The organism is Streptomyces sp. NPDC056160 (genome assembly GCF_042268205.1).
Taxonomy (GTDB): Bacteria; Actinomycetota; Actinomycetes; order Streptomycetales; family Streptomycetaceae; genus Streptomyces.
In genome coordinates, this window is sequence record NZ_JBHJUW010000032.1 from 1 (window position 1) to 57,671 (window position 57,671).

The 57,671-nt window shown below is 73.1% G+C and carries 45 protein-coding genes and 1 tRNA gene (1 of these 46 running past the window's edge); 12 read left to right on the forward strand and 34 right to left on the reverse strand.

Features of this window, described 5'->3' with window-relative positions:
- Nucleotides 1–37: 37 nt before the first annotated feature.
- From ACFC02_RS14600 to ACFC02_RS14610, 3 genes are all read right to left on the reverse strand, one after another.
- Nucleotides 38–111 (reverse strand) — tRNA-Met (locus ACFC02_RS14600).
- 147 nt (nt 112–258) lie between these two features.
- Nucleotides 259–2,139: a sel1 repeat family protein gene (locus ACFC02_RS14605; RefSeq protein WP_376356437.1), complete on the reverse strand. Its 1,881-nt coding sequence runs from the start codon at nt 2,137–2,139 to the stop codon at nt 259–261.
- A 215-nt stretch (nt 2,140–2,354) separates the two neighbouring features.
- Complete coding sequence (locus ACFC02_RS14610; protein WP_376356530.1) at nt 2,355–5,330, reverse strand: UPF0182 family protein; 2,976 nt, start codon at nt 5,328–5,330, stop codon at nt 2,355–2,357.
- A gap of 175 nt (nt 5,331–5,505) precedes the next feature.
- Here ACFC02_RS14610 and ACFC02_RS14615 point away from each other — a divergent pair, with 175 nt between their 5' ends.
- Nucleotides 5,506–6,048, forward strand: a complete 543-nt coding sequence (locus tag ACFC02_RS14615; protein WP_376356439.1) for a PPA1309 family protein — start codon at nt 5,506–5,508, stop codon at nt 6,046–6,048.
- A gap of 215 nt (nt 6,049–6,263) precedes the next feature.
- Here the strand turns inward: ACFC02_RS14615 and ACFC02_RS14620 are convergent, their stop codons facing one another.
- From ACFC02_RS14620 to ACFC02_RS14635, 4 genes are all read right to left on the reverse strand, one after another.
- Nucleotides 6,264–7,361 carry a PDZ domain-containing protein gene (locus tag ACFC02_RS14620; RefSeq protein ID WP_376356441.1) on the reverse strand — a complete coding sequence of 366 codons (1,098 nt, stop codon included), beginning with the start codon at nt 7,359–7,361 and terminating at the stop codon, nt 6,264–6,266.
- A gap of 87 nt (nt 7,362–7,448) precedes the next feature.
- Nucleotides 7,449–7,613 carry a hypothetical protein gene (locus ACFC02_RS14625; protein WP_376356443.1) on the reverse strand — a complete coding sequence of 55 codons (165 nt, stop codon included), beginning with the start codon at nt 7,611–7,613 and terminating at the stop codon, nt 7,449–7,451.
- A gap of 115 nt (nt 7,614–7,728) precedes the next feature.
- Nucleotides 7,729–8,190 (reverse strand): molybdenum cofactor biosynthesis protein MoaE, encoded by a 462-nt coding sequence (locus ACFC02_RS14630; protein ID WP_376356445.1) that lies wholly within the window; start codon nt 8,188–8,190, stop codon nt 7,729–7,731.
- Between the two features lie 341 nt (nt 8,191–8,531).
- Nucleotides 8,532–9,644, reverse strand: coding sequence for an SDR family oxidoreductase (locus ACFC02_RS14635; protein ID WP_376356447.1), 1,113 nt, complete (start codon nt 9,642–9,644; stop codon nt 8,532–8,534).
- A 192-nt stretch (nt 9,645–9,836) separates the two neighbouring features.
- Here ACFC02_RS14635 and ACFC02_RS14640 point away from each other — a divergent pair, with 192 nt between their 5' ends.
- Together ACFC02_RS14640 and ACFC02_RS14645 are read left to right on the forward strand one after the other, a co-directional pair.
- Nucleotides 9,837–11,306: a zinc-dependent metalloprotease gene (locus ACFC02_RS14640; protein WP_376356449.1), complete on the forward strand. Its 1,470-nt coding sequence runs from the start codon at nt 9,837–9,839 to the stop codon at nt 11,304–11,306.
- Nucleotides 11,303–11,818 carry an NUDIX hydrolase gene (locus ACFC02_RS14645; RefSeq protein ID WP_376356451.1) on the forward strand — a complete coding sequence of 172 codons (516 nt, stop codon included), beginning with the start codon at nt 11,303–11,305 and terminating at the stop codon, nt 11,816–11,818. The genes ACFC02_RS14640 and ACFC02_RS14645 overlap by 4 nt, the downstream gene beginning before the upstream one ends.
- 103 nt (nt 11,819–11,921) lie before the next feature.
- Here ACFC02_RS14645 and ACFC02_RS14650 read toward each other — a convergent pair whose 3' ends face one another.
- The 4 genes from ACFC02_RS14650 to ACFC02_RS14665 all read right to left on the reverse strand — a co-directional run bounded on the left by ACFC02_RS14650 (nt 11,922) and on the right by ACFC02_RS14665 (nt 15,958).
- Entirely contained in the window at nt 11,922–12,677 is a 756-nt protein-coding gene (locus ACFC02_RS14650; protein WP_376356453.1) for an AIM24 family protein, read from the reverse strand.
- Between the two features lie 19 nt (nt 12,678–12,696).
- Nucleotides 12,697–13,377, reverse strand: coding sequence for an AIM24 family protein (locus ACFC02_RS14655; RefSeq protein ID WP_376356455.1), 681 nt, complete (start codon nt 13,375–13,377; stop codon nt 12,697–12,699).
- Between the two features lie 11 nt (nt 13,378–13,388).
- Nucleotides 13,389–15,158 (reverse strand): TerD family protein, encoded by a 1,770-nt coding sequence (locus ACFC02_RS14660; protein WP_376356457.1) that lies wholly within the window; start codon nt 15,156–15,158, stop codon nt 13,389–13,391.
- 203 nt (nt 15,159–15,361) lie between these two features.
- Nucleotides 15,362–15,958, reverse strand: coding sequence for a M48 family metallopeptidase (locus ACFC02_RS14665; RefSeq protein WP_376356459.1), 597 nt, complete (start codon nt 15,956–15,958; stop codon nt 15,362–15,364).
- 240 nt (nt 15,959–16,198) lie between these two features.
- Between ACFC02_RS14665 and ACFC02_RS14670 the strand changes: the two genes are divergently transcribed.
- Entirely contained in the window at nt 16,199–17,416 is a 1,218-nt protein-coding gene (locus tag ACFC02_RS14670; RefSeq protein ID WP_376356461.1) for a TOMM precursor leader peptide-binding protein, read from the forward strand.
- On the forward strand, nt 17,409–18,785 hold the full coding sequence (locus ACFC02_RS14675) for an ABC1 kinase family protein (protein WP_376356463.1): 1,377 nt from the start codon (nt 17,409–17,411) through the stop codon (nt 18,783–18,785). Before ACFC02_RS14670 ends, ACFC02_RS14675 begins: the two co-directional genes overlap by 8 nt.
- 21 nt (nt 18,786–18,806) lie before the next feature.
- On the opposite strand, the gene ACFC02_RS14680 is transcribed toward ACFC02_RS14675, so the two are convergent.
- From ACFC02_RS14680 to ACFC02_RS14700, 5 genes are all read right to left on the reverse strand, one after another.
- Nucleotides 18,807–19,031 carry a hypothetical protein gene (locus ACFC02_RS14680; protein ID WP_376356465.1) on the reverse strand — a complete coding sequence of 75 codons (225 nt, stop codon included), beginning with the start codon at nt 19,029–19,031 and terminating at the stop codon, nt 18,807–18,809.
- A 135-nt stretch (nt 19,032–19,166) separates the two neighbouring features.
- Nucleotides 19,167–19,493, reverse strand: coding sequence for a hypothetical protein (locus ACFC02_RS14685; protein WP_360969534.1), 327 nt, complete (start codon nt 19,491–19,493; stop codon nt 19,167–19,169).
- Nucleotides 19,490–19,858 carry a WhiB family transcriptional regulator gene (locus ACFC02_RS14690; RefSeq protein WP_361377464.1) on the reverse strand — a complete coding sequence of 123 codons (369 nt, stop codon included), beginning with the start codon at nt 19,856–19,858 and terminating at the stop codon, nt 19,490–19,492. Before ACFC02_RS14690 ends, ACFC02_RS14685 begins: the two co-directional genes overlap by 4 nt.
- A 175-nt stretch (nt 19,859–20,033) precedes the next feature.
- The gene (locus tag ACFC02_RS14695) at nt 20,034–20,354 is read right to left on the reverse strand and encodes a hypothetical protein (protein WP_376356467.1); all 321 of its coding nucleotides are present in this window, start codon (nt 20,352–20,354) and stop codon (nt 20,034–20,036) included.
- A gap of 163 nt (nt 20,355–20,517) precedes the next feature.
- Nucleotides 20,518–22,821, reverse strand: coding sequence for an ATP-dependent DNA helicase UvrD2 (locus ACFC02_RS14700; protein WP_376356469.1), 2,304 nt, complete (start codon nt 22,819–22,821; stop codon nt 20,518–20,520).
- A 108-nt stretch (nt 22,822–22,929) separates the two neighbouring features.
- Here ACFC02_RS14700 and ACFC02_RS14705 point away from each other — a divergent pair, with 108 nt between their 5' ends.
- Nucleotides 22,930–23,172 carry a mycoredoxin gene (locus ACFC02_RS14705; RefSeq protein WP_360969539.1) on the forward strand — a complete coding sequence of 81 codons (243 nt, stop codon included), beginning with the start codon at nt 22,930–22,932 and terminating at the stop codon, nt 23,170–23,172.
- Between the two features lie 143 nt (nt 23,173–23,315).
- On the opposite strand, the gene nudC is transcribed toward ACFC02_RS14705, so the two are convergent.
- The 5 genes from nudC to ACFC02_RS14730 all read right to left on the reverse strand — a co-directional run bounded on the left by nudC (nt 23,316) and on the right by ACFC02_RS14730 (nt 33,912).
- Entirely contained in the window at nt 23,316–24,260 is a 945-nt protein-coding gene (gene nudC, locus ACFC02_RS14710) for an NAD(+) diphosphatase (protein WP_360969541.1), read from the reverse strand.
- A gap of 154 nt (nt 24,261–24,414) precedes the next feature.
- Complete coding sequence (locus ACFC02_RS14715; RefSeq protein WP_376356472.1) at nt 24,415–25,818, reverse strand: dipeptidase; 1,404 nt, start codon at nt 25,816–25,818, stop codon at nt 24,415–24,417.
- Between the two features lie 10 nt (nt 25,819–25,828).
- The gene (locus ACFC02_RS14720) at nt 25,829–29,452 is read right to left on the reverse strand and encodes an ATP-dependent helicase (protein ID WP_376356474.1); all 3,624 of its coding nucleotides are present in this window, start codon (nt 29,450–29,452) and stop codon (nt 25,829–25,831) included.
- Between the two features lie 101 nt (nt 29,453–29,553).
- Entirely contained in the window at nt 29,554–33,147 is a 3,594-nt protein-coding gene (locus ACFC02_RS14725; protein WP_376356476.1) for an ATP-dependent helicase, read from the reverse strand.
- 375 nt (nt 33,148–33,522) lie between these two features.
- Nucleotides 33,523–33,912: an MGMT family protein gene (locus tag ACFC02_RS14730; protein ID WP_376356478.1), complete on the reverse strand. Its 390-nt coding sequence runs from the start codon at nt 33,910–33,912 to the stop codon at nt 33,523–33,525.
- 185 nt (nt 33,913–34,097) lie between these two features.
- On the opposite strand from ACFC02_RS14730, the gene ACFC02_RS14735 reads away from it, so the two are divergent.
- Together ACFC02_RS14735 and ACFC02_RS14740 are read left to right on the forward strand one after the other, a co-directional pair.
- Complete coding sequence (locus ACFC02_RS14735) at nt 34,098–37,145, forward strand: lysylphosphatidylglycerol synthase domain-containing protein (protein ID WP_376356480.1); 3,048 nt, start codon at nt 34,098–34,100, stop codon at nt 37,143–37,145.
- Nucleotides 37,146–37,294: 149 nt separating this feature from the next.
- Complete coding sequence (locus ACFC02_RS14740) at nt 37,295–38,839, forward strand: alpha/beta hydrolase (RefSeq protein ID WP_376356482.1); 1,545 nt, start codon at nt 37,295–37,297, stop codon at nt 38,837–38,839.
- Between the two features lie 94 nt (nt 38,840–38,933).
- On the opposite strand, the gene moeZ is transcribed toward ACFC02_RS14740, so the two are convergent.
- The 12 genes from moeZ to ACFC02_RS14800 all read right to left on the reverse strand — a co-directional run bounded on the left by moeZ (nt 38,934) and on the right by ACFC02_RS14800 (nt 55,060).
- Nucleotides 38,934–40,112, reverse strand: a complete 1,179-nt coding sequence (gene moeZ, locus ACFC02_RS14745; protein ID WP_376356484.1) for an adenylyltransferase/sulfurtransferase MoeZ — start codon at nt 40,110–40,112, stop codon at nt 38,934–38,936.
- A gap of 64 nt (nt 40,113–40,176) precedes the next feature.
- Nucleotides 40,177–40,926, reverse strand: coding sequence for a spherulation-specific family 4 protein (locus ACFC02_RS14750; protein WP_376356486.1), 750 nt, complete (start codon nt 40,924–40,926; stop codon nt 40,177–40,179).
- Nucleotides 40,914–41,876 carry an NAD-dependent epimerase/dehydratase family protein gene (locus ACFC02_RS14755; protein WP_376356488.1) on the reverse strand — a complete coding sequence of 321 codons (963 nt, stop codon included), beginning with the start codon at nt 41,874–41,876 and terminating at the stop codon, nt 40,914–40,916. Before ACFC02_RS14755 ends, ACFC02_RS14750 begins: the two co-directional genes overlap by 13 nt.
- A 273-nt stretch (nt 41,877–42,149) precedes the next feature.
- Complete coding sequence (locus ACFC02_RS14760; protein ID WP_376356532.1) at nt 42,150–43,436, reverse strand: hypothetical protein; 1,287 nt, start codon at nt 43,434–43,436, stop codon at nt 42,150–42,152.
- A gap of 470 nt (nt 43,437–43,906) precedes the next feature.
- Nucleotides 43,907–45,808: a DUF3492 domain-containing protein gene (locus ACFC02_RS14765; protein WP_376356490.1), complete on the reverse strand. Its 1,902-nt coding sequence runs from the start codon at nt 45,806–45,808 to the stop codon at nt 43,907–43,909.
- 192 nt (nt 45,809–46,000) lie between these two features.
- Complete coding sequence (locus tag ACFC02_RS14770; RefSeq protein WP_376356492.1) at nt 46,001–47,908, reverse strand: dipeptide ABC transporter ATP-binding protein; 1,908 nt, start codon at nt 47,906–47,908, stop codon at nt 46,001–46,003.
- A complete protein-coding gene (locus tag ACFC02_RS14775; protein ID WP_376356494.1) occupies nt 47,905–48,912 on the reverse strand; it encodes an ABC transporter permease in 1,008 nt (335 codons plus the stop codon). Before ACFC02_RS14775 ends, ACFC02_RS14770 begins: the two co-directional genes overlap by 4 nt.
- Nucleotides 48,909–50,018, reverse strand: a complete 1,110-nt coding sequence (locus ACFC02_RS14780) for an ABC transporter permease (RefSeq protein ID WP_376356496.1) — start codon at nt 50,016–50,018, stop codon at nt 48,909–48,911. The genes ACFC02_RS14775 and ACFC02_RS14780 overlap by 4 nt, the downstream gene beginning before the upstream one ends.
- Nucleotides 50,019–50,022: 4 nt before the next feature.
- Nucleotides 50,023–51,741: an ABC transporter substrate-binding protein gene (locus tag ACFC02_RS14785; RefSeq protein ID WP_376356498.1), complete on the reverse strand. Its 1,719-nt coding sequence runs from the start codon at nt 51,739–51,741 to the stop codon at nt 50,023–50,025.
- 231 nt (nt 51,742–51,972) lie between these two features.
- Entirely contained in the window at nt 51,973–52,065 is a 93-nt protein-coding gene (locus tag ACFC02_RS14790; protein ID WP_360969568.1) for an Ms4533A family Cys-rich leader peptide, read from the reverse strand.
- A gap of 68 nt (nt 52,066–52,133) precedes the next feature.
- Nucleotides 52,134–53,648: a DUF3152 domain-containing protein gene (locus tag ACFC02_RS14795; RefSeq protein ID WP_376356500.1), complete on the reverse strand. Its 1,515-nt coding sequence runs from the start codon at nt 53,646–53,648 to the stop codon at nt 52,134–52,136.
- 362 nt (nt 53,649–54,010) lie between these two features.
- On the reverse strand, nt 54,011–55,060 hold the full coding sequence (locus ACFC02_RS14800) for an alpha/beta fold hydrolase (protein ID WP_376356502.1): 1,050 nt from the start codon (nt 55,058–55,060) through the stop codon (nt 54,011–54,013).
- Between the two features lie 249 nt (nt 55,061–55,309).
- On the opposite strand from ACFC02_RS14800, the gene ACFC02_RS14805 reads away from it, so the two are divergent.
- The 4 genes from ACFC02_RS14805 (at nt 55,310) to ACFC02_RS14820 (ending at nt 57,238) form a co-directional block, all read left to right on the forward strand.
- The gene (locus ACFC02_RS14805; RefSeq protein WP_360969572.1) at nt 55,310–55,534 is read left to right on the forward strand and encodes a hypothetical protein; all 225 of its coding nucleotides are present in this window, start codon (nt 55,310–55,312) and stop codon (nt 55,532–55,534) included.
- Between the two features lie 200 nt (nt 55,535–55,734).
- Nucleotides 55,735–56,379 carry a TetR/AcrR family transcriptional regulator gene (locus tag ACFC02_RS14810; RefSeq protein WP_376356505.1) on the forward strand — a complete coding sequence of 215 codons (645 nt, stop codon included), beginning with the start codon at nt 55,735–55,737 and terminating at the stop codon, nt 56,377–56,379.
- A 156-nt stretch (nt 56,380–56,535) separates the two neighbouring features.
- Nucleotides 56,536–56,763 carry a DUF3107 domain-containing protein gene (locus ACFC02_RS14815; RefSeq protein WP_037852073.1) on the forward strand — a complete coding sequence of 76 codons (228 nt, stop codon included), beginning with the start codon at nt 56,536–56,538 and terminating at the stop codon, nt 56,761–56,763.
- A 205-nt stretch (nt 56,764–56,968) separates the two neighbouring features.
- Nucleotides 56,969–57,238, forward strand: a complete 270-nt coding sequence (locus ACFC02_RS14820) for a hypothetical protein (RefSeq protein WP_360969576.1) — start codon at nt 56,969–56,971, stop codon at nt 57,236–57,238.
- 91 nt (nt 57,239–57,329) lie between these two features.
- On the opposite strand, the gene ACFC02_RS14825 is transcribed toward ACFC02_RS14820, so the two are convergent.
- Nucleotides 57,330–57,671 carry the 3' end of a ferritin-like fold-containing protein gene (locus ACFC02_RS14825; RefSeq protein WP_376356508.1) on the reverse strand. The gene runs 405 nt beyond the window's last position, so 342 of the gene's 747 nt are visible here — the last part of the coding sequence; its start codon lies off the right edge, out of view — the gene reads right to left on this strand; its stop codon occupies nt 57,330–57,332.

Consider the following 57,671-nt stretch of genomic DNA (forward strand, 5'->3'; position numbering starts at 1 on the left):
CCGGAATCCTGATCGGATTCCGGCCCTCGGCCTTCAGTAGCGGGGACAGGATTTGAACCTGCGACCTCTGGGTTATGAGCCCAGCGAGCTACCGAGCTGCTCCACCCCGCGTCGATGAATAGAACACTACGTGACGCACGGGAGAAGAAGCAAATCGCTTCTCCGAAGCCCCGTCACCAGCCGTCGGCAGCCCCCCGCGGGCCCCGCCGGCAGCAGCGACACTGTCGGGTCGGCAGCGTCACAGCAGCCCGCGGGACGTCACGCCGACAGCTCCTCGCGCAGCGCGTCCCTCAGCCGCGCCGCCCGCTGGGCCACCTCGCGCGGCCCCAGCGCCACGGCCCGGTCGGCCCACCGCTGCCCCTCGGCCAGCTCGCCCCGCCGCGCGTAGACGAGCGCCAGCCGCAGCGCCGCCCGTCCGTGCCCGGCGTCCGCGGCCCGCGTCCACCACACGGCCGCCTCCGGTTCGCTGCCCTCACGGGCGAGCAGCAGGCCGAGGTTGAACGCGCCGTTGCGGGACCCGGCCTCCGCGGCCTGCCGGTACCACCGCGCCGCCTCGACCACGTCGCCGCGGGCGGCGGCCAGCATCCCCACCCGCACCTGTGCCCGGCGGTGGCCCTGGGAGGCCGCCCGCTCGTACCACTCCTCGCACTCGGTCTTCTCGTGGATCACCGACTCCCCGAGTTCGTGCGCCGGCGGCGGTGGCCGGCGCGCGTCGAGCACGGCCGCCAGCCGGTACGCGGCCTCCGCGCTCCCGCCACCGGCCGCGCACCTGAGGTGCCGCTCGGCCGCCCGCTCGTCACCGGCGCGCAGCCGGGCCATCCCTACCTGGAGGGCAGCCTCCGTGTGCCCGGCCGCCGCCGCCCGCTCGTACCAGCGCAGCGCCTCCGCCTGAAGACCGCGCCCGGCGTAGAGGATGCCCAGGTTGAAGGCGGCGTCGACGCTGCCGGACTCGGCCGCCTTGGAGAACCACGGCTCCGCACCGGTCGTGTCGCCGCCCTGGAGCAGCAGGACCGCCAGGGCGTTCGCGGCCTCCCGGTGCCCGGCGTAGGCCGCGTGCCGGTACCACTGCTCGGCCTGCGGGGTGCGGCCCTGCTCGGCGCAGAGCAGCGCGAGGTTGTACGCGCCGTTCACGTCACCGGCGTCCATCGCCGCGCGGTACCAGCGCTCGGCGGTCTGCGTCTCGCCGCGCTCGGCGTGCAGCGCGCCCAGCGCGTTCGCCGCGTTGCCGTCGCCGTCCTGCGCGGCCCGCAGCCACCACACGGCCGCGCTCTCGGTGTCTCCGGCGTCGCGCAGCAGGAAGCCGAGCGCGCAGGCCGCCCGCGCCTCGCCGTCCTTGGCGGAGGTCAGGTACCAGCGACCGGCCTCCTTCAGCTCGCCCCGCTTCTCCAGGATCGCCCCGAGGTGCAGCGCCGCGCGCCGGTGGCCGCGCGCGGCGGCCTGCCGGTACCACTGCTCGGCCTCGCCCGGCGGGCCCGTGCCACTGCCGCCCGCGCCGCCGCCCTCCGCCCCGTCGTGTCCGGACCGCCGGTCCAGGGCGCGGGCCAGGCGGTACGCCGCCTCCCGGTGCCCGCGCTCGGCGGCTACGCGCATCCAGCGCTCGGTGCCCGGGTCGGCACGGTGTTCGAGCAGGTCGGCGAGGGCGTAGGCGCCCAGGACGTGGCCCTGCTCGGCGGACTGGCGCAGCCAGTACTCGGCGGCGGGCTCGTCGCCGCGCTCGCGGTGGTGGCGCCCGAGCGCGTGCGCGGCCGGGGCGGAGCCGGCGACGGCGGCGATACGCCACCAGCCGGCCGCCTCGTCGGCGTACCCGCGCTGCTGGAGGAGGACACCCAGGTTGTTGGCCGCCGCGCGGTCGCCGGCGGCGGTGGCGGCGCGCAGGTGGGGTTCGGCTCCGTCGAGGTCGCCGCGGCGCAGCAGCATCGCGCCGAGGACACTCATCGCCTCGACGTCACCGGCCTCGGCGGCGAGCCGGCGGCGTGCCAGCTCGGCGACCTCGTCGGCGACCGCGCCGGTCTCGTCCGCGCCGGTCTCGTCCGTGATGCTCCGGTCCGTCCCCCCGGGCTGCTCGGCCTGCCCGGGGTCGGAAGTCTGCACAAAACGCCCTGTCTCGAACAGAGTTACCTTGTCCCCCATAACGTCCATCGTCGCACCACCCGCAACCTGGGTACACCTGGTATACCGCAGCCAGTGAGGTCACTTCAGCGTTTTGTCGACATGCCCACAGAGAGACAAGTCAAACACAGATCGCCCAACTCCCCACGGCGGCACGGCGGTCCCCCAGCTCGGCACATGCGTTCGCACACCACGGAGGCCCGGATCCGCACCGGGATCCGGGCCTCCGACTCGGTCAGAAACGGTCAGCTTCCGTTCCCATCCTTGTCATTGCCGTTCTTGGCGACGCCATTCTTCGCATCGCCGTTCTTGGCGTCACTGTGTTTGGCGTCACCGTTCTTGCCGGCGCTCTGCTTCCGCGCCTCGGCCTGCGCGTCCTCGGCCTTCTTGAGCGCGTCCTGGAGGTCCTTCTGCGCCTTGCCGTAGGCCTGCCAGTCGGTCGGCTTCTCGTTCAGCGCCGCCTGGCCCTCGTCGAACGCCTTCTGGGCGTCCTTCAGTGCCTGCTGGACCGTCGGACTGCTCGACGCCGGCGGATTGCCGGTGCCGGTTCCCGTGTCCGGCGGCGGGTTCGCGGAACCGGAGGCTCCGAAGACCTTGTCGAGGGCCTCGCCGAGACTGTCCTCGAACGCGGTGGCCCCGCCGTAGGTCACCAGCACCTTGCGCATCAGCGGGTACTTGAGCTGTCCGCCGCGCACGTAGACAGGTTCGACGTAGAGGAAACCGCCGTCGAGCGGGATGGTGAGCAGGTTGCCGTACTCGATCTCCGAGTCGCCGCCCCTGATGAGCTTCACGAACTCGGCGATGTTCTGCTGGGAGTTGGAGTTGAACTGGCTCTGCACCTGTTTGGGTCCGCCGACCGTCGTGCTTCTCGGCTTCAGGATCCTGATCTTGCCGTAGTCGGGGGTGCCGGCCTGGGAGTCGACCGCCATGAACGCGCTGAGGTTGTCCCGGCCGTTGGGCGTGAACGTCGTCGTGAGGGAGAACGCCTGGGAGTCCTGGTCGGGCATCTTCATGGTCAGGTAGTACGGCGGCACCGCGTTGCCCGACTTGTTCGTCGGGTCCTCGGGCACCTGCCACACCTCGCTGCTGCTGAGGAACGTCTGCGCGTCCTGCACGTGGTAGCGGGTGAGCAGTTCGCGCTGGACCTTGAAGAGGTCCTGCGGGTACCGCAGGTGCTCCATCAGCTGGGAGGAGATCGCCGACTTCGGCTGCACCGTGTGCGGGAACGCCTTCATCCACGTCTTGAGGACGGGGTCCTGGGTGTCCCACTGGTACAGCTTGACCTCGCCGGTGTAGGCGTCGACGGTCGCCTTCACCGAGTTGCGGATGTAGTTGACCTGGTTCTGCTGGGCCACCACCGCGCGCTGGTTGTTGTTGTACGTCAGCGAGTCGGCCGTGGTGTCGCCGAGCGTCGTACGGGAGGCGTAGGGGTACCCGTTGGTCGTCGTGTACGCGTCCACGATCCACTGGATGCGGCCCTGCACCACTGCCGGGTAGGCGTCGCCGTCGATGGTCAGCCAGGGCGCCACCGCCTCGACCCGCTCCTTGGGCGTGCGGTTGTACAGGATCCGCGAGCCGTCGCCGATCGCGCCGGAGTACAGGATCTGCGGCTCGCCGAACGCCAGCGCGTACGCGGCCCGGTTGATCGGGCTGGACAGGCTGACGCCGCTCTCGCCCTGGTAACTGGTGGTCTTCTCGCCGTCGTTGTTCGAGTAGTCGATCTCCTTCTGGGGACCGCCGACGATCGAGTAGGTGGTGGTCTTCTCGCCGTAGTAGACGCGCTGCTCGTACGTGCCGAGGTCGCCGGTGGACGGCAGGTTCTTCTCGGTGAAGACCGGCTCGCCGTTGCCGGCCTCCGTGCCCTTGGCGGCGACCACCCCGTAGCCGTGGGTGTAGCGGAAGTGGCTGTTGATCCAGTTCTTCTTGATGCCGTCGAAGTTCAGCTCGCGCAGGCCGACGACCGTGTCCTGTACCTTGCCGTCCTTGGTGGGGTACCGGTCGACGTCCAGGTTGTTCGGGAACGTGTAGAAGCCGCGGATCTGCTGGATCTGCTGGAACGTGGGCGAGACGATGTTCGGGTCGAGGATGCGCACGCTCGCCGTCTTGCCCACCTGGTCGCGCAGCGTCGACTTGTCCTTGGTGCTGCTCGTGCCGTCGTAGTCGGACACGTCGGTGTGGTCGATGCCGTACGCCTCGCGCGTCGCCTCTATGTTCTTCGTGACGTACGGCGCTTCCTTGGCCTGCTCGTTGGGCTGGACCTGGAACTTCTGCACGATCGCCGGGTACAGACCGCCGATGAGGATCGCCGAGAGCACCATCAGGCCGAAGCCGATCACGGGCAGCTGCCAGGTGCGCCGCCACAGCGTGGCGAAGAACAGCAGCGCGCAGATGACCGCGATGCAGAACAGGATCGTCTTGGCCGGCAGATAGGCGTTGGCGTCGACGTACCTGAGGCCGGTCCAGTTGTCGGTGGCCTTGAAGTCGCTGGACTTGACCGCGAGCCCGTACCGGTCGAGCCAGTACGCGACGGCCTTCAGCGCGACGAAGACGCCGAGCAGGACCGACAGGTGCCCGGTGGCCGCGGCCGTGGCCCGCGCGCCGGGGCTGGTGACCCGCAGGCCGCCGTACAGGTAGTGGGTCAGCACCGCGGCGATCAGCGACAGGATCGTCGCGGCGAAGCCGAAGCCCAGCAGGAAGCGGTACCAGGGCAGGTCGAAGGCGTAGAAGGAGACGTCGAGGTGGAACTGCGGGTCCGTCTTGTGGAACGGCACGCCGTTGACCCACAGCAGCCAGGTCCGCCACTGGCCCGCGGCGGAGGCCCCCGCGATCAGGCCCACCACGGCGGTGATCCCGCACAGCAGCCACTTCTTGTAGGGCGCGATGCCCATCCGGTAGCGGTCGAGGTTCTGCTGCTCCATCGACATGGCGCTGAGCGGGGGCCGCAGCCGGTGCGCGAGCCAGACGTTGAACCCGACGGCAGCCGCCATCAGCAGGCCGAAGACGAAGAACAGCCCGATCTTGGTCCACAGTGTGGTGGTGAACACGGACGAGTAGTGCACCGAGCGGTACCACAGCCAGTCCGTCCAGAAGCCCGCGAACATCGTGAACGCGATGCCGAGAGCGGCAAGGACGCCCAGGGTCATCAGCAGGGTCCGGGCTCGCCGGGACGGGCGGCCGACTCTGATCCGCGGCCCGGACGGGCCTCCGCCGCGGTCCGGCATCTGGAAAGCCAAGGTGCGCACCTCGAAGTTCGCTGGTGGTTCGCTGTGGTTGCGTCAGGCCCCCGTGTCCGCGGACCGTACGGCGCGCCCGCCGGTCGCGGGCGCACACCTATGCAACTTACTCACCGTTTATTCGGTTCCCGATTCCGGCCGGGAACGAGGCAGGATTGTGACCATGTCCAACACTCCCATGGCAGCGAACCCGCTCACCCGGGCCGTACTCGAGATCGACGAGTACGCCTCCGGCCTCGGCTGGGACCAACCCGCTCGCCTCTTCGCCCTCGTCGACACCGCACGGCTGCGGACCCAGGAACCCGCCCTCGCCGCCCAGCTCGGTCTCCAGGACGAGCAGGAGACCTCCGGTCTCACCCCGATCGAGCAGGACGAGGTCCCCGCCGACCGCCCGCTCGACGAGTTCCTCGCCACGATCGCCTGGCCCGACGCGGTGGCCGGCTGCGCGCTCACCGTGGAGCGCCTGATGCTGCCCCCGTCCGCCGAGGCGCAGGTCCCGCAGGGGCTGGACGAGGCGAAGCTGACCCAGTGGGTGGCCGGTCACCCGGAGCGCCAGGAGGTCCGCATGACGGTCGCGGTGCTGCGCGACGGCGGCCGGGAGTCGGCGCTGCGCCTGCGGGAGAAGGACTCCGCCACGGAGGTCCTCACCGGTTCCGAGCTGGTGCCGGGGCTCGCGGAGGCCCTTTCGGCGACATTCGAGGACTGAACGACCGGCCGCCGCTCTCGGTGAGCGCGGCGCGGTGCGCGCCGCGCGCGCTGTGAGCGGGCCCCGGGGCGCTTCGGCCGCCGGGGCCCGGCGGCCGGGCACGTGCACGGTTCGGTCCGTGGCTGTTCGGCCCTTGGCGGTTCAGTCCGTGGCTGTGCGGCCCTTGGCGGTTCAGTCCGTGGCTGTTCGGCCCTTGGCGGTTCAGCCTTTGCTGTTCAGCCCTTGGCCGTGCAGGTCGGCAGGTCGGCGGTCTTGCCGGAGCGGATGTCCTTGAGGGCACCGAGGGCGTCGCCGATGGTGCCGACCTTGACGAGGGTCAGTCCGGAGGGCGGGTCCTGGGCGGCGGCGGCGCAGTTGTCGGCGGGCGTCAGGAAGTACCGGGCGCCCTTGTCACGTGCCCCGATGGTCTTCAGCTCGACGCCGCCGATCGGCCCGACCTTGCCGTCGTCGTCGATGGTCCCGGTCCCGGCCACGAACTTCCCGCCGGTCAGACTGCCCGGCGTGAGCTTGTCGTAGATTCCGAGGGCGAACATCAGACCCGCGCTGGGCCCGCCGACGTCCGCGAGCTTGATGTCGATTGTGAACGGGAAGGTGTGGTCGGTCCCCGCGGAGATCCCGACCACGGCCCGCTTGGCGCCGCCGTCGTCGGACTGCGCCGTCGTGATGGTGACGTCCTTGGTGGCCGTCGCCGTCCTGTGGGCCTTCTCGGCCGCGGCCTGGTCCTTGGCGGGCACGATCGTGAAGACGACGTCCTGGCCCGGCTTGTGGCGGGTGACCAGCTTGGCGACGTCGGCGGGCTCCTTGACCGCGGTGCCGTCCACGGCCTTGATGACGTCCCCCGCGTGCAGTCTGCCCTGAGCCGGGGTGCCCTTGACGACGGTGGAGACGATCACCCAGCTCCGCACCGGGACGCCCAGCTCCTTCAGGGCGGCGACCTTCGCGCTCTCCTGGGACTGGCTGAACTCCTCGGCGTTCTCCTGGCTGGACTGCTGCTCCGTCTTGCCGTTCGGGTAGAGCGTGTCGTGCGGGACGATCTTGTCGTCGTGGGCGAGCCAGCCGTAGACGGCCTCCACCAGGTTCATCCGGTAGTCGGGGCTGGTGACCCGGACGGTGGTCATGTTCAGATTGCCGTCCGTCGGGTACGTCTTGCGCCCGCTGATCTGCAGCACCGGCTCGCCGTCGTGGTCACTGAGGGTGTTGACCGTCGGTCCCGGGGACATCTCCGCGTACGGCACCGGGAGGAAGACTCCCGCGCACAGGAGCGCGATCAGCATCAGGGTGGAGGCGAGCATCGTCGCGGTGCGGCGTGGCATGACTCGACAGTACGGGACGGGCCTGTCGGCGCACCGTCAGGGCCGCCGTACGCCGTCCCTGTTCCGTCCCTGCTCCGTGCGGGTGGTTCAGGTGCCGGAGGTGGTCCTTTCCATGGCCTCGCGGAAGCGGTTGTACCCGTCCAGCTCGGGGCCGTCGCCGCGGACCCTGCGGGTGCGGTTCGTCCAGCTCCCCCACAGACCGGCGGCTATCCCCGCCACGAGCGGAATCAGCAACCAGGCGAGCGCTGCCATGCCGACCTCCCTACCCCAATCGAGCGACCGCGAGTGACTGATCAGCAGATTAACCATCAGCACTGACAACGCTCGGGCCAGGGGGGCGGTTACGCAACCGGGGCCGCGGCGCGGCTCAGCACGCCCCCACCCATTCCTCCGTACCGTCGGAGAACTTCTGGTGCTTCCAGATCGGCACCTCGTGCTTGAGGTCGTCGATCAGCTTCCGGCAGGCCTCGAAGGCCTCGCCGCGGTGCGGGCACGACACGCCCACGACGACCGCGAGGTCCCCGACCTTCAGGTCCCCCACCCGGTGGACGGCGGCGAGCGCCCGCACCGGGTACTCGGCGGCGACCTTCTCGGCGATCCGCCGCATCTCGGCCTCGGCGCTGGGGTGACAGGAGTACCCCAGCTCGTCGACGTCGGCGCCCCCGTCGTGGTTGCGCACGGTCCCCACGAACAGCGCCGTCCCTCCGGCCGCGTCGTCCCCGACCGCGCGGAAGACCTCGTCCAGGGAGAGCGCGGTCTCCCTGATGCCGATGAGCTTGATGGGGTTGTCGGCCGCGTACTCGCCGGGGTGATCGGTGGTGGGTGCCATGCCTCCATCGTGCCGCACGCGCGCGAGGACGCGGAATAGCGTGATCGCCCTGCACGCGCGCGTGCGCGTTTGGAGCCTCCTACGACCGACGCCCTGCCGCTCGGCGGTCCCGCCCCTCGGTCCGGCCGCTCGGCGGCCCGGCGGCCCGGCCGTCCCGTGGTCCGGTGGTCCGGTGGTCCGGTGGTCCGGTGGTCCGGTGGTCCGGTGGTCCGGTGATTCAAGCGGCCCGGTGGCGCAGTGAACCGCCGGCGCAGCGGCCCGATGACACAGCGGCACGGTGGCGAGGGCGTCAGACGCGGCGCCGGGCCGCGGGCGTCCGACGCGGCGCCGGGCCGCGGGTGTCAGAGGCGGCGCCGGGCCTTGCGGGCCCGCCGCACCACCGCGGCGGCGCCCAGCAGCGCCACCGTCGCGCCCGCGGCGCCCGCCGCCGTCGCGTCCTTGCGCCCGAGCCGCCGCCCGGCCACCGTGTGCCGCCCGGCGACCTCCTCCAGGAGTTCGGCGAGGACCTCCTCGTTCGTCCACTTCGGCCGCCACCCCGCGTCGTGCAGCCGGCTCCCGCTGACCACCCACGGGTACATCGTGTAGGCGAGGTCCCCGGCCGGGGACGGCGTGAGTCCGATCCGGTGCAGCCGGGCCGCCGCGCCGAGCGCGACCGCCGACGGCAGTTCCATCCGCCGGATCCCGCTCAGCTCCTCGACCTCCTCCTGTTCCAGCCAGCCGTCGCAGCCGACGGCCAGCTCCCCCTCCGCCTTCTCCAGCACGGCGTACTCCAGCGCGCTGCACAGATCCTCGACGTGGCAGAACTGCCAGGCCGGCCGCGAACCGGCCACCACCAGGAGCCGCGGCGACTCGAAGTACCTGGTCAGCGCGGTGTCGGTGCCGCCGACCAGGACGGCGGGGCGGACGACGGTGACATTGAGGCCGGGGTGCGCCCGCGGAGCGCGCCGCGCCAGGCGTTCGACCTCCAGGAGGTCTCCGACGCCGGTCGCCTCCGCGGTCGCCCGCAGCTCCGCGTCCTCGGACAGCGGCAGCTCGTTCTCCGGCAGCGCCCCGTAGACCATCGCGGAGGTGCACAGCACGACCCGGTGCACGCCGGCCGCGGCGGCCGCGGTCAGCACGGTCTGGGTGCCCCGGACGTTGTAGGCGCTGCGGGCCGCGGGGTCCGTCTCCAGATCGAGGTCGAGTGCCAGGTGCACGACGACGTCGGCGCCGCGCAGCCGGTCGGCGATCGCCGGGTCCCGCACGTCGAGGACGTGCCACTGGGCCGCCGCGCACTCCCCGCGCCGCTCGTCGATGGCGATGACCTGCCTGACCTCGGCGGACGCGGCCAGCCGCTCGGTGAGCAGGGCGCCGACCCCGCTCGCGGCTCCGGTGACCGCGACGACGGGCCCGCGCACGGCGGGAGTGCTTTCATGGTTTCGCGCTGCGCGAACCTGTGGATCTGGGGAACTCACCGGGCGTCTCCAGCGGTTGTCTTCCATACGGGCGCGAATGACGCGTACGTACCAGGTGGCATCCATCCTGCCGCAGGCGTTCTGTCGGCGAAGCACCGAGGCCCGAACCGCTCATGGTGTCTACGCTGGGTGGTGATGTCGGGCAGCCGCGCCGCCGGAAAGAACCGGTGGCCTTACCAGCCGAGGAACCCCGTGAGTGACACCCCATTCGGATTCGGCCTTCCGCCGGAGGAGCCGGACGACGGCGACGAGGGCAAGAAGAAGGACCAGCAGAGCGGTGGTGGGCAGGGACCGGCCAACCCGTTCGGTTTCGGGCTGCCCGGGGCCGGAGGCTTTGGCGGGCCCGGTGCCGACAACCCGCTCGCAGCGATGTTCGGCTCGCTGAACCCCACCGACCTGGGCGCCGCGTTCCAGCAGCTCGGCCAGATGCTCTCCTACGAGGGCGGCCCGGTGAACTGGGACATGGCCAAGCAGATCGCCCGCCAGACGGTCTCCCAGGGCACCTCGGACGGCACGAAGGACGCGAGCGTGGGCGCCGCCGAGCGCACCGCCGTCCAGGAGGCCGTCCGCCTGGCCGACCTGTGGCTGGACGATGCCACGTCCCTGCCCTCCGGCGCCGCCGCCACGGTGGCGTGGTCGCGCGCGGAGTGGGTCGAGGCGACCCTTCCGGCGTGGCAGGAGCTGGTCGACCCGGTCGCCGAGCGTGTCGGCAGTGCCATGGGCGACGTGCTGCCCGAGGAGATGCAGGCCATGGCCGGCCCGCTGATCGGCATGATGCGCTCCATGGGCGGTGCCATGTTCGGCACGCAGATCGGGCAGGCCGTGGGCGTGCTGGCCGGCGAGGTCGTCGGCTCGACCGACATCGGCCTGCCGCTCGCCCCGGCCGGCAAGGCCGCACTGCTCCCGGTGAACGTGGAGAAGTTCGGCAAGGACCTGGGCGTGCCCCAGGAGGAGGTGCGGCTGTACCTGGCACTGCGCGAGGCCGCCCACCAGCGTCTTTTCGCGCACGTGCCGTGGCTGCGCTCGCACCTGTTCGGTGCGGTCGACGGGTACGCGCGCGGGATCAAGGTCGACACCGCCAAGCTGGAGGACGTCGTCGGCCAGTTCGACCCGCAGAACCCCGAGCAACTGCAGGACGCCCTTCAGCAGGGCATGTTCCAGCCGGAGGACACCCCGGAGCAGAAGGCCGCGCTGGCACGCCTGGAGACCGCTCTGGCGCTCGTCGAGGGCTGGGTCGACGCGGTGGTGCACGCCGCCGCGAAGCCCCGTCTGTCGTCCGCCGACGCGCTGCGTGAGACGCTGCGTCGCCGCCGGGCCTCGGGCGGTCCGGCCGAGCAGACGTTCGCCACGCTGATCGGCCTGGAGCTGCGCCCGCGCCGTCTGCGCGACGCGTCCCGCCTGTGGGCCTCGCTCACGGACGCGCGGGGGGTCGAGGGCCGCGACGGCCTCTGGGCCCACCCGGACATGCTTCCGACCGCCGCCGACCTGGATGACCCGGACGGCTTCGTCCACCGCGAGCAGATGGACTTCTCCGAGCTGGACAAGATGCTCGGCGAGGCCGCGAGCGGCTCCGCCGGGAAGCCGGACCTGCACAAGAAGGACGAGGCCGCCGGGGACGGACCCGGGAAGGACGAGGACGACAGGGGCGACGACAGCGAGTGACCCTCCACGACGACGCGGCCCTCGTCCTGGCGGGGTACGAGGGCCAGGACGAGCTGTCCGCGCTCTACCTGGATCATCTGCGGACCCATCCGGACGGCATGTGGAAGGCCTGTACGGACGGGCACATCACCGCGAGCGCCATGGTGATCGACCCCGGGCACGGCCGGGTGCTGCTGACCCTGCACAAGAAGTTGCGCATGTGGCTCCAGATGGGCGGTCACTGCGAGCCAGAGGACGTCACGCTGGCGGATGCCGCGCTGCGTGAGGCGACCGAGGAGTCGGGCGTCTCGGGGCTGACCCTGCTGCCCGGCGGTCCGGTCCGGCTGGACCGGCACCACACGCCGTGTGCCTGGCACCTGGACGTGCAGTACGCGGCCGTCGCCCCGCCGGGGGCCGTGGCGGCCATCAGCGACGAGTCCCTGGACCTGCGCTGGTTCGCCTACGACGAGGTGCCGGACGTGGCGGACAAGTCGGTCGTACGGCTGCTGGAGGCCACCCTCGCCCGGCTCTGACGCGGTGGCGAGGCGACGCAGTGGCGCAGTAAGGGGCGACCGCCCATGGCGGTCGCCCCTTACTTGTGCGGGCTCTGCCCGGCTCTGGCTCCGGGTCGGGCGCTCAGCTCCAGACGTTGCCCTGGTTCTGCCCCCGCGCCCCCTGCTGTCCCATGCCGAACTGCGCGGCGAGGTCCTGCCCGATCACCGCGTTCTGCGGCGGCAGCAGTTCGCTGGGCTGGACGAGCGCGTAGCCGTTGCCCATGAAGCTCAGCTCCCAGCCCTCGCCGGTGTTGCCGCGGCGCCGCCACACGCCCGAGGAGTGGGTCTGGGCCTGCATCTGCACGCGCAGCCCGGTGGACCAGGCGACGATCGCGTCGGCGTCGCAGTTGACGTACTTGTCCGGCGTCACCTCCATCATCAGCGGTGCCCCTGAGGTCATCAGGGCCACCTTGCCGCGGCCCGTGATGTTCAGCTGGTACTTCCCCGAGCCGGAGATGCCGTACATGCTGTCGACGGCGATGACCTCGTGGTGCAGGGAGGAGTCCATCGCCAGGACGTAGCCGCTGTCGACCGTGAGACCGTCCTGCTCGACGTCCATGACGTGCACGTACTGGGAGAGGTTGGCGAGGTAGACGGTGCCCTGCCCGTGGCAGCGCATCAGGTCCAGGCCCTCGCCGGTGTGGGCGCGGGCGCGTCCTTGGTCGTTGCTCCGGTACTCGGCGTCGAACTCGACCATGCCCTGGTAGGCGACCATGGTGCCCTTGCGGGCGAGGATGTCGTCGTGGCCCTCCAGGAGGACGCGCAGCATCTGCTTGTTCTGCAGGCTCCAGCGCTCTTGGGTCTGGACGTCGTTGAAGGCGAAAAGCGGGCTCTGCATGTCTGTGTCCTTCTCCCCCTCAGCCCCGGACCCGCAGGCGGTCGGTGCTGTCCTCGCTGGGCTGCACGACGACGATGCCCTGGCCGGAGAACGCCATCTGGTAGGCCTCGCCGCTGCCCCGCCCGATCAGGGACTGCGCCTTGAAGCTGCGCTTGCCCTTCACCTTCAGGTTCGGCGACCAGGCGACGAGCGCGTCCGGGTCGACGTAGGTCTCGTTCTCCCCGCCGCCGCAGTCGACGACGATCGGCTTGCCGCGGGAGGTCAGTGCGACCCACCCCTGGCCGGAGATCTTGGTGTTCCACAGGCCCTGTCCGGCGAACTTCGCCAGCCCCTTGACCCGCTCGACGCCCCACTGGAGGTGCGCGTCGAAGGCCAGCAGGTTGGTGGCGTTGACCGAGATGGCGTCCCCGCCCAGGTTGACGACGACGACGTCGGCGCCGTAGTCGGCGAGGTAGAGCAGGCCGTCACCGGTGCACTTCATCAGGGGGGCGCCCTCGCCGGTGATCCAGTCCCGGGCGATCTGGCGCACGGCCGGCGGGTTGGGTTCGTACTGGACGAAGCCCTCGTAGGCGACCATCGACCCCACGCGCGCGAAGAGGTCGTTCCCGGTCTGCATGGCGACCTTCAGCATGTGGCTGCCGTGGTTCTCCATGCGGGCGGTGACGGGTGCGGGGGCGTAGCCCGCGAGCGGCTGGTTCATGACGGGCTCCCTCAGACCTCGTAGGGCTGGACGACGACGAAGTTGCCGGGTGCGGCCCGGAACTGCAGGTTGACGCCCTCGCCGGTGTGGCCCGGGTAGGCGTTGCGGCGCATGCGCACCTGGCTGGAGACGATCACCTGGGCGGCGGCGGACCAGGCGACGACGGCGTTGGAGTCGACGAACGTCGTCGGGGTCACCGGCAGGACGACGGGCGTGCCGTGCGTCTTGACGACGATGGTGCCGGTGCCCTGGAACTGCATCGTGAACAGGGCACCACCGGGGATGCCGTGTCCCTCGACGCGGCGGACCTCGTACTGCAGGCCCTCGTCGAAGGCGAGGACGTTCTCCGCGGAGACGCAGATCGCGTCGCCCTGCAGTTCGACCGGATGCAGATGGGCGGAGTTCTCGGCGAAGAACACCTGGCCCTGGCCGGTGCAGCGCATGAGCTGCATCTCCTGGCCGGTGGCGTTGCCGACGACGCGGCCCGCGAAGCCCGCGCCCTTGTAGCTGAAGTCGACCTTGCCCTGGTAGAGCACCATGCTGCCCTGCCTGGCCAGGACGGGCTGGCCTCCGGTGCCGAGGTCGGCACGGATCAGCTTGCCGTTCTGCAAGGTCCAGCGCCGGCCGGTGGGCGTCTCCTTGAACTGCTGGAGTGCGGCGGCCACACCGGCACCCTGGGGTGTCTGCGCGGCGCCCTGCGGCGCGCCGTAGGGCGCCGGCTGCCCGGGGACCTGTCCGAACTGCGGCTGCTGACCGTAGCCGGGAGGTGCGGGGGACCCGCCGTAGCCGGCGGGCGGCGTCGGCCGGCCGTAGCCGGGCGGCGCGGTCGGGGCGTGGGGTGCCTGGGGGGCGGCGGGCTGACCGTAGCCCGGGGGCGGGGCGGTCCGGCCGTACGGCGGCTGCTGGCCGGGCGGGGCGTAGGGCGCGGGGGCCGGGGGCGGCGGCGGGACGGTGCCCGCGGGCGGGTTCACGGGCGCGATGATCGTCGGCGCCGCGTGCAGGGGCGGTGCGGGTGCCGGGGGGCCGGCCGGCGGGGTGGGCCCCTGGGGCGGTGCGTAGCCCTGCGCGGTGGGCTGCGGCGCGGGGGGCGCGGGGGCCGGGGCAGGGCCGGGTGCCACAGGGGTGGGGGCCGGTGCCGGGGGGCCGGAGGGGGCGCCGAAGGCCGGTGGGGCGGGGGCCGCCTGGGCGGGCGGGGCGAAGCCCGGGACACCGCCCGGCTGCTGCTGGGCCGGTGCCGGGGCGGGTGCCTCTTCTTCCAGCACCTCGCCGCCGAAGTTCTTCAGGAGCGCATCGAGGCCACCGTCGAACCCCTGGCCGACCGCGGCGAACCGCCAGACGTCCTTGAGGTAGATGTCGCCCAGCATCACGGCCCGCTCGGTGGAGAACTCGGCGCCGCTGAAGGCGTAGCGGGCCACCTCCTCGCCGCCCGCGACGATGCGCAGGTAGCCGGAGGTGATCTGCGACATCTGCCCGGCGCCGTCGATGGTCGCCGTGAACGAAAGCTTCTGGATCTGCGGCGGGATCCGGTCGAGCGTGACCCGGAAGGACTCCGTGTCACCGGCCTGCGCGCCCAGCAGTTGGACGGCCTCCTCGGGAGACTTCGGCTGGTTGAAGAAGACGAAGTACCGGTCGTCGGAGAGCCGTTCCCCCGCGTCGAGGCCGAAGCAGCTGATGTCGAAGGTCAGTCCGGGTCCGGAGATCTGTACTCCCACGTACAGATCCGTGCCCGCGGTCAGGTCACTGATCCTGGCCTTGTGGCCGCGTTGGAATTCCCTGGGCATGCGTAACGACCGTCCCCCATCCCGAGTGCGAGTGCGTCGCGCCAGGCTAACGGCAAACTCCGACACCGGACCAAGCCGGTACAGACCCGGTACACAATCCCCGCCCGGCGGTGGCGTACGGCCTGTGGGGGCCACGCACGCGGCCCAGGGGGCGCACCTTCAGCCGCCGACGCGGCGACGCCGCGGCAGGGGCGGACGGTCCCTCACTCGCCGCGCTCGGCCGGCGGGTGCGGCAGCCGCGCCGCCGCGGCCACGCCTTCCAGATAGCCGCGGGCCCGCTCGGTGCGCGGGTAGGCCTCCAGGAGCCGCCAGAAGTCGGGGCCGTGACCGGGGACCAGCAGGTGGGCCAGTTCGTGCAGGAGTACGTAGTCGACGACGTACTCGGGCATTCCCTGGAGGCGGTGCGAGAGCCGGATGCTGCCTTCGGCAGGCGTGCACGAGCCCCAGCGCGTGTTCTGGTTGGTGACCCAGCGGACCGAGGCGGGCCGGGCCCTGCCCCCGTAGTACTGCGACGACAGCCGTGCGGCGCGCTCGGCGAGTTCCGTGTCGCCGAGCGACCGGCGGCTCTCCTGGGCGGCCAGCTTGTCGAGCATGACGTTCACCCAGCGCTGTTCCTCCGCCTCGGACATCCGGGCGGGGATGAGCACGACGGTGCGATCGCCCTCGCGGTACGCGGAGACCGTCCTGCGGCGGCGGGCGCTCCTGCGGACCTCGATCGGGCTCGCCGCCGAGCCGCTCGGCGGCGGGCTCGTCTTGCCGCGCTGCGGCGTTCCGGCACGGTGCAGTGGGTCGGCGGACACGCCCCGACGTTACCGGGTGTACGCGGTGGAAGTCCCGGGTGCGGGACGGTTCCGTACCGATCCCCCACCGACGGTCTGATTCGTACGACGAATCTCCCCGCCTGTGGACAACTTTCGGCAGCGCCGGGCCCGAGCGGGCATGCTGGCACTCGTCGGCGGAGCGATGACCGGCTCCACCGGCCCGGCGTTCGTCGCCGTCTCTTCCAGCACTCTCTTCCATCCGGCTTCGGGGGGCCGCACATGCATCCGATGGTGAAACCCGCGCTGCGGCGCGGCTGGCGTGATCTCAACACGGTGCAGTTCGGGATGGCGCCCGCGCACGCACTGACCCTGGGCCCGGTCGACACCGCGACGGGAAGCTTCCTCGAACTGCTCAACGGCGCCCGCGGCCTGCCCCTGCTGCGGGAACAGGGGCACCGCATGGGCCTTCCGGAGGGGCATGTCGACCGCCTCGTGGAGCGGCTGGCCCGGGCCGGTCTCCTGGACGACGCGCGGGGAGGCGGCGAGGCGGCCGGTGCGCTGCGGGCGAAGAAGGAGGTCATGGCCCGGCTGGAGCCCGATCTCGCCGCGCTGTCCGTCCTGGCGCGCGAACCGGGCGAGGCGGTCGACCGGCTGGCCGCCCGGCGGGAGATGCGGGTGCAGGTGCGCGGCGCAGGCCGGGTGGGGGCGGTGCTGGCCGCGTTGCTGTCCGGCGCCGGTGTCGGTGTGGTCGAGGTGCTGGACGGCGGCTGCGTGGAGCCGTGGGACGTCTCCCCGGGCGGACTGCCCGCCGAGGCCGTGGGAGAGCGCAGGGACGCCGCGGCGCGCCGGGCCGTGCGCCGGGCGGCCCCGGACCGGCCGGTGCGCCACGGCCAGGGTGCGCCGTCCGGCACGGACGAGCCCGGACACTCGTTGGTCGTCCTCGCCCCGCGCGACGACGTCGCCGTGCACGCGCCCGACCCGGACGCGGCGGCCCCCCTGATCACGGCGGGGACCCCTCACCTGTACACCGGGGTCGTGGAGGCCACCGGTGTCGTGGGCCCCCTGGTCCTGCCGGGACAGACGAGCTGCGCCGAGTGCCTGCACCGCGGGCGCACGGACCGGGACGGGACGTGGCCGCGTCTGGTGGCCCAGTGGCGTTCCGGCAGACAGCCTCAGGTGCGCCCCTGTGACCTGGCTCTCGCCACGACCGTCGCCGGGCTGGCGGCAGCCCACGCGCTGACCTTCCTCGACGGGGGCTCGCCCTCCAGCGCCGGCGCCCGCTGGGAGGTGTCCGCACCCGCTCTGAACTGGCACGGCCGTCCGGTGTGGCCGCATCCGGACTGCCGCTGCGGGGCGGGGCGCAAACCCGTGGCGGAAGACACCTCAAAGGTGGCCGGTCCGCGCGAGACAATGGCTGGGCAACGGTCGTCGCCCACGCCCCGTCGGCAGGCGGAGGAGGCGGCACGGCCTGCTGGGACTTGGAGGGCGCATGTCTGATCTTCCCCGCAAGGCGGTCACCCGTACCGCCAAGCTCGCCGCGCTCCCGCTCGGCTTCGCCGGGAGAGCGACCTGGGGACTCGGCAAACGGATCGTCGGTGAGTCCGCGGAGATCGTCGGCCGGGAACTGCAGCAGCGCACGGCCGATCAGCTGTTCAAGGTGCTCGGCGAGCTGAAGGGCGGGGCGATGAAGTTCGGGCAGGCCCTGTCCGTCTTCGAGTCGGCGCTGCCCGAGGAGGTCGCCGGCCCCTACCGGGCGGCTCTGACCAAGCTCCAGGAAGCCGCTCCGCCGATGCCCACGCGCACCGTGCACGCCGTCCTGGAGGAGCGGCTCGGCGCCGACTGGCGTGCGCTGTTCGAGGAGTTCGAGGACAAACCGGCCGCGGCGGCCTCCATCGGACAGGTGCACCGGGCGGTGTGGCACGACGGCCGTGAGGTCGCGGTCAAGGTCCAGTACCCGGGCGCCGGCGAGGCCCTGCTGTCCGACCTGGGGCAGTTGAGCAGGTTCGCGCGTCTGCTGGGACCGCTGATCCCCGGCATGGACATCAAGCCCCTCATCGCCGAACTGAAGGACCGGGTCTCCGAAGAGCTGGACTACGGTCTGGAGGCCGAGGCGCAGCAGGCGCACGCGGAGGAGTTCGCGGGCGATCCGGACGTCCTGGTCCCGGCGGTGGTCCACCAGTGCGAACAGGTCCTGGTCACCGAGTGGATCGACGGTGTCCCGCTGGCCGAGGTGATCGCGGACGGCACCCAGGAGCAGCGCGACCGCGCCGGGCAGCTCCTGGCCCGCTTCCTGTTCTCCGGCCCCGCCCGCACCGGCCTGCTGCACGCCGACCCGCATCCGGGCAACTTCCGCCTGCTCCCCGGGGGCCCCGAGGGCGAGGACGACTGGCGGCTGGGCGTTCTGGACTTCGGCACCGTCGACCGTCTGCCCGGCGGTCTGCCGGAGCCGATCGGCTCCTCCTTGCGGATGACACTGGACGGTGAGGCCGACGCGGTCTACGACATGCTGTGCGCGGAGGGCTTCGTCAAGGAGTCGATCGAGCTGGACCCCGACGCGGTGCTCGAATACCTCCTGCCGATCATCGAACCGGCCCAGGCGGACGAGTTCACGTTCACCCGGGGCTGGATGCGCAGCCAGGCGGCCAGGATCGCCGATCCCCGCTCCCCCGCCTACCAGCTGGGCAAGCGGCTCAATCTGCCCCCGGCCTACCTGCTGATCCACCGTGTGACGCTCAGCACCATCGGTGTGCTGTGCCAGCTGGGGGCCACCGTGCGGCTGCGCGACGAGCTGGAGGAGTGGCTGCCGGGCTTCGTGCCCGAGCCGGACGAGGAGGTCGAGGAGGAAGAGGCCACCGCCGGGGCGTGAGATGGGCGAGGGCTCAGGGGGTCACCACCAGGCGGAGTCGAGCCGCCCCTCGATCGACCGCAGGTGCTCGCGGGAGCAGGCGTCGCAGAAGTAGCGGCGGACTCCGTTCTCCACGGAGCAGGCCCAGGTCGGGGGCGGCTCCTGGGCCGAGGTGCCACAGCGGGCGCAGCTCACGGGCCGGGGCCGCTCGTCGGCGTCGCCGTGGTCGGCGTCTTCGGGGTCGGGGTCTCCGTAAGGACGCGTCACGCGGTGACGATACCTCCGCGCCGGAGGCCGGTGGACGCAACGCGGCGCGGGGGCCGGTCCGTTCGCACGGAACCGGCCCCCGCGGGCGCAGAGTCTGCCTCCCGGCCGGGAGGCCACCGCTGAGCGGTGGGGCGGTTACTGCATGACCGCCATGGCGAGCGCGCGGCGGGCGCGCCGTGAGGCGCGCTCGGCGCGGCGCTGCATGCGGCGGGCGGTCACCAGGCGCACGGCATGGCGTTCCCGCTCCACCTCCTGCAGCCGCTCCTGCATATGCGCACGAGCCATGGCTTCTGGGATGAGTTGCATCTCTCGGGTCCTGTTCTGTCGCGAGTCGTTCGCGCCGGTGGTGGTGACGTCTTCGGTGGCGGAGCCTGCGGGCTCGCTGGGGGTGGACGGCTTCATCGGGGCCTGCTTCTGGGGGTCGTGCGTGAGGGGGCGATCGATGGTTCCTGCGATGTTCATGCCGCAACCGGGTTCTTGCGCGGGCGGCCACGGGGCCGCTTCCGGGCGACGACAACGCCCTGGACGAACAGCTCGCCACCCCAGACGCCCCAGGGCTCGCGCCGCTCCTTGGCGCCGGCGAGGCAGGCCTCGATCAGCGGGCAGGTGCGGCACAGGGACTTGGCGTACTCCACGTCCGCCGGCGACTCGGCGAAGAAGACCTCCGGGTCGTAGGAACGGCACGGGACGGGCACACCGAGGTTCTCGATGGCGTCGTCGAGCGCGGTGAGCGCAGTGAGCGGGATCAAGGTGGGGTCCTCCGTGAGACCGGGCTTGGGGATCGTGTCGGAAGGCGGTACGGACGGGGCGTGCGCTTCGAGTTGCACGGTTGGTCTTCCTCGTCTGGTCGGTCCGGCCGGGTCGGCCGGGTGTCGGCTGGGTACCGGGTTCTTTTCTTGTCCCGAGGCCCCTTCGGTCCGTCCTCCCCGTTCGGGGAAAACAGAAGGGCCGCGGATCCCGGGTGGGGTTCCGCGGCCCTGAAGGCGCCGGCCTGATCGTCGATCAGGCTGGATCACTCCAGGGTTCTGGCCCACGGAAGGCCCACATCAGGTGGTGCTGCGTCGTCTGCTTCCGAATACCGGCACCAGCCGCCGTAAAGGCATAGGCCCGCGCCTGTGCCGCTACTGCTTCCAGTGCCTCGGTCGGTCGCTCATTGCGCTCGCGGACAGAAGCACCCGCGAGGGACAGGACGGACTCCGGACGCACGGCGTGAATGCCGGACATACCGGTGCCCTGGTCCGAGACGCCGAGCATGCACAGGGAGACGACCGAGCGATCGGTCATTTTGGCGGTGCTGAAGAAGCTGCTCTTGATGCTGATCACTGGACTCGCCTCCTCTCGGCGTCTGGGGACTGGGGTGAGCCAGTCCGTACGGATATGCAAGTACAACACGGAATCAGGGCCTCAGGAAGGCCGCTGTTCCCGTGACCAAGAACCTATGGGGATTCCCCGGGCATGCGCAAACTATTTTTGCGACGAGTTGGCATCAGTCGTCGATCTGTTGGCCCGCACACTCCTGACCTGCGCAGATGGCGAGAACGTCGGCTCCGTGGCGGCGCAGCTTGCGCGTCCCGACGCCGGGGATGCGCGCCAGCTCGCGAGCGTCGTCCGGAGCGGCTTCGGCGATCGCCATCAGGGTCCTGTCGGTGAAGACGCAGAAGGCGGGCTGCCCGCTGAGCCGCGCCTGCTCCTCGCGCCACTCCCGCAGCCGCTCGTACAGGCCCTCGTCCATGTCGGACGGGCAGTCGTCGCAGCGCATCAGTTTCATCTCGCCGGCGTCGGTGAGGGTGCGGCCGCAGACCCGGCACCGGGCCGGAACGCGCTGGGTACGCCGGGGCGTGGCCTCCGGGCCCCGAACCGCCGCTCGCGCGCCCGGCCCGGTCCCCCGCTCGATCCCTCCGGCGCCGCCCCGGCCGCCGTGACCGGTTAGGGCGGCGGTGCCGGGGCGCAGTCCGTCCAGGAAGCGGCTGGGGCGGCGGTTGGGGCGACCGCCTGGTGTGCGGGTCAGCGACCAGGAGATGTGCAGCCGCTCGCGGGCGCGGGTGACGCCGACGTAGAGCAGGCGGCGCTCCTCCTCGATCTGTTCGTCCGTCCTGGCGTAGGTGATGGGGATCATGCCCTCGCCGACGCCGACCAGGAAGACGACGTCCCATTCCAGGCCCTTGGCCGAGTGCAGGGAGGCGAGGGTGACTCCCTGGACGGTGGGGGCGTGCTGGGCGTTCGCCCGCTCGTCGAGTTCGGCCATGAGGTCGCCGAGGCCGGCGCCCGCTCTGGCGGCGGCGAAGTCCCGCGCGAGGTTCACCAGCGCGGCCAGCGACTCCCAGCTCTCCCTGGTGGCGCCCGAGCCGGCCGGGGGCTGCGGCGTCCAGCCCTCGCCCGACAGCACGGCACGCACCTGGGAAGGCAGGTCGACGGCGTCGTCGAGCAGGGAGTCGTTGCCGCCGAAGCGGGCGGCGGCGCGCAGGGAGACGACCGCCTTGCGCACCTCGGGGCGGTCGAAGAAGCGCTCGGCCCCGCGCAGCTGGTACGGCACCCCCGCGTCCGCGAGGGCCTGCTCGTAGGTCTCCGACTGGGCGTTCGTCCGGAACAGGACGGCGATCTCGCTCGCCGGGACGCCCGAGGCGATCAGGTCGTGGATGCGGTGGGCGGCGCCCTCGGCCTCGGCGGGTTCGTCCGCGTACTCCGTGTAGTCGGGTTCCGGTCCTGTGGGGCGCTGCGAGACCAGTTCCAGCCGGTGGTCGGCGGCGCGGCCGCGTGCCTGGGCGAGCAGTCCGTTGGCGAGGCGGACGACCTGGGGGGTGGAGCGGTAGTCGCGGACCAGTTTGACGACGGTGGCGCCGGGGTGGCGGGCACGGAAGTCGAGGAGGTGGTCCGGGGTTGCTCCCGTGAACGAATAAATGGTCTGGCTGGCGTCCCCGACGACGCACAGGCTGTCGCGCTCTCCGAGCCACAGTTCCAGCAGGCGCTGCTGCAGCGGGCTGACGTCCTGGTACTCGTCCACCACGAAGTGCTGGTACTGGGCGCGGACCTGTTCGGCGACGTCACGCCGGTCCTGCAGGATGGCGACGGTCAGCAGCAGGACGTCCTCGAAGTCGATGACCGAGCGGTCCCGCTTGAGGTCTTCGTAGACCGAGTACAGGTGGGCGACCTCGGCCGGGTCCCGGGGTGTCTCGCGCCCGGCCTTCGCGGCTGCGAGGGCGTAGTCGGCCGGAACGGTCTGGGTGACCTTGGACCACTCGATCTCCGCCGTGATGTCCCGCAGCTCGCCCCGGTCCAGGCGGATGCGGCAGGCGGCGGCCGCGTCCGCCACGAGCTGGATCTTGCGGTCCACCAGCCGTGGCATGCCTCCGCCGACGGCTTTCGGCCAGAAGTACTGCAGCTGGCGCAGCGCGGCGGAGTGGAAGGTGCGGGCCTGGACGCCCTGCGCGCCGAGCTGGCGCAGCCGGCCGCGCATCTCCCCCGCGGCGCGGTTGGTGAAGGTGACGGCGAGCACGCTGGAGGGCTGGAGGATGCCGGCTCGGACGCCGTAGGCGATCCGGTGGGTGATGGCGCGGGTCTTGCCCGTGCCGGCTCCCGCCAGCACGCACACCGGACCGTGCAGCGCGGTGGCGACCTCGCGCTGCTCGGGGTCGAGCCCTTCGAGCACCGCGTCGGCAGAGTCCGGTACCTGCGGGAAGAGGGTGGAGTGCGTTGCTGCTGTCACACAGCCATGCTGCCAGGTCGGCGGAGACGGGTGAGCCGGTTGTCCACAGGCGGGCCCTCGCGGTCGTACTAGTGCGACCGGGGTCACGCGCTCGCACGGGGCGCCGATACCCCCCGCGGGAATGCCGGAGCCGGTGACGTACGTTCATCGACTGCGACCAAGACGTCCCCGACCCGCCGAAGGAGCGCGAGAGACATGCCGGGCACTGTGACGATGTACAGCACCACGTGGTGCGGCTACTGCCGTCGGCTGAAGAGCCAGATGGACCGTGAGGGCATCGCGTACAAGGAGATCAACATCGAGCAGGACCCGGAGTCCGCGGCCTTCGTCGAGAAGGCGAACGGGGGCAACCAGACGGTGCCGACCGTGCTCTTCGAGGACGGGTCGACGCTCACGAACCCGTCGCTGGCGCAGGTCAAGCAGAAGATCGGCGTCTGAGTCCGCTCAGTTCGTACGCGTCAGTCCGTACGCGTTGTACGCGTCAGTCCGTACGCGCGGGAAGGCGGCCCCCCGGATCAGTCGGGGGGCCGCCTTCCTGTGCCCGGGGGCTCAGCGCGTGCCCGGTGCGGGCGCCGGCGGCGTCAGACGAAGGTCCTCGTCGGCAGGGGCTGGCCGTACCAGAGTTCGATGAGGCGGGCCGCGATCGAGATGCCGTAGGGCGGGAGGACATCGCCGGACTCGAAGGCCTTGCGCAGTTCCTCGCGGGAGAACCAGCGGGCCTCGTGGATCTCGTCGCCGTCGACGTCGATCTCGATGGAGGTGGCGTGGGCCATGAAGCCCAGCATGAGGCTGGACGGGAACGGCCAGGGCTGGCTGGCGACGTACTCGACCTGGCCGACGGCGATGCCGACCTCCTCGTGGACCTCGCGGCGCACCGACTGCTCGATGGACTCGCCGGGCTCCACGAAGCCGGCGAGCGTGGAGAAGCGGCCCTCGGGCCAGTGCACCTGGCGGCCGAGCAGGATGCGGTCCTCGTCGTCGGTGACCGCCATGATCACCGCGGGGTCGGTGCGCGGGTAGTGCTCGGCGCCGCAGGCGGGGCAGCGGCGGATGTGGCCGGCCGCGGCGATCACGGTGCGCTCCCCGCAGCGCGAGCAGAAGCGGTGCAGCCGCTGCCAGTTCTCCAGGGCCACCGCGTGCACCAGCAGGCCCGCGTCGCGCGGCGACAGCAGCAGGCCCGCCTCGCGCAGTCCCGCCGGGCGCGCGGACTGGTCCATCCGGCCGGGCAGTGAGTCCTTCTGCAGCGCGAAGTAGCTGACGCCGTCCTCGTCGGTGCCGAGGAAGTAGCGGTGCGCCTCGGTGAGCGGGGCCTCGAAGGACGGGGTCATGACGAGCTCGGTGCGGCCGTCGGGTGTCTCGTCGACGAGCGCCTGACCGCCGGAGACCACGAAGCAGCGGGTCGTGGGGTGGCTCCATGCCGCGGCGAGCCAGGCCTCGTCGAGCCGGTGGTGGGCGGCCCGGTCGATGCCGCTGGGCGCGGTGAGCGAGACGGGGCGGTCTGCGGTGTGGTCGGTCCAGGTGGTCACGGGTGCTTCCAACTCCCCCGGTGCAACGGTTGATTCGGCGGCGGTTCAGCGGGACGTACGGCAGGCGGGGACCGGGTCCGGTGGGGCGTCAAGGGTGCGGACGGCCCTTCCAGTGTGCCCCTCGCGGGCAGCGTCCCCGGACGGGGGCAGCAGGTCAGGGCGCATCGCGCCAGTGCTCGGCGAGATCGCCCCACAGATAGGCGGTCGTCTCGACGCCCTTGAGCAGGAGGTCCAGCTCGACCTTCTCGTTCGGCGCGTGCCAGCCGTCGGAGGGGACGGAGATGCCCAGGAAGAGCACGGGAGCGCCGAGCACCTCCTGGAGGTCGGCGGCCGGTCCGGAGCCGCCCTCCCGGGTGAAGCGGACGGGCGTGCCGAAGGCACGGCCCATGGCCCGGGCGACGGACTGCAGAGCGGGATGGTCCAGCGGGGTCAGGCAGGGGCGGGTGGCCGCGCCGAACACCGTCTCGTGACGGATCCCCTCGGGCACCTGCTCGTCGATCCAGGCGCGGACGGCCTTCTCGACGTGGTCGGGGTCCTGGCCCGCCACCAGGCGGAACGACAGCTTCACCATCGCCGTGGAGGGGATGATCGTCTTGCTGCCGGGGCCCTGGTAGCCACCCCCGATGCCGTTGACCTCGGCGGTGGGGCGGGCCCAGATGCGCTCCAGGGTGGTGTGCCCGGCCTCGCCGTGGGTGGCGTACGACTTGGCGGTGCGCAGCCACCGCGCCTCGTCGAAGGGCAGCTCGGCGAAGAGGTCGCGCTCGCGGTCGGTCAGCTCCACGATGCCGTCGTAGAAGCCGGGCACGGCCACGCGCGCGTGCTCGTCGTGCAGCGCGGCGACGAGGCGGGCGGCGGCGGTCGCCGGGTTGGGTACGGCGCCGCCGAAGGAACCGGAGTGGATGTCCTGGTCCGGGCCGTACAGCCGGATCTCGCACTCGGCGAGGCCGCGCATGCCGGTGCACACCGTGGGGGTGTCCTCGGACCACATGCCCGTGTCGGACACGATCACCGCGTCGGCGGCGAGCCGGTCGGCGCGGCTCTCGACCAGCGCCCGGAAGTGCGGGGAGCCGGACTCCTCCTCGCCCTCGATCAGCAGCTTGAGGTGGACGGCCGGGGTGGTGCGCCCGGTGGCCGCGAGGTGGGCGCGGACGCCGAGTGTGTGGAAGAACACCTGGCCCTTGTCGTCGGCCGCCCCGCGCGCGTGGAGGCGGTTGCCGCGGACGACCGGTTCGAAGGGCTCGCTGTCCCAGCCGTCCTCGCGGGCGGCGGGCTGCACGTCGTGGTGGCCGTAGACCAGGACGGTGGGGGCTTGAGGGTCGTCCGAGGGCCACTCGGCGTAGACGGCCGGGGCGCCCGGGGTCTGCCAGACCTCCGCGGTGGTGAAACCGGTGTCCTCGAGCTTGGCCGCGAGCCAGTCGGCGCTGCGCCGTACGTCGGGCGCGTGGTCGGGCTGCGCCGACACGGAGGGGATGCGCAGCCACTCGGCGAGGTCGTCGAGGAAGGCGGCGCGGTGCTGCTCGATGTACGTGCGGACGGCGCTGTCCGGGGTCTGGCTCATGCTCCCGAGCCTATCGGCCCGCGGTGACATCCGGTTCGGGCGGTTCGTCACACTGCGGTCCGGGCCGGGGCCGCGGTTCCTCGTGCGCCTCGGCCGCCGGGTCGTCCAGCAGGAGCCGTTCCAGGGCGGCCCGGTCCGGCAGCGGGTCCGGGCGTACGACCTCTCCGGTGCGGACGTACACGAACGCGGCCCGGACCCGCTCCAGGGGCAGTCCGTGCCGCTCGGCCCAGGCCAGCCGGTAGACGGCGAGCTGGAGCGGGTCCGCCGCGTGCGAGCGGCTCGTCTTCCAGTCGACGATCTCGTACGTCACCTCCTGGCCGTCGCCCTCCTTGTAGACGGCGTCGATCCGGCCGCGGACGACCCGGCCGGCGATCTCCAGCTGGAAGGGCGCCTCGACGCGGTGGGGGGTGCGGCGGGCGTAGGCCGTGCGTTCGAAGGCTTCCTTGAGCGCTTCCAGGTCGCGCTCGTCGAAGATCTCGGCGTCCGACCCGGGCAGTTCCTCGGGCTCCAGCATGGGCAGGGTGAGGGCTTCGAAGCGGCTCTCGATCCACGCGTGGAAGCGGGTGCCACGGCGTGCCGCGGGTTGCGGAGGGAGCGGCATGGGGCGCGCGAGTTCCCGCGCGAACCCGTCCGGGTCGGCCGCCAGACGCATCAGCTGGGAGGCGGTCAGTGCCGTCGGCAGGGGGACGTCGACGACGCTCTGCCGGGCGCGGCGGAGCTCTCCCGCGAGCGCGTCGAGGTCGCGGTCCCAGGAGGCGACGGTGCGGGCCTCCTCCGGGGTGAGGCGATCGGGGTCGGGTGCCGGTCCGGGCATTCGGCGGGCCTCGGCGGTGTGCCTGTCGCCGTGCCCGGGCCCGTGCCCGTCCGTGGACGTCGCCTGGTGCGGGATCGCGGGGGCGGGGCGGTCCGCACTCCAGGAGTCCCAGTCGCCGGGATCGTCCTCGACGGGGATGCCGTCGTCGAAGGGGGCGTCGTCGAAAGGCGGTGCGTCCTCCTCCGGGGGCGGGGGCCAGTCGGGGTCGTCGTGGGAGTCCGGGGCGTGCGCGGCCGGCGGGAGGCCCGGGGCGTCCGCGCGGGCGGCCAGGTCGTCGAGGTGGGCCTGAACGGCCGCGGCGGCGGCGCGCCGGCGGGCCAGGGCGGTCTCGTCCAGCGGCAGGGGCCAGACCTGGTCGGCGGCGGCCCGGTGCAGGGCCGGGTTCTCCTCGTCCTCCCCGGGCTGCTCGGCCCAGGCCTCTATCTCACCGTACCCGGCGGCGCAGTGGTCGTGCAGGGCCAGCAGGAAGTCGGAGGGGCCGCGCGGCTTCTTCTGGCTCGGACCCCACCAGTGGCCGGAGCCGAGCAGCAGGGAGCGCGGGCGGGTGAAGGTGACGTAGCCGAGGCGCAGTTCCTCGGTGTGCTGGTGGTCCTTCATGGCCTCGTGGAAGGCCTTCACGCCGCGTGCGTCCCAGCTGCCGACGTCGGGCAGGGTGTCGGCGTCGCCGCGCAGGGCGTGCGGCAGGACCTTGCCCTGGCTGGTCCACTTCTCGCGGCCCTGGCCGCTGGGGAAGGCGCCGGTGACCAGGCCGGGGACGGCGACGACGTCCCACTCCAGGCCCTTGGAGCGGTGCGCGGTGAGCACCTTGACCGTGTTCTCGCCGCCGGGCAGCGCGTTGTCGAGGCCCTTCTCGTACTGGGCGGCGGTGCGCAGGAAACCGAGGAAGGCCAGCAGCGACGCCTCGCTCTCGTGGGCGGCGAAGGAGGCGGCGACGTCCAGGAAGTTCGACAGGGTCTCGCGGCGGCGGGCGGCCAGCGCGTGCGGCGACGCCGACAGCTCCACCTCCAGGCCGGTGACGGCGAGCACCCGGTGCAGTACGTCCATCAGCGGGTCGGACAGCGAGCGGCGCAGGTCGCGCAGTTCGGCGGCGAGCCGGGCGAAGCGCACGCGCGCGTCCGCCGAGAACGGCAGCCCGTCGTCGCCCTGGCCGTCCAGGGGCGTCTCCAGGAACGTGTCGAGCGCGTCGGCCAGGGAGATCACCTCGGCCGGGTCGACGCCCTCGACCGCCTCGGCGAGCCGTCGGTCCGGGTCGTCGGCGGCGTCCACGCGCGCGTGCGCGACCAGGAGCCGCGCCCGGCGTCCGAGGAGGGCGAGGTCGCGCGGGCCGATCCGCCAGCGCGGGCCCGTCAGCAGCCGTACCAGGGACGCGTTGGCTCCGGGGTCCTGCAGGACCTCGCACACGGCGACGAGGTCAGCGACCTCGGGCAGGTGCAGCAGCCCGGACAGGCCGACCACCTCGACCGGGACGTCACGGGCGACCAGGGCGCCCTGGATCTCGGCGAAGTCGGCCGCCGTGCGGCACAGCACGGCGATCTCGCCGGGCGCCTTGCCGGTCCGTACGAGATGGGTGATCGAGTCGGCCAGCCACCCGATCTCCTCGGCGTGGGTGCGCAGCAGCGCGCAGCGCACCAGGCCGTCGCGTTCGGCGCCGGGGGCCGGGCGCAGGGCCTTAACGCCCGCGTGCATGGCCCGCAGGGGCTCGGCGAGGCCGTTGGCGAGGTCGAGGAGCCGGCCGCCGCTGCGCCGGTTCTCGCTGAGGGCCTGCCGGGTCGCGGGCCGGCCGTCGGCGTGGGCGAAGTGCTCGGGGAAGTCGTCGAGGTTGGCGACGGAGGCCCCGCGCCAGCCGTAGATCGCCTGGCAGGGGTCGCCGACGGCGGTGACGGGGTGTCCCGTGCCGTCGCCGAAGAGGCCGGCCAGCAGGAGGCGCTGGGCCACCGAGGTGTCCTGGTACTCGTCCAGGAGGACCACCCGGAACGTGTCGCGCAGCACCCGGCCGACCTCCGGGAGGCGGGCGAGCTGGGCGGCGAGCGCGATCTGGTCACCGAAGTCCAGCAGGTCGCGCTCGCGTTTGGCGGCCCGGTAGCGCAGCACCAGCTCGGCCAGGTCCCGGCGGGCGGCGGCCGTCTCGGGGACCTTGCGCAGGTCGGCGTTGGTGAGCTTGGTGTCCTGGAGGGTGTGCAGCAGTCCGGCGTCCCACGCGCGCAGGGCGTCGGGGTGCACGAGGTGCTCGGAGAGTTCGGCGTCGAGGGCGAGGAGGTCGCTGACCAGGTCGGGGAAGGAGCGGGTCAGGGCCGGGTAGGGGCCGGGGGCCTCACGCAGCACGCGCGCGGCGAGCTGGTAGCGCGTGGCGTCGGCGAGCAGGCGGGTGGTGGGCTCCAGGCCGATGCGCAGGCCGTGGTCGGTCAGGAGGCGGCCCGCGAAGGCGTGGTAGGTGGAGATCACCGGCTCGCCCGGCGGGTTGTCCGGGTCCGGCCAGGCGGGGCCTGCGGGCGGCGCGGCCGTGGAGGGGTGGCGGCCGGGAGACGGCTGGGCGTCGGGATCGGTGACACCTGCCCTGACCAGGGCCGTGCGGACGCGCTCCGCCAGCTCGCCGGCGGCCTTGTTGGTGAAGGTCAGGCCGAGGACCTGCTCGGGGGCGACCTGGCCGGTGCCCACCAGCCACACCACGCGGGCCGCCATCACGGTGGTCTTCCCCGAACCGGCTCCGGCCACGATGACCTGCGGGGCGGGCGGCGCGATGATGCAGGCCGTCTGCTCCGGGGTGAACGGGATCCCGAGGAGCTCCTTGAGCTGCTCGGGATCGGTGATACGGGCGGGCACGTCGAAAAGGCTAGCGGCGGGCACTGACAACCGGTGCCCGCCTCACCTCTCGGGGCCACAGGGGCGCAGGTCAGACCCGGTGGTGCCATATGTCACGCGGGTCATTCGACGACCTGGCGTCCCTCCGGGCGGGCGCTGCAGGAGGCACGGAAGGCGCAGTGCGCGCAGTGCTGCCCGGCCGTCGGCGTGAACCGCTCGTCCAGGACCTTCCCGGCGGCGGTCGCCAGCAGCTCACCGACCCACTCGCCCTCCAGCGGTTCCTGGGCCTGCACCTTCGGCAGGCTCTCCCCGCCGTCCCGCTTGGCCGCGCCCTGGCGCAGCTGCACCAGTTCGGCGCCGCCCGGTTCGGGGCGGGTGCCGTCGAAGGCGTCGTCGACCGCGCCCTCGCGGACGGCGAGCTGGTAGACGGCGAGCTGGGGGTGGCGGGCCACCTCGGCGCCGGTGGGCGCCTGCTTGCCGGTCTTGAAGTCGACGACGTAGGCGCGGCCCTCGCCGTCGGTCTCCACCCGGTCCATGGAGCCCCGGATGCGCACCTGGTGTCCGCCGGCGCTCAGCGTCACGTCGAAGCCGTGCTCGCTGGCCACCGGCGTCCGGCCTGCGCGGTCCAGGACGTGCCACTTCAGGAAGCGTTCGAGCGCGACGCGCGCGTTCTCCCGTTCCTGCCGCGACTTCCACGGCGCGTCGAAGGCGAGGGCGTTCCAGACGGTCTCCAGGCGCTCCATGAGGACGGCGAGGTCGGCGGGGCTGCGGCCGGAGGCGACCTCGTCGGCGAGGACGTGCACCACGTTGCCGAAGCCCTGGGCGGCGCTCGCCGGCGTGTCGGCCTTCACCTCGCGGCCCAGGAACCACTGCAGGGCGCAGGTGTGGGCGAGCTGGTCGAGGGCGCTTCCGGAGAGCACGACGGGCTGGTCGCGGTCGCGCAGCGGCACCTTGCTCTCGGTCGGCTCGGCCATGCCCCACCAGCGGTAGGGGTGGGCCGAGGGGACCAGCGGGCGGCCCTCCTCGTCGGCGAGGGCGGCGAGCCTGGCCAGGCGGCGCGCCGCGGCCTCCCGCAGGACGTCGGAGACGCGCGGGTCCACGGTCGTGGCGCGCAACTCGGCGACCAGGGCCGCCACGGACAGCGGGCGGCGGGGACGCCCGGTGACGTCCTTGGGTTCGACGCCGAGTTCGGTCAGGAAGCGCGAGGGCTGGTCGCCGTCGTCCGCGGGCGCCTTCACCGCGGTCACGACCAGGCGTTCACGCGCGCGCGTGGCGGCCACGTAGAAGAGCCTGCGCTCCTCGGCCAGCAGGGCGCCGGGGGTGAGCGGTTCGGCGAGGCCGTCGCGGCCGATGCGGTCGGCCTCCAGCAGGGAGCCGCGGCGCCGCAGGTCGGGCCAGAGCCCTTCCTGGACGCCCGCGACGACGACCAGGCGCCACTGCAGGCCCTTGGAACGGTGCGCCGTCATCAGACGTACGGCGTCGGGACGCACGGCACGCCGCGTGAGGGTGTCGGCGGCGATGTCCTGGGCGTCGATCTCCTCCAGGAAGTTCAGGGCTCCGCGGCCGCCGGTGCGCTCCTCCGCGCGCGCGGCGGTCGCGAACAGCGCGCACACGGCGTCCAGGTCCCGGTCGGCGTTGCGGCCCGCCGCCCCGCCGCGCCGGGTGGCCCGCTCCAGGCGCGCGGGCCAGGGCGTGCCCTCCCACAGGTCCCACAGGGCCTCCTCGGCGGTGCCGCCGCCCGCCAGGCGTTCCCTGGCCTTCTTCAGCAGCGCGCCGAGCCGCTGGGCCCCGCGCGCGTACGTGGGGTCGTGTGTCACCAGGCGTTCCGGTTCGGCGAGGGCCCGGGCGAGCAGTTGGTCCGAGGGCGGGGGCAGGAGGTTGCCGGCGGTTCGCTCCTCCTCGCGCAGCGCGCGGCCGAGGCGGCGCAGGTCGGCGGTGTCCATACCGGCGAGCGGCGAGGCGAGGAGGGTCAGGGCGGTCTCGGTGTCCAGCCAGCAGGGGTCGGCCCGGGGGGCGGTCTCCGGGCCGGCATCAGCATCCGGATCGCCCTGCGGGGCGGTCTCCGGACCGGCAACCGGATCGCCCTCCGGGACGGTCTCCGGACCGGCATCCGGGACGGTCTGCGGGGCGGTTGCCAGGGCCGCCCGCGCCTCTGGGCGATCGGTCTGCGCATGGGGACGATCCGTCCGCGCCTCGGGGCGGTCGGTCTGCTCGTCGTCGGAACGGCCGGCCCGCTCGCCGGTGACGGCGGGTGGCACGGCGGGCGCCGGGGCCGTGGCGGCCTCCACCGCCTCCGCCGCCTCCGCCGCGAGGCGGGGGACCGCTTCGGCCGTCGCCACGGCGCGCAACGCCGTCAGCAGCGGCGTGACCGCCGGTTCGTGGCGCAGGGGCAGGTCGTCGCCGTCGACGTCCAGGGGGACACCGGCGGCCGTCAGGGCACGCCGCAGGGTCGGTATGGTGCGGGCGCCCGCGCGCACCAGCACGGCCATCCCACCCCAGGGGACACCGTCCTCCAGGTGGGCGCGGCGCAGGATGTCGGCGATGTTGTCCACCTCGGTGCCCGCCGTCGGGTACGTGTGGACCTCGACGCGCCCACCGTCCTCGACCGGGACCAGCTCCCGGTGGGCGCGGACCTTCTCGGCCGGGAGCCGGGTGAGGGGCATGCGCCGGGTGAGCAGGCGGGTCGCGGCCAGCAGCGCGCCGCCCGAGCGGCGGGAGGTGCGCAGCACCGCGACGGGAGCGGGGCGGCCGTCCGCGCGCGGGAAGGTCTGCGGGAACTCCAGGATGCCGTTGACGTCCGCGCCCCGGAACGCGTAGATCGACTGGTCGGGGTCGCCGAAGGCGAGCAGGGTCCGGCCGCCTCCCGCCATCGCCCGCAGCAGCCGCACCTGCGCCGGGTCGGTGTCCTGGTACTCGTCGACGTAGACGACGTCGTACTGCGCGGCGAGCCGCCGGGCGACCTCGGGGCGGCCGGCGAGGAGTACCGCGCGGTGGACGAGTTCGGCGTAGTCGAGGACGCCCTGGAGGTCGAGGACGTCGAGGTACTCGGCGAGGAAGGCGGCGGCGGCCTGCCAGTCGGGCCGGCCGATGCGGCGCGCGAACGCCGCCAGGGCGCCGGGGCCGAGCCCCAGCTCCCGGCTGCGGGCGAGGACGGCACGGACCTCGTCGGCGAACCCGCGGGTGGTCAGGCAGGCGCGCAGCTCGTCGGGCCAGCGCACGTGTGCCAGACCCAGTCGTTCCAGGTCGACCTGGCCCGCCAGGAGGTCGCGGACGGTCACGTCCTGCTCGGGTCCGGACAGCAGCCGCAGCGGCTCCACGAACAGGCCACTGTCCTGGTGGGCGCGGACCAGGGCGTAGCAGAAGGAGTGGAAGGTGGTCGCGCGGGGCGCGCGGGCCGCTCCGGTGCGCTGCGCCATGCGCTCGCGCAGTTCCATGGCCGCCTTGCGGCTGAACGTCAGCACCAGGATCCGCTCGGGGTCCTGCCCGCGGGCGATCCGGGCGGCGACGGACTCGACGAGGGTGGTGGTCTTGCCGGTCCCCGGGCCCGCGAGGACGAGCAGCGGGCCGGCCTCGTGGTCAACCACGGCACGCTGGGCGGCGTCCAGACGAGGGGGATCCGGTCGGGCCGGCGGGGTGCGCACCAGCCGGTAAGCGCCACGGTTCCCCTGCCGCACCTCGGGGTGCGGCAGGTGCCTGGTGGAGGAAGAGGAGCTCACGTGGTTCGCCGGTCCTGGTGGGTGTGCTGGGTCGGGTCGCGGCCGACGCGGGGCGCCGTGGCCGGTGGGCCGGGCCGCCGGCCGGGGGCGGGCGGTGGCCTCGGGGTGAGGGGGACACGCCCGGACGACGCTACGCCCGTGTCCGTGCTGGAAGCAGGACTTCCCCTTCCTCCCACCGGCCCCGCCGCTCCCGTCGGCCCCGGTGTGCACGGGGGCCCCGGTGTGCACGGAGGCCCCGGTGTGCACGGAGGCCTCCGGGAACGCTGCCGTCACGCGTGCCCCTCGACGCACGAACGTACGGCATGCCGCGGACGTGCCCGGATTCGCCCGTCCGGGTCCCGGGCTCCCCATGGGCGGGACGGATGGCGGAAGCTGTCAGGTGTGACCCTGCGCACGTTCGCCGCCGTCGCCGTCCCAGCGGGCCCGCCTCATGTCGAGCCGGGGCAGGTGGCCCTCGGCCGCCCTGCCCGCCTCCCGCAGCGGCGTGCCTTCGTCCCGGTAGTGCGCGAGCGCTCTCAGTTCGTGTCCCGGCAGCAGGACACCGTCCGAGCGGACGACCCGCCACCAGGGGACGGCGCCCCCGTAGAGCGCCATGACGCGGCCCACCTGGCGGGGCCCTCCCTGCTCCAGCCACTCGGCGACGTCCCCGTACGTCATGACACGGCCCGCCGGGATCCCCTCGGCGACCTCCAGGACCCGCTCCGCGTAGTCGGGCAGGGCCTCGGGAGGGTCGGGGCAGCCGTCCGGAAGGCTCACTTCGCTCATCCCACCCATCCTGCCCGACGCCACCGACAGTGCGGCGGGACCGTCACGGACCGTGGGCCTCGCTCGCGGGCCGCGCATCGGGCAGACTGTCGGACCCGCATATGCACCCTGATGCCCCCGTGTGTCGGTGGGGCATGCCACCATCATGCGGGCGGTGACCGGTGATACGAGACCAAGAAGAGGCGATGAAGCAGCAGGGTGTGCACCCCGACGACGCGGAGGGCACCTCTGGGGTCTCGTCGCGCCCGGACACCGCTGACACGGGACGCGCGAAGGACACCAGCCGCGCCGAGGCCCCGGACGGCGGAGACGGCACGGACAGCGGGAACGCCAGGAACGCCAGGAACGACGGAGACCGCAGGAACAACGGGAACGGCGGGGGCGCCGCGGCTTCCCGGGGCGCCGGCAAGGACGCCGCCGCAGCGGAGGAGCAGCCCGGCGACAGCGTGAAGAACCACTCCGCCGAAGAGGCGGGCAAGCAGGCCGCCGACGACGCGGGCAACCAGCCCCAGGAGGGCGCGGGCAAGCAGCCCGGCGAGGGTGCGGGCAAGCAGTCCGGCGAGGGTGCGGGCAAGCAGTCCGACGACACCGCCGACGTGGCGCACATCGACGAACTGGAGGGCGACGAACCGCTCCTCCCCGCGCGCGTGCACCGCCCCTCGGACCTGATGCGGCTGCTGGTGGGTGTGCTCGCCGTCGTCGTCCTGCTCGCGATCGCCGCGTTCGCACACGGCACGACGTCCGGTCTCGAACAGGACATCAACAAGGGCACGGGGCAGGCGCCCGACCTGCTCATCAAGATCGCCGGTCTGGTGTCCAGCATCGCGATCCTGCTGGTGCCGGTGGCCTTCGCCATCGAGCGGCTGATCAAACGCGACGGGCTGCGGATCGCCGACGGCGTCCTCTCCGCGGTCCTCGCCCACGGGGTGACCCTCGCCACCGACCTGTGGGTGGCCAAGGCAGCCCCGGGTTCGATCCAGGACGCCCTCACCCAGCCCTCCCCCGGCAACCTCCACGCGCTGACCGACCCCGTGCACGGCTACCTCGCCCCCGTCATCGCGTACATGACGGCCGTGGGCATGTCCCGCAGACCGCGCTGGCGTTCGGTGCTGTGGATCGTGCTGCTGCTCGACGCCTTCTCCATGCTGGTCACCGGGTACACGACACCGTTCTCGATCATCCTGACGGTGCTGATCGGCTGGTCCATCGCCTACGGCACCCTGTACGCCGTCGGCTCGCCGAACGTCCGCCCCACCGGCCGGACGCTGATGGCGGGGCTGCAGACCGTCGGTTTCCGCCCGGTGAGCGCGGCCCGCCAAGAGGGGGCGGAGACGACGGCCGACAGCGGCGACCGCGGCCGGCGCTACTTCGTCACCCTGGAGGACGGCCCGCCGCTGGACGTCACGGTCGTCGACCGCGAGCAGCAGGCACAGGGCTTCTTCTACCGTCTGTGGCGCAACATCACGTTGCGCGGTTTCGCCACCCGCAGCAGCCTCCAGTCGCTGCGCCAGGCCCTGGAGCAGGAGGCGCTGCTCGCCTACGCCGCCATCGCCGCCGGCGCCAACGCCCCCAAGCTGATCGCGACCTCCGAGCTGGGCCCCGACGCCGTGATGCTCGTCTACGAGCACACCGGCGGGCGCACGCTCGACTCGCTGGCGGACGACGAGATCACCGACGAGCTGCTGCGTCACACCTGGCACCAGGTGCGGGCGCTGCAGTCCCGGCGCATCGCGCACCGCAGGCTGGCGGGAGACGCGATCGTGGTGGATCGTTCCGGCAAGGTGATCCTGACCGACCTGCGCGGCGGCGAGATCGCCGCGGGCGACCTGCTGCTGCGCATGGACGTCGCCCAGCTGGTGACGACGCTCGGTCTGCGGGTGGGCGCCGAGCGCGCGGTCGCCTCGGCGGTCGACGTCCTGGGCCCGGACGCGGTCGCCGACTGTCTGCCCATGCTGCAGCCGATCGCCCTGACCCGCTCCACCCGCGCCACCCTGCGCAGGCTCGCCCGCGAGCGGGCGCAGCGGGAGCGCGACGCGGTCCTGGAGGCGTCCAGGCAGGCCAAGCAGGCCCGCCTGGAGCACGCCTCCCAGAGCGCCGGCGCACCGACGGGCGTGGTCCTGGAGAAGACGGACAAGAAACAGGAGAAGCAGGACAAGAAGGCCGAGCGTGCCGAGGCGCGGGCGGAGAAGCGGGCCATCGACGAGGCCATAGAGGAGGCTCGCGAAGAGGACCTGCTGACGCAGATCCGCCACCAGGTGCTGCGGATCCGGCCCCAGGCGCCGGTCGAGCCGGCCCGCCTGGAACGCGTGCGGCCGCGGACGCTGATCAGCTTCATCGCCGGTGCCATCGGCGCGTACTACCTGCTGACGCAGCTGACGCACATCGAGTTCAACACGCTGTTCGCCCACGCCCAGTGGGGCTGGCTGGCGGCGGCGGTGCTGTTCTCGGCGCTCAGCTACGTCGCGGCGGCGATGGCGCTGCTGGGGTTCGTGCCGGAACGGGTGCCGTTCGTGCGGACGGTGGCCGCCCAGGTCGCCGGGTCGTTCGTGAAGATCGTCGCGCCGGCCGCCGTCGGCGGTGTCGCCCTCAACACGCGCTTCCTCCAGCGCGCCGGCGTACGCCCGGGGCTCGCGGTGGCGAGCGTGGGCGCGTCCCAGCTGTTCGGGCTCGGCTGCCACATCCTGATGCTGCTGTCGTTCGGCTATCTGACCGGCACGGAGAAGACGCCGTCGCTGTCGCCGTCCCGGACGGTCATCGCCGGCCTGCTGACGGTCGCGGTGCTCGTCCTGGTGGTCACCTCGGTGCCGTTCCTGCGGAAGTTCGTGGTCACGCGCGTGCGTTCGCTGTTCGCGGGTGTGGTGCCGCGCATGCTGGACGTGCTCCAGCGGCCGCAGAAGCTCGTCACCGGCATCGGCGGCATGCTGCTGCTGACGGCCTGCTTCGTGATGTGCCTGGACGCCTCCATCAGGGCGTTCGGCGACGAGTCGACCTCGCTCAGCATCGCGAGCGTGGCCGTGGTCTTCCTCGCCGGCAACGCGCTCGGCTCGGCCGCCCCGACCCCGGGCGGTGTGGGCGCGGTCGAGGCGACCCTCACCGTCGGCCTGATCGCCGTGGGGCTGCCCAAGGAGGTGGCCGCGCCCGCGGTGCTGATGTTCCGCCTGCTGACGCTGTGGCTGCCGGTGCTGCCGGGCTGGCTGGCCTTCAACCATCTGTCGCGCAAGGGCTCCTTGTAGGGTGGCGCGGCGCCCGGCAGCCCCTCGGGACGGGGGTCGTCGCCCCGGCGCAGGCTCCCCGGCGAGGGGGCTCGCGCTGCTTCACCGCGGATACGCCCGGACGGCCCGCGTCCCGCGCGTGAGGGCGCCCGCGGCGTGAGGATGGAGGCATGCAGAACCCGCGCGGGCTGCGCGCAGCCGCCCTGAGTGCAACCGCCGTGCTGCTGGCCTCCCTGGTGGCGGCCTGCGGCGGCGACGGCTCACGGAGCGCAGACCTGGCGGCCCAGAAGCTGGACTGGAAGGCCTGCCCGGCCCCGTCCGCGTCCGAGGGCGGCGGCGCCGCCCCCACCCCGCTGCCGGACGGTGGAACCTGGCAGTGCGCCACCATGCGGGCGCCCCTGGACTGGAGCAGGCCCCAGGGCGACACGATCGGCATCGCGCTGATCCGGGCCGAGGCCGACGGGCCGGGCCGGCGCATCGGCTCGCTGATCTTCAACTTCGGCGGCCCGGGCGGCTCCGGCGTGAGCACCCTGCCCTCGCTCGCCCAGGACTACGCCAAGCTCCGCACCCGCTACGACCTGGTCAGTTTCGACCCGCGCGGGGTGGGGCGCAGCGCCGGCGTGCGCTGTGAGAGCGACGCCCAGCTCGACCAGCACTTCCAGCAGGACGAGACGCCCGACGACGCCGCGGAGCAGGCCGCGTTCCTGAAGAGCACGGAGCAGTTCAACGCGGGCTGCGAGAAGAACTCCGCGAAGGTCCTCCCGTACGTGCGTACGACCGACGCGGCCCGCGACATGGACCTCATGCGGCAGGTCCTCGGCGACTCCCGGCTCCACTACTTCGGCATCTCCTACGGGACGGAGCTCGGCGGTGTCTACGCCCACCTCTTCCCCCGGCACGTGGGCCGCGCCGTGCTCGACGCGGTCGTCGACCCCACGCAGACCCCGGAGCAGAGTTCGCTCGGGCAGGCCAAGGGGTTCCAGCTGGCCATGGACAACTTCGCGCACGACTGCGTCTCGAAGAGCACCAAGTGCCCGATCGGCAGTACGGCCCAGGACGTCGAGAACCGTGTCGCCGGGCTGCTGAGGAAGCTCGACAGCAAGCCGATCCCCGGCATCTTCCCCCGCCCGCTGACGCAGGCGGCCGCGACCAACGGCATCGCCCAGGCCCTGTACTCCAAGGACCTGTGGGAACCGCTCACGGAGGGCCTGGAGCAGGCCTACGCCGGGGACGGCAGGATCCTCATGCTGCTGTCCGACGCGCTGAACGGCCGCAGCCAGAACGGCGAGTACAGCAACATCACCGCGGCGAACGCGGCCATCAACTGCGCCGACCAGAAGCAGCGCTACGACGCGGCGTACGTGCGGCAGAAGCTGCCCGGGTTCCGGGCCGCCTCCCCGTTGTTCGGCGACTTCCTGGCCTGGGGGATGCTCAGTTGCAGCGGCTGGGCGGTACCCGGCGCGGCCGCCCATCCCGACGTGAGCGCGCCCGGCTCGGCGCCGATCCTCGTCGTGGGCAACACCGGCGACCCGGCCACGCCGTACGAGGGCGCGAAGAAGATGGTGAACGCGCTGGGCAGCGGCGTCGCGGTGGAACTGACCTACGAGGGCCAGGGGCACGGCGCCTACGACAGCAAGAACAAGTGCGTGCAGGACGCGGTGAACGGCTACCTGCTCGACGGGAAGGTCCCCGCGGCCGGCACGGTGTGCTCCTAGGGCCTCTCGCTCGGAACACGACACGAGCCCATGGCGCCCGCTGCGGGCGGGCGCCATGGGCTCGTCGGGTCTGTCCCGGCGGCCGGAGCGCGGCTCAGTAGACCGGCTTGTCCGGCTCGATCTGGTTGACCCAGCCGATGACGCCGCCGCCGACGTGCACCGCGTCCGCGAAGCCCGCGGACTTCAGGACGGCGAGGACTTCCGCACTGCGGACACCCGTCTTGCAGTTCAGGACGATCTTCTTGTCCTGCGGGAGGTTCTCCAGGGCGGTGCCCATGAGGAACTCGTTCTTCGGGATCAGGCGGGCGCCCGGGATGGCGACGATCTCGAACTCGTTCGGCTCGCGGACGTCGATGATCTCGATGTTCTCACCGTCGTCGATCCACTCCTTGAGCTGCTTGGGAGTGATCGTGGAGTCGGCCGCCGCCGCCTGGGCCTCCTCGGAGACGACGCCGCAGAAGGCCTCGTAGTCGATGAGTTCGGTGACGGTCGGGTTCTCGCCGCAGACCGCGCAGTTCGGGTCCTTGCGGACCTTGACCTGGCGGTACGTCATCTCCAGGGCGTCGTAGATCATCAGTCGGCCGACCAGCGGCTCGCCGATGCCGGCCAGGAGCTTGATGGCCTCGTTGACCTGGATGGAGCCGATGGAGGCGCAGAGCACGCCCAGGACGCCGCCCTCGGCGCAGGAGGGGACCATGCCGGGGGGCGGGGGCTCCGGGTAGAGGCAGCGGTAGCAGGGGCCGTGCTCGGACCAGAACACGGACGCCTGGCCGTCGAAGCGGTAGATCGAACCCCACACGTACGGCTTGCCGAGGAGCACGCACGCGTCGTTGACCAGGTAGCGGGTCGCGAAGTTGTCCGTGCCGTCGACGATCAGGTCGTACTGGCTGAAGATGTCCATCACGTTGTCGGCCTCGAGCCGCTCCTGGTGAAGGACCACGTTCACGTACGGGTTGATGCCCTTGACGGTGTCACGCGCGGACTCGGCCTTGGAACGGCCGATGTCGGACTGGCTGTGGATGACCTGGCGCTGCAGGTTCGACTCGTCGACCTCGTCGAACTCCACGATGCCGAGCGTGCCGACGCCCGCGGCGGCCATGTACATCAGCGCCGGCGAGCCCAGGCCGCCGGCGCCCACGCAGAGCACCTTGGCGTTCTTCAGCCGCTTCTGCCCGTCCATCCCGACATCGGGGATGATCAGGTGGCGGGAGTACCTGCGGACCTCGTCTACGGTGAGCTCATCAGCTGGCTCGACCAGGGGTGGCAGCGACACGGGGACTCCGTTGCTCGGTCGATCACTACGGGTTGTTCTCCCCGTAACACTGCCACGGCCTCCTTCATTCCGAGACACCCGTTCCGATGTGCGAGACGATGTCGTCCCAGTAGCCGGGCAGCGTCTCCCAGGGGTCGGCCCGGCCGCCGTGGTCCGTGCGGTCGGTGAACCAGACCGTCGCGGCTCCCTGCCAGCGGGCCACGCGCAGCGCCTCGTCGAGGTGGGCGCGCGGCACACCGTGCACGAAGTGGCAGAAGCGCTCGGGCGGGTGGTCGGCGGTCCACTCGGCGACCTGCGAGAAGCGGTAGTCGCTCCACGGGCCGTCGAAGGTGACCAGCTGGTCGGCGTTCTCGGCGTATCCGGGGTACGGATGGGTGCCGTGGCCGAGGACGACGTGGGCGTCGGCGCGCAGCGCGCGCAGCGAGGTGATCGTGCGGCGTGTCTCCGGCAGCCCTTCCCGCCCGGCCGGGCAGCGGTCCAGGAGGAAGCCGTCGACCTGGTACCACTCCAGGTACCGGTGGGCGTCGGCGATCAGTTCGATCCGGGGGCGGGTGCCCTGAGCGCCGTCGAGGCGGCCGAGGACCCGCACGCCCGCGTTGCGCAGGCGCCCGGCCGCGTCGAGGCAGTGCGGGTCGGGCTGCGTGCCGGGGCCTCGGTCGACGTCGAGGACGGCCCAGTGCAGGGGCGTCCCGGGCCGGGCGAGCGCGTTCCATTCGGCGGGGGCGAGCAGGGGGTGCGCGCAGCCGGGGACGCCGAGGCCGGTGCGGACGCCGGTGCCCAAGGTCCCGGCGAGCCGGCTGGTCAGATGCGGCACGCGGCCTCCATCCAGATGTCGGCGAGGGACTCTTCGAGGCTGATCCGGGGGCGCCAGCCGAGCCGGTCGCGTGCGGTGCGCACATCGGCCTGCTGCCAGCCGCCGCAGCCGTCGGGGTAGGGGTACGTCACGGGCGCCGGTTGGTCCGGATCGGTGCGGGGGTGGCCGATGGTGGGCCTGAGGTGGCCGCCGGGCGGTCCGTCGAGTTCGTGCAGGGCCCCGCCGTATCCGGCCACGCGTGCGAGGACGGACGCGGCGTCGCGCAGCCGGACGGCGCGGCCCGACCCGATGTTGATGACGCCCTGGGCGGCCGACAGGGAGGCGGCGTGCACGGCTCGGGCCACGTCGCGAACGTCGACGAAGTCGCGTTGGGCGGCCAGGCCGCCGAGCTTGAGGTCGCCGTCTGCGGACTGCATGGCGCGCCGCATGGCTTCGGCGAGGCGGCCGAGCGGTGAACCGGCCGGGGTGCCGGGCCCGGCGGGCGAGAAGACGCGGAGCACGACGGCGTCGAGGCCGGAGCCGAGGACGAGTTCGGTCGCGGCGAGCTTGCTGACCCCGTACGGGCCGCCGGGGCGGGGCACGGCGTCCTCCGCCGTGGAGGAGCCGGGCTGGCTGGGTCCGTACTCGGCGCCGCAGCCGATCTGCACCAGGCGGGCACCGCATCCACTGCGCCGCAGGGCCTCGCAGACGGTGGCCACGGCGACGGTGTTGTGCCGGGTGAGTTCACGGGCGCCGCCCCGGGTGGTGCCCGCGCAGTTGATGACGACGCCCGGGTGGACGGCGTCCAGGAAGCGGGTGAGCGCCCCCGGGCTGCCCGTGGCGAGGTCGAAGCGGACGTCGGCGTCGTCACCGCGACCGAGCGCGGTCAGCTGGACGGCCGGGTCGGCGAGCAGGCGGTCGGCGACGAAACGGCCGAGGTACCCGCCTGCTCCGATCAGCAGAACCCTCATCGGGCGGCTCCCGGGGTGTGCGCTCCGGTGGCTCCGGATGCTCCGGACGCTCCGGATCGGGCGGTGGTCATCTGGTGTTCTCCTTCAGGGGGGTGGTGCGGTGGGCTCCGGCTGCGCGGCCGGACGCCCGGGGTCCGCGACGGGCCGGTTCCGCTTTGGATTCCGGTCCGGTGCGGTCGCGTGCGGGGGCGGGCCGGGGACGGGTGATCCCCATGGCGCGCCGGGGGGCCTGCCGCGGCTGGAGGGGGCCGGCCGGGGTGCGCCGGGCGCCGGTCACGGCCGCGTCCCTGGGCGCACATGGGCCGAAGCCCTGGTCAGGGTGCGGGCCGCGTGGACCAGGAGGACGGCGGCCGCGGCGCCGCAGGCGAGCGTCGGGACGCTGCCCGCGCCCCAGGCGGTCATGAGGGCGTCGACCGGGACGGCCAGCGGATCGCAGCCCGGAAGACGGCCGGCGAAGACGCTCGCCTGCGCGGTCGTCTCCACGGTGGCCGCGGCACCGAGGGCGAGGACCGGGGCGTGGGTGAAGCCGTGTGTGGTGAGGAGACGGGCGAGCAGCAGCAGGGCGCCCAGCGCGAGCGTCTGGGCGTAGCCGACGGGCTCGTGCAGGACCCTGCCGCACAGCGCGAGCAGCACGCCCAGGACACCGAGGAACCCGCCGACCACCACGAAGAGCAGGGGGCGCACGGAGGCGGCGAACTCTTCCAGGCACCGGCTGGCCCTCAGGCCGCGCCGGGCGCGCACGGCGAGGAGGTGCGCTCCCCAGCACGCCGGGGCGCAGGCGAGGGCGAGCGCCAGGACGGGGACGGTGGCCAGCGGCCACGGGCCGCCGGTCGCGGTGCCGTCGGGCAGGCCGTCGGGTCCGCCCTCGACCGCCACACCGAGCAGGCCGTCGCCGAGCAGGGCGTAGGTGAGCAGCCAGTACGTCCAGGCGCGGGCGCCGGGCACCTGGGAGCGGGCGTGGCTGCGGCCGGGCGGGCCGAGGGGGCTGAGCGGGCCGCGGCGGAGCAGGGCGCGGACGGCGAGGGCGACGGCCAGTGCGCCGAGCCCGGCCACCGCGAGGCGGGTGCGGCCCGCGGTCAGATGCAGCCCGGCCACCGCAGCCGCGCACAGGGCTCCGGGCAGCAGACTGAGCAGGATCCAGCCGGCGCGCACGCGGGGCGCGTCGCGGTCCTCGGAGCGCGGGGGTGTCTCGGCGGGGCGCGGGGCGCGGGCGTACATCTCCTCCGCGAGGGAGAAGACGTCGCGGTGGCGGAAGCGGGCGGCCGTTCGGTCGGTGACGCCGTGCGCCTCGAGTCCGGCGGCGATCTCCAGCGGGTCCACCGCCCGTTCGCACAGCTCGCGGTGGCGGTGCAGCAGGGTCTTGACGGGGTCGGCGGCGCCGCGGCGCGGGGTGGTGGCGGGCGCCCGGTCGTGGCCCGGGTCGCGGGTGAGGACCGGGGCGTGCCCCCGCACCCCACCGCCACGGACACCGTGACCGGCTTCCGGAAAGGCGCCTGCCCCCGCCGCCGGGGCGGCTCCGGCACCCGGCTCGGCACCGGCTCGCGCCGCGGCACCGGTCACCTGCGCGGCACCGGTTCCCTGTACGGCAGCGGCTTCCTGTGCGGCGATGGCGTGCTGCGGGGTAGCGGCTTCCTGTGCGGCAACGGCGTGCTGCGCGGCGGCGGCTGCCTGCGGGGCGGCGACATCCCCAGCGACATCCTGCGTGGCTCGGCCCGCACCCGGCGCGGGGCGAACCGCTCCCCCTGCGGTGGCCCCGCGCAGTGCGCCGCCGACGCCGAGCGCAGTCCCGGCCTGCGGCACCCGCCCCCGGCCGGGTGGGCGGCCCCCGGGCAGTGGTGGTGTGTCTCCCGCCCCGGCCGCCGCCCGGGGCCACACCACCTTGTCGGCATCGCTCGCCCCCCGCGTCACGCGGCCGGTGGCACGGTCCGGCCCTTCGGCCGCGGTACGCGGCACCAGCCACTCCCGCGACTCCGCGCCCCAGGGGCCGGGGCTCGACGGGGCGGTCGGGAGGTCGGGGTCTCTCGGGGTGGTCATCTGGCGGCCTCCGGGGCCGGGGTGGCGGCTGACGTGCGGGAGGGGGGCGCGGCGGCCCAGGTGGGGGTGGCACGGGCCGGGGAGGCGGTGCCGGACGGGGCCTGGGGGGAGGGCACGGCCCCGGTGCCCGGGCCGCCGGTCCAGCGGCCGGGGAGGCGGGACTCGGCCGGGGAGGCGAACGGGAGGGGGTCGCCGGAGCCGTCCAGGACGACGCGGCGGACCGGGCACCGGGAGACGATCTCCAGGTAAATGCTGTGAAATGCCGCGATGTTCTGCTCGACGGTGAACAGTTCCAGCGCGCGGGCCCGAGCGGCGGCGCCCAGGCGCGCCCGGCGCTCGGGGTCGCGCAGCAGTGCCACGCACGCTTCGGCGAGCGCCCGCGGGTTGCGCGGGGGCACGACCAGCCCCGTACCGCCGATGGCCTCGACGACCGCGCCGACGTCCGTGGAGACCGTCGCGCACCCGGAGAACATCGCCTCCACCAGGCCGGCCGGGAAGCCCTCGACGACGCTCGACAGGACGACCACGGCGCCCGAGGCGTAGGTGTCGGCGAGGGTCGGTGCCTCGGGGCCGCCGACCTCCTCGAAGGAGACCGGGTTCTCGCCCACGGTGTGCGGGCCGTCGGCCTCGTCCGGGAAGAGCTGGGCGGCCAGTGCCTTGCAGTGGCCGAGGTAGGCGGTGGCCTCGGGGCCGGTCGGCGGCGCCGCCGCCACGATGCGCAGCCGTGCTCCCGGCTCCGCCCGGCGGACCTCCGCGAAGGCGTGCAGCAGGGACACCAGGTCCTTGGCGGGCTCGACGCGACCGACCCAGACCAGCGTGTCCGGGGCGGGCGCCCGCGACGACCCGCCCGCTTCACCGGCTTCCGCGAGGGCGGCGGCCTCGGCGAAGGCGGTGGCGTCCATCCCGGGGTGGACGGTGCGCAGCCTCGCGCGGTCGGCACCGCAGCGCTCCTGCCAGCGACGGGTGTGGGCGTTGCCGTGGGTGAGCACGGCGGCCTGCCGGTAGACCTCGGCGGCGAGCCTGCCGTGGAAGGCGGCGAGCAGGGCGCGCGCGGCGGGGGCGGTGCCGTCGGCGGCGGAGGTCAGGTAGTGCGAGCGCAGCGGGACGCCGTACTCGGTGACCAGGAGGGGGACGTCGCAGAAGTGGTGTGCGAGCAGTCCGGGCAGGGCCGCGGTGCCGCCGCCCGCGGTGTGGCAGAGGTCGGCGGCCCCGAGGCCGTCGTCCCCGTACCAGTCGAGCGAGAGGGGGCGCAGGGAGTGCTCCAGGTGCGCGACGACGGTGAGGAGGTCGGGAACGCGCGCCTCGCGCGCGGCGCGCGAGGCGCCGGCGGCGCGACAGGCGTGCTCCAGCGCGCGGACGGCGGTCTCCGAGCGGAGCGCACGCGCCAGGCCGTCCGCGTCACGGGCGAGTTCCGCGAGTCCGTAGAGAGCGCTGGCGAAACGGTCCGCCTCCCCGCCATGACACTCCCTGGGCACCCGGGAGGCCAAGAAACCCTGGGGACGCTGCAAGTCCTGGGGTTCCTGCGAGGGGTGGTGACTTCGCGCGTCCCGGCAGGCCCGTAGATCCCTGGAACCCCTGATGTCCCGCTCGCCGAGGCCGGTGCCGCTCGCCGCGGCCAGTACCGAGGCCAGTTCGCCGTAGCACTCGGCGAAGCGCCGGCGCGCACCGCGTCCCAGGCGTACGCCGTCGCCCTCGGCCGTCCACAGGGGCGCCGTGCGCACCCGGCTGACCTGCCGGGGCAGCGGAACCCAGCCCGCGTCCTCCTGCCGGCGGCTGCGGCTGAGCGCGTAGAGGTCGAACTCGTGCTGCCCGAGCCCGCGCACGAGCCGTTCGCACCAGAGGCCGGCGTCACCGCTCACATGCGGGTAGCCACCCTCCGTCACCAGTCCGATGCGCACGCGTGCACCCCCGTTCTCTCCCGTGTGGAGAGCCGCCGTCGCACCGGCGGCTCGCAGCGGGACGAACGTATGCGGACATGCCGGTGGCGCGACGGACGGTTGTCCATCGCGCCACCAAAAGGGGTGAACGGGCGTAACTTTCCCGTGCGGACGGCGTTCCGTCGCGCTAGGAGATCACCCGGACACGCTTCGTCAGGCCGGAGCCGGCTCACGCCGTTCGGCCCGGCGCCGGGCCGCGGCCCCGGGGTCGAGCACCGGTACCGCGGCCAGGAGCTGCCTGGTGTACGGGTCCCGGGGGGCGTCGTACACCGCGCCGGCCGGGCCCTCCTCCACGATCCGGCCCCGCCGCATCACCGCGACCCGGTCGCTGACCTGGCGCACCACGGCGAGGTCGTGGGCGACGAAGACCAGCGCGATCCCGAGGTCCCGCTGCAACTCACCGAGCAGGGCGACCACCTGCGCCTGGGTGGTGACGTCGAGCGCGGAGACCGGCTCGTCGCACACGATCACGCGCGGGTCCGCCGCGAGCGCCCGCGCGATGCCGACGCGCTGGCGCTGTCCGCCGCTGAACTCGTGCGGGTAGCGGTCGTAGTGCGCCCTCTGGAGCCCCACGCGCTCCAGCAGTCCGCCCACACGCTCCCGGATGCGCCCCTCGTCCCGTTCGCCGCGCGCCCGCAGGGGGTCCGCGATGGACTCGCCCACGCTGCGGCGCGGGTTGAGGGAGGAGACGGGGTCCTGGAACACCATCTGCACGGCCGGGTCCACGCCCGCCCTGGCGCGGCCCTCGAAGCGGACCTCGCCCGCGGTCGGCTCCAGCAGCCCTACGAGCATCCGGCCGAGCGTGGTCTTGCCGCTGCCGCTCTCGCCCACGATCCCCAGGGTCTCGCCCCGGCGCACGGTCACCGACACGCCGTCCACGGCCGCGAACGCCCGCCTCCCGCGACCGAACTCGCGCCGCAGCCCGGTAGCCTCCAGGACGACCTCGGCGGAACCGGCGGCCCGGGCCACCTCAGCGGTCCCTGCCATCTCAGCGGTCCCTGCCGACTCGGCGTGACCTGCCGACTCAGCGGTCCCTGCCGACTCGGCGTGACCTGCCGACTCGGCGGCCCCGGCGGCCTTGGCGGAACCAGAGGAACCGGTGGAACCAGGGGAACCGGTGGGGCCAGGGGAACCGGTGGGGCCAGGGGAACCGGTGGGGCCAGGGGAACCGGTGGAACCCGCGGGGCCGGCGTCGACACGCGGCACCGCCGCCAGCAGTTCCCTCGTGTACGCCGCGGTGGGCGCCCCCAGGACGGCCGCGACCGGCCCGTGCTCGACCGCGCGCCCGTGCCGCATGACCAGCACCTCCTCGACGCTCTCGGCGGCGACGCCCACGTCGTGGGTGACGAGCAGCAGCCCCATCCCGGTCTCCTCGCGCAGCGTGTGCAGCAGGTCGAGGATCTGGGCCTGGACCGTCACGTCGAGCGCCGTGGTCGGCTCGTCGGCGATCAGCAGGTCCGGCGCGCACGCCAGGGCCATGGCGATCAGGGCGCGCTGGCGCATGCCGCCGCTGAACTCGTGCGGGCGGGCACGGGAGCGCCGCCCGGCGTCGGGGATCCCGACCCGGTCCAGCACCTCCACGGCACGCGCGCGTGCCGCACGCCGTGAGGCACGCGTGTGTGTGCGGTACACCTCGGCGATCTGGTCCCCGATCGCGTAGTACGGGTCCAGGGACGACAGCGGGTCCTGGAAGACCATGGCGGCCTTCCCTCCCCGCAGCCGCCGCAGTTCCTCCTCGGAGGCCCGCTGGACGTCGGCACCGGCGACCTCGACCGATCCGCGCACCCTGGCCCCGGTCCCGCGGTGCAGTCCCAGCAGGGCGGAGGCGACCGTGGACTTGCCCGAGCCGGACTCGCCGACCAGGGCGAGCGCGCCGCCCCGCGGCAGCCGGAAGGAGAGCCCGTCCACGGCCCGCAGGGGACCGAACTCGACGGTCAGGTCCGTCACTCGGACCAGGCCCTGCGGACTCTTCCCGCCGTGGCTCTCCGGGCCCGTCCCGCTGCGGCCCTCCGGGCTCTTCCCCGTGCTGCTCTCCGCACTCTTCACGGTCTCCTGGCTCATGCGAGTACCACCCGTCGGTCGGCCACCGCGAACAGCACGTCCGCGACGGCGTTGGCGATGACGACGAAGAAGCCGATGACGAGGACCATGCCGACGACGACCGGCAGGTCGACGATGTTCACCGCGTGCACCAGTTCCTGGCCGATGCCGGGCAGGCCGAAGAGGGTCTCGGTGAGCACCGCGCCGCCGACCGCCGAACCGAAGTTGTTGGCGTTCAGCGCGATGACGGGCGCGAGGGCGCCGCGCAGCGCGTGCCGGCCGACGACCGACCGCTCGCCCACCCCGTACGCCCGGAAGGTGCGGATGTGGTCCTCCGCGAGGGTCTCCAGCATCGAGGCCCTGGTCATGCGGGCGAAGGTCGCGGCCTCGATCAGGGCGAGCGACAGCCACGGCAGCAGCAGGTTCCACGCCCACTGCTCGGGGTCGTCGGTGAGGTTCACGTACTGCGGGAAGGGCAGCCACTGGAACTCGCCGCAGACGACGATCATCAGCACCAGGCCGATGACGAAGACGGGCGTGGCCGTGCCCGCGAGCGTGACGGCCGTGAGCACCCGTTCGGAGATCCGGCCGCGCCGCCAGGCGGAGAGCACGCCGGTGCCCACGCCCAGGACGAGCCAGAGCACCATCGCGCCGAACACCAGGGACAGGCTCACGGGCAGCTTGGTCAGGATGATGCTGAGGACCTGCCGCCCGGACTGGTAGGAGACCCCGAGGCAGGGCGCGGAGCAGTGTTCCACGGACGTGCCGGTCGAGTAGTCCTGGCCGGCCACGAGTCCTTCGAGGAAGTGCCAGTAGCGCACGTACAGCGGGTCGTCCAGGCGCAGTTGCTGCGCGACCTGGTGCACCTGTTCCGGCGAGCAGCGCGGCCCGCAGGTGATCTGGGCGACGTTGCCGGGAGTGGCGTAGAAGACGACGTAGACGATCACCGAGATGGCGAGGAGGGTGATCGCGGCGCCGAGGGCGCGGCGCAGTACGAAGCCTCCGAGTCCGCCGAAGCCGCTCATGCGGTCGCCTCCTTGCGTGCTTCCCGAAACGGGCCGTCGTCCGCGCCGGCGCCTCTGCCGTCCCCGTCGCCCGTCCCGGCCCCTGGACGGTCCCCGCCGCCCGTGCCGGACTCCCCGGCTCCCGACTCGCGCCTGCGGCCGGTGCCGATGCGCAGACGGGAGGCGGCGCGCGGGTCGAGAGCGGTGCGCACGCCGTCCCCGAGGACGGTCAGGGCGACGACGGTCACGAAGAGGGCGCCCGCGGGAAGCATCAGGTACTGCGGTGCCGCCTGGTACCAGACGTCGGCCGCGGTGAGCATCTGCCCCCAGGAGGGGGTGGGCGGCTTCACGCCGACGCCGAGGAAGGACAGCGCCGCCTCGACGGAGATGTTCGTGGGCACGAGCAGGGCCGCGTACGTGATGACCGGGGCCGCGAGGCCGGGCAGCAGTTCCCGGCGGGCGATGCGCACGGTGCCCCAGCCGCTGAGCCGGGCCGCGGCGACGTGGTCGAGGCCCTTCAGGGTGAGCGTCTGGGCGCGCACGATCTTGGCGATGTTGCCCCAGGCGATCAGGCCGATGACCAGGGTGACCAGCACGGGGCGCGGGAAGCTCGACGGCACGATCGCGAGCAGCGCCAGAGCCATGATCATCAGCGGCATGGAGACGATGATGTCGGTGGCCCGGCTCAGCAGTTGGTCGACCCAGCGGTTGCCGAGCGCGGCCGTGACGCCGACCCCGACGCCGATGACGATCTGCACGACGGTGGCGGCGAGGGCCACGCCCAGGGAGACCCGGGCACCGTAGACCAGGCGGGCGAACAGGTCGCGTCCGGTCTGCGGTTCGACGCCGAGCCAGTGGTCGGCGCCGGCGCCGCCGAACGGCCCGATGGGCACGCCCCCGCGCGCGGAGTCGACGAGGGACGGATGGTAGGTGGTGGGGTCCTGGCCCTCCCATGCGGTGAGCAGCGGCGCGGCGAGCGCGACCAGGACGAGCAGCGCGACGACGGCCGCCGCGACGAGGGCGGCGCGCTGCGCACGCAGCCGCCGCCAGAACCGACGGGCCCCCGAGGCCGCCGGGGCGGGGGCGTCCGTCCCGGCGGCCGGGGAGGCGGCAAGTGCTCCGCTCACGGCGTCACTTCACCGCGACCTGGGAGATGTCCAGCACACCGGTCCAGTCGCTGATCACGATGTTCTTGACGTCCTTGCCGTACAGGCGCTTGTAGACGGGGTGGAACAGCGGCACGGTCAGGGCCTGCTCGCCGATCTTGCGGTCCAGCGCGCCCCAGCGCTTGGCGGCGGCGTCGAGGTCGGTCAGCTTGTTGATCGCGTCGATCTCGTCGTCGACGGACTTGTCGTCCAGCTGGCCGCTGTTGAAGTTGGCGCCGTCCTTCACGATCTGGCGGCCGTCGAAGATCGGGGCCAGGAAGGGGCCGCCGGAGGGCCAGTCGGCGCCCCAGTGGGCGAGGAAGAGGCCCGGCTCGGTCTTCACGTTCTGGGTCTTGTCCGAGTAGTCGTTCTTCTCCAGACCCTGGAGCCTGACCGTGATGCCTGCCTTCTTGAGCGCGTCCTGGACGGCGGTGGCGATCTCCGGACTGGTCTCGAAGTCCTTGCTGTTGGAGTGCGTGAGCGTGACGGTGAGCCCGTTCGGGTGGCCGGCCTCCTTCAGCAGCTGCCGGGCCTTGGCCGGGTCGCCGGAGGCGCCCGCCGGGAAGAGGTCGTAGGGAGTGTGGCCGAAGGACTTCTGGTTCGGCAGGAAGGTGGTGGCGGGCTCGGCGAGCGCGCTGCCGCCGGCCGCGTTGACGACCGAGGAGCGGTCGATGGCGTAGGAGACGGCCTCGCGCACCTTGGGGTCGTCGAACGGCTTGACCTTCGGGTTGAAGGCCAGGTAGTTCGTGTAGCCGAAGTGGCCGGTGCCCACGCGCGCGGCCAGTTCCCTGTCGCCGCTGACCTTGGCGAGTTCGGCGGGGCCGAGGTTGGTGTCCGTGGTGACTGCGGCGGCGTCCGGTCCCTGGGACGCGGAGAGCCGCTGGTTGATCACGGAGGAGTCCAGCCCGGAGCGAACGTCGACCCGGTCCGGGTAGGCCTTGCGCTCGGCGTCGGTGGCGGCCGACCAGTTCGGGTTGCGCTCCAGGACGAGGTGCTCGCCGTCGTTCTCGTTCTTGACGACCTTGTACGGTCCGGACGAGACCGGGTGCTCCTCGTACTCGGTGCCCGTGTCCTTGCTCCGGGGCACCGGCGTGAACTGCGTCTGCGTGGCCAGGAACGGGAACTCGCCCTCGGGCTTGTTCAGGTGGAAGACGATCGTCCGGGCGTCCGGCGTCTCGATCGCGGCGAGGCCCTTCTTGTCCTTGTACGGCCCCTGGTAGCCGGCCGCGCCGACCAGCCAGTCCCTCAGGTAGGGGGCGCCGCCGGAGAGTTCGGGGGCGAAGGAGCGCTCGATGCCGTACTTGATGTCGGCCGAGGTGATCGGGGTGCCGTCCTCGTACTTCAGCCCCGCCTTGAGGGTGTACGTCCACACGGTCGCGTCCTTGCTGGGGCGCCCGGTGTCGGTGGCGAGGTCGGGGACGACCTTGGCGCCGGCGGCACCGTTCTCGCGGTTGCGGGTGGTGAGGGTGCGGAAGACGAGGGAGGGGACGTTGCCGCCGCCGGACGTGTAGAGGCGGGCGGGGTCGAAGTCCTGCTGCGGCTGGGCGTTCAGGACGCTCAGGGTGCCGCCCTTGTGGGGCTGCGCGTCGCCGCCGGCGCCCTTGGCATCGCTGTCCTTCGGTCCGCAGGCGACGGCGCCCGCTGCCACCACCAGGCTGACGGATACCGCGGCCACGCGGCGGGCTGAGACGGACGGTTGGCGCATCGGAATGACGACCTCTCGGGAGGAATGCCCCGGGTCCGGCGAGAACGTCTCGGATCGCGAGACGGCAGGACGAGGGGTGAGACGAATCTGAACAGACGTCTGCCTCGGCGGCGGGTCGTCGGACCACCTGGAGCCACGCAGCCGCGCACCGGCGCTCAACGGGAGCGCACGGAGCGGCGGAGCCTCACGGCGAAGGGGGGAAAGGGGCGACGCGCACGCCGGTGGCGGGCGTCAGCAACAGTGGATGTCGGCCACGCAGAGGCCGGTCACGCCGATGAGCGCCATCTCGATGGCGGCGCTGCTGGCGGCGTGACGGGTCCACATGCGCAGAAATATGAACGAACATTCGGCGCATTGTCAACATGATCCAGGGCCCCCGGGCAGCCCCTGGATCAACTCTTCGGATACGGCCAGGAGTTCGGCAGGCAGTGGATTCCGTCATGGTCCAGGAACTTCGTCTGCTGCTGCATGACCGGCGCCAGCTCGCCGTCCTTGTCGCAGGTGACGTGGTTGTGACCGAGGCGGTGACCGACCTCGTGGTTGATCAGCATCTGCCGGTAGGCGTACATCCTGTCGCCGAAGGTCTTCGCTCCCTGCGCCCACCGGTAGGCGTTGATCATCACGCGCGGGGTGGCGGCCGAGTCGCAGGAGACGTTGTCCTCGGTGGTGTCCAGACCCGACTTGGCGCACCAGGCGGCGGTGGTTCCCGGGCTGGCCAGCGTGATCACGAAGTCGCTCGCCCCGGAGGAGACGCGCTCGAAGGTGCGGGCGCCGTTGTGGGCCCAGCTGCGGTTGTCGTTGAGCGTCTTCTGCACGGCGTCGGCGAAGAGCCGGGCGTCGAGACCGAGGCCCTGTTCCACGTCGATGCGGTAGGTGTACTTCCGCCCCCTGCCCGGCGCCTTGGCGAAGCCGGGGACCACGTCGAACCTGCCCGAACCCTTGAGCGTGGGGCTGAGCGCGTACTTCAGGTCCATCTTCTGCGCGTACGTCAGCGCCGGGGCGCTGGGCGACTGCGACGGGCTCGCGTGACCGTCCGGGCCCACCGCGGAGCGGGCGCCGTCGTCCTGCCCGGCTGCCGTCCGCGCCTGCGCCTGAGCACCGGAACGGTCGTCGGTGACCTGCCCGGCGACGATGACCGCGAGCACGGTGGTGACCGCGGCCGCGGCGATACCCGTGAACGTACGGCCCTTGGCGCTCCTGCCGCCGGCCGGTGCTCCGGAGTCGGCGGGCCCGGCGGGGGCGGGGATCGGCGCGGTGGTACCGGGAGGCGGCGCGGTGGTACCGGGAGGCGGCGCTGTGGTGCCGGGAGGCGGCGCGATGGTACCGCCACCGGCCACGCCCGCGGCCGCACCCGCGCCGGTGCCCGGGCCGGTGCGGGTGGCCCGCCCGGCCGGGGAGACCGGAGCCGCCGAGGGCGGCGCGGCGCCGCGCGACCGGGGGCCGAAGGCGCCCTCGCCGTCCTCGAACGCGTCGAGATAGTCCTGCCGGGGGCCGCCGGCGGGCGGCGCCTGCCGCTGCCGCGGGATGGGGACAGCGGGGCCCCCGGGGCCGCCCGGAGCGGGGGCGCCGGGCGACGGGCGCGGACCGCGGGCCGCGCCGGGGCGGTCTGGCCCCGGCTGACCTGTGCCCCTCCCGGAACGGGTCGGGGCCGCGGAACCGGACGGAGCATCGGGGCCGGTCGGGGCACCGAAGCCGGCCGACGCGGCGCCCTGGGCCGACGCGGCACCCTGGCCGGTCGCGGCGCCGTAGCCGCGCGAACCGTCGGAGCCCGTCGGGCCGTCGGAGCCGTCGGCTCCCGGCCGCCGCCCCCGTACCGCGCCGCCTGCCGTGCCGCTCCGGGTCCTGAACTCCCCCCAGCCGCCGCCTGTCTCCCACTGCTCGGGGTGGCCGCCACGGGTCTGCGGCACACCGTGCGCGGGCGTCCCGTCCGCCGGCAGGCGCGGCACACCGTGCGCGGGCGTCCCGTCGGGGAAGCGAGTGGCGCCGTACGCGGCAGGTACCGCCGGTGCGCCCGGTCCGGCAGGACCGCTGCGGCGCCGACCCGCGGCCGGGCCCTCCCGGTCTGAGCGGATCTCAGGTCCCGCGGCCGCGCGAGCCGCCTCCGAGATCCCCGACGGACCCGTTGCCGAGCCCCCTGCGCCCGCTGTGCCCTGCGCTCCCCCGGTTCCCTCTGTTCCCTCTGTTCGCTCTGATGCGGGTGTTCCCGCTGTTCGCGCGCTGTCGCCCTTCGGGGCGGGTCCGCGGCGGCTGTGGCGTCCCACGAGGTCCGTCAGCCTCCCAGTTCCACGTCGGATGCGCCTTCGTCGGCCCCCGCACCGGAGGTCTCCGCACCGGACGTCTCCGCACCCGATGCCCGCGCACCGGATGCCTCCGCCTCGGCGAGCAGCTCGCGGAACGCGGTCGCCACCGTCTCCGGGTACTCCATCATCGCCACGTGCCCCGCGTCGGGCAGGGTCACCAGGCGGGAGCCGCGGAAGGCGCGGGCCGCGCGCCGGGCCATGCGGTAGCCGACGAGCTGGTCCCGGCCGCCGTAGACCAGCAGCGTGGGGGCGAGGACCCGCTCGGCCTGCCGCCACAGACCGTGCTGCCCGCCCAGGGTGTACGCGTCGACGAGCCCGCGCGCGGAACGCGTCATCGCGTCCCAGAAGTACGGCAGTTGAAGCCGCCGCTCCATCTCCGTGACCGCGTTGCGGAACCCTTCCGGCGTCACCCGCTCCGGGTCGCCGTAGCACAGGGCCATGACCCCGCGGACCCGCTGCTCCGCCGTCCACTCCCGGGTCAGCCGGGTGAAGAGCGCGGTGACGCCCGGCAGCGCGAGCAGTCCGGTCGGCAGAGCGGTGCGCTGCACGCGCAGTTCGGGCAGCGCGGGGGAGATCAGCGTGAGCGTGCGGACGAGATCGGGGCGCAGCGCGGCGACGCGCGTCGAGACCGCGCCGCCCAGCGAGTTGCCGAGGAGGTGGACCGGGCCGCGGCCGGCCGTGTCCAGGTAGCGGATCACCGCGCGCGCGTGGGCGGTGACCGAGTAGTTGCCGTCGTCGGGTGGCGGTGAGTCGCCGAAGCCGGGCAGGTCGAGGGCCTCGCCGTCGACGTCGCCGTCGAGGAGGGCCATCAGCGCCGACCAGTTCTGCGAGGAACCGCCGAGTCCGTGGACGTACAGCGCGCGCGGGAGGTTCTCCCGCGCGGGGGGCCTGGAGCGCACCGTCAAGGTGATGCCCCGCAGTTGGACCGAGCGCAGCCGCTCCCCCTCCTCGACCCCGACGGGCCCCACCCTGGGAAGTACGTTGGCGGGCGGCACGGCGGGCAGCTCGGTCGAAGACATGCGGCAATGTTACGAGACGATCACGTCGCCATTCATGTGTTCGCCGTCACAGCGGGCGGCGGACAGCGCGGGATGCGCACCGCAGGACGGCCGCCCACCGCATGGCATCAGGATCGGGTGTCTCCTACGCTCGTACAGAGGGCACCCGTATGCAGCCCCCGCGCCTCGCGGGGGCGCACGAGACATGCACCGACATGCACCGACATGCGCAGGGACGTTCGAGGGACGTCCGCAGGAAGGGAGCCCAGCATGGCGTTCGACCCCACCGATCCCGAGACGTTCGAGGACGAGGCCACCGAGAACGGCACGGAGATCGACGTCGAGGCCCCGGAGAACGACGCCGCAGAACAGCACGCCGACATCGCGCCGGAACACGACGATCCCCTGACGGGCGTGGACCCCGGCCGCGCGAACGAAGCCGACCTCGCCGAGCAGGCACGGGTCGTCTCCCTCGACGAGGACGACTACCGGTGACGGTGCCGGAACCGCCCGACCGCCGCTGAACAGCGGCGGCGTTCTCCTATGCCCGGACTCGGCAAGTTGGAAACCTTCTGTACCGGTTTCTTCACCGTCCGGTCCGTGAAATTCTGCGCTCGCACCGCGCACAGTACGGTTACCGAAAAGTACGATGGCGGCGCGGCGCACACCGCACAGCGACGACATTGGGAGGCGGCGTGACAGCCATCGAGCAGACAGAGGCGGCGCGCCCGCGAGGCACGCGCCTGCCGCGCCGTGCCCGGCGGAACCAGCTGCTGGGCGCCGCCCAGGAAGTCTTCGTGGCGCAGGGCTACCACGCGGCGGCCATGGACGACATCGCGGAGCGCGCCGGCGTCAGCAAGCCGGTGCTCTACCAGCACTTCCCGGGCAAGCTCGACCTCTACCTGGCGCTGCTCGACCAGCACTGCGAGTCGCTCATCCGGTCCGTGCGCGGCGCGCTGGCCTCGACGACCGACAACAAGCAGCGCGTGCGCGCGACGATGGACGCCTACTTCGCCTACGTCGAGGACGACGGCGGCGCCTTCCGGCTGGTCTTCGAGTCGGACCTGACGAACGAGCCCGCCGTGCGCGAGCGCGTCGACAAGGTCACGAACGAGTGCGCCGAGGCGATCTGCGACGTCATCGCCGAGGACACCGGCCTCTCGCGCGCGGAGTCGATGCTGCTGGCCTCCGGCCTTGGCGGCCTCGCGCAGGTGGTGGCCCGCTCCTGGCTGCACAGCGACCGCAGCGTCCCGCGCGACCAGGCGGTCCAGCTGCTGACGTCCCTGGCCTGGCGCGGCATCGCGGGCTTCCCGCTGCACGGCACCGAGCAGCACCACTGACGAACGGACCGTGCGGACGGGCCGGTCGTTTGTTCCCGCCCGCTGTTCGCTCCTGGCGTTGTCCGGCGGAGCGTGTCCGTCCCCTCACCGGGCTAATGTGTGCTGGGTACGGCGCGGAAGGACGCGCACTTCACTGACCGTCGGAGGGACATAGCCGTGGAGGTCAAGATCGGCGTGCAGCACGCGCCCCGCGAGATCGTTCTGGAGAGCGGTCAGAGCCCCGAGGAGGTCGAGCGGGCGGTGGCCGAGGCGCTGGCCGGCAAGTCACAGCTGCTGACCCTCGTGGACGAGCACGGCCGTAAGGTGCTGGTCCCGGCCGAGCGCCTCGCGTACGTCGAGCTGGGCGAGCCGGCCCCGCGCAAGGTGGGCTTCGGGGCCCTGTAGGCACGGATGACGGGTGGGGCCCGGCGGTCGCCGACCGCCGGGCCTCTCGCGTGTCCGCCCCCGCCCGCCGGCCGCGTCCCCCGCTTTCGCGGGTTCTTCACGGGCCGCTCACGAACAGCCCACAGGAAAGGGTTGCATTCCGCAGGTCAGGGGTATGACGGGGCTACGACCGTCAGCACCGGCCGACCGTGTGGGAGGAACCGTGATGTTCTTGGAGGCGTTCGGCTCCGCCGTGCTCGGCCTGCTGCTCGGCTGGGTGGCCTTCCGGCGCCTGTCGCACCGGCTGCCGTCCCGCCCGCTGGTGCTGTCGACGGGCGTCGCGGGCGCCCTCCTCGGAGACTTCGTCACGCACAGCGCGCTGGGTTCCGCCCCGGTGGTGTCCAGCCTGCTCGGCGCGGCGGTCGTCGCGGCCGCCTCCCTCTCCCTGCTGCTCCGCCCGGCCGGCCGCCTGCGCCGACGATCCCTGACGGCGTGACCGCGCGGCCGCCGGGCCGCGCGCGTCCCTCCCCGGGGGCGGCCACGGCGGCGGAGGGCCACCGGAGCCGTCCGCCGTCCGGACCCGCGGCCTACGCGGCCAGGCCCAGTGCGGCCATCCGCTTGGTGTGCGCCTCCGTGATGCGCGTGAACATGCGGCCGACCTCCGCGAGGTCGAAGCCGTCCGCCACCCCTCCGACGAGCATCGTGGAGAGCGCGTCGCGGTCGGCGACGACCCGCTGGGACTGCGACAGCGCCTCGCCCATCAGGCGCCGCGCCCACAGCGCGAGCCTGCCGCCCACCCGCGGGTCCGCGTCGATCGCCGCGCGCACCTTCTCCACGGCGAAACCGGCGTGCCCGGTGTCGTCGAGGACGGCCAGCACCAGCTCGCGGGTGTCGGAGTCCAGCCGGGCGGCGACCTCCCGGTAGAAGTC

What these genes read in the sequence shown, in the direction of transcription:
- ACFC02_RS14620 (WP_376356441.1), bottom strand. Translation starts at nt 7,361, where the DNA reads ATGCCACGCCGCACCGCGACGATGCTCGCCTCCACCCTGATGCTGATC.
- ACFC02_RS14715 (WP_376356472.1), bottom strand. Translation starts at nt 25,818, where the DNA reads ATGAGCCAGACCCCGGACAGCGCCGTCCGCACGTACATCGAGCAGCAC.
- ACFC02_RS14605 (WP_376356437.1), bottom strand. Translation starts at nt 2,139, where the DNA reads ATGGACGTTATGGGGGACAAGGTAACTCTGTTCGAGACAGGGCGTTTT.
- ACFC02_RS14610 (WP_376356530.1), bottom strand. Translation starts at nt 5,330, where the DNA reads ATGCCGGACCGCGGCGGAGGCCCGTCCGGGCCGCGGATCAGAGTCGGC.
- ACFC02_RS14770 (WP_376356492.1), bottom strand. Translation starts at nt 47,908, where the DNA reads ATGAGCCAGGAGACCGTGAAGAGTGCGGAGAGCAGCACGGGGAAGAGC.
- ACFC02_RS14735 (WP_376356480.1), top strand. Translation starts at nt 34,098, where the DNA reads ATGAAGCAGCAGGGTGTGCACCCCGACGACGCGGAGGGCACCTCTGGG.
- ACFC02_RS14805 (WP_360969572.1), top strand. Translation starts at nt 55,310, where the DNA reads ATGGCGTTCGACCCCACCGATCCCGAGACGTTCGAGGACGAGGCCACC.
- ACFC02_RS14775 (WP_376356494.1), bottom strand. Translation starts at nt 48,912, where the DNA reads ATGAGCGGCTTCGGCGGACTCGGAGGCTTCGTACTGCGCCGCGCCCTC.
- ACFC02_RS14685 (WP_360969534.1), bottom strand. Translation starts at nt 19,493, where the DNA reads ATGAACATCGCAGGAACCATCGATCGCCCCCTCACGCACGACCCCCAG.
- ACFC02_RS14650 (WP_376356453.1), bottom strand. Translation starts at nt 12,677, where the DNA reads ATGCAGAGCCCGCTTTTCGCCTTCAACGACGTCCAGACCCAAGAGCGC.
- ACFC02_RS14785 (WP_376356498.1), bottom strand. Translation starts at nt 51,741, where the DNA reads ATGCGCCAACCGTCCGTCTCAGCCCGCCGCGTGGCCGCGGTATCCGTC.
- ACFC02_RS14675 (WP_376356463.1), top strand. Translation starts at nt 17,409, where the DNA reads ATGTCTGATCTTCCCCGCAAGGCGGTCACCCGTACCGCCAAGCTCGCC.
- ACFC02_RS14740 (WP_376356482.1), top strand. Translation starts at nt 37,295, where the DNA reads ATGCAGAACCCGCGCGGGCTGCGCGCAGCCGCCCTGAGTGCAACCGCC.
- ACFC02_RS14630 (WP_376356445.1), bottom strand. Translation starts at nt 8,190, where the DNA reads ATGGCACCCACCACCGATCACCCCGGCGAGTACGCGGCCGACAACCCC.
- ACFC02_RS14705 (WP_360969539.1), top strand. Translation starts at nt 22,930, where the DNA reads ATGCCGGGCACTGTGACGATGTACAGCACCACGTGGTGCGGCTACTGC.
- ACFC02_RS14755 (WP_376356488.1), bottom strand. Translation starts at nt 41,876, where the DNA reads ATGAGGGTTCTGCTGATCGGAGCAGGCGGGTACCTCGGCCGTTTCGTC.
- ACFC02_RS14615 (WP_376356439.1), top strand. Translation starts at nt 5,506, where the DNA reads ATGTCCAACACTCCCATGGCAGCGAACCCGCTCACCCGGGCCGTACTC.
- ACFC02_RS14655 (WP_376356455.1), bottom strand. Translation starts at nt 13,377, where the DNA reads ATGAACCAGCCGCTCGCGGGCTACGCCCCCGCACCCGTCACCGCCCGC.
- ACFC02_RS14800 (WP_376356502.1), bottom strand. Translation starts at nt 55,060, where the DNA reads ATGTCTTCGACCGAGCTGCCCGCCGTGCCGCCCGCCAACGTACTTCCC.
- ACFC02_RS14790 (WP_360969568.1), bottom strand. Translation starts at nt 52,065, where the DNA reads ATGTGGACCCGTCACGCCGCCAGCAGCGCCGCCATCGAGATGGCGCTC.
- ACFC02_RS14820 (WP_360969576.1), top strand. Translation starts at nt 56,969, where the DNA reads ATGTTCTTGGAGGCGTTCGGCTCCGCCGTGCTCGGCCTGCTGCTCGGC.
- ACFC02_RS14670 (WP_376356461.1), top strand. Translation starts at nt 16,199, where the DNA reads ATGCATCCGATGGTGAAACCCGCGCTGCGGCGCGGCTGGCGTGATCTC.
- ACFC02_RS14625 (WP_376356443.1), bottom strand. Translation starts at nt 7,613, where the DNA reads ATGGCAGCGCTCGCCTGGTTGCTGATTCCGCTCGTGGCGGGGATAGCC.
- ACFC02_RS14660 (WP_376356457.1), bottom strand. Translation starts at nt 15,158, where the DNA reads ATGCCCAGGGAATTCCAACGCGGCCACAAGGCCAGGATCAGTGACCTG.
- ACFC02_RS14730 (WP_376356478.1), bottom strand. Translation starts at nt 33,912, where the DNA reads ATGAGCGAAGTGAGCCTTCCGGACGGCTGCCCCGACCCTCCCGAGGCC.